Origin of the sequence: Streptomyces capillispiralis (assembly GCF_007829875.1) — a bacterium.
Classification (GTDB): Bacteria; Actinomycetota; Actinomycetes; order Streptomycetales; family Streptomycetaceae; genus Streptomyces; species Streptomyces capillispiralis.
Window position 1 is genome coordinate 6,248,110 of record NZ_VIWV01000001.1, and the last position, 56,124, is coordinate 6,304,233.

Genomic DNA, 56,124 nt, shown 5'->3' on the forward strand with positions numbered 1-56,124 from the left:
GACCGGGGTGGTACAGGTGCGAGCGGGTGCCGTGCGCGTCGAGGGCCGGACCGACCAGGAACAGCGTGTGCTTCCACAGCTTGTGCTCCTTGACCGTCTCCTCCAGCGTGCCGATCGTGCACCTCACGACCAGCTCCTCCGGCCAGGTCGCCTGGTACGCGACGACGACCGGGGTGGCCGTGGGGTAGCCGCCCTCCAGCAGCTCCCGCACCAGCTGCCCGCTGCGGGCGGCCGACAGGAAGATCGCCATGGTGGTGCCGTGCCGCGCGAACTCGCGGACCTCCTCACCGGGCGGCATCGGCGTCTTGCCGCCGCCCAGCCGGGTCAGCACGACGGACTGCGCCACCTCCGGAATGGTCAGCTCGCGCTGCGCGAGCGCCGCGACGGCCGAGAACGACGACACCCCGGGCACGATCTCGGTCGCGATGCCGAGTTCCGCGCACCGGTCGACCTGCTCCTGCGTGCCGCCCCACAGCGCCGGGTCGCCGGAGTGGATCCGCGCGACCTTCAGCCTCTCCGCACGGGCCCGCGCGTAGACGGCCACGACGTCCTCCAGCGACATCGTCGCCGAGTCGAGGATCTCCGCGCCCTCCCGCGCGTGGTCGAGGACCTCCGCCTGGACCAGGCTGGCGGCCCAGATCACGACATCGGCCTCGGCGATGGCACGCGCGGCACGGAACGTCAGCAGATCGGCGGCGCCGGGGCCGGCACCGACGAAGGTCACCTTGCCGGTGGGGGCATCGGCCATGGGAACGGGTCCTCTCGGAAGGGAAATCGGGTGGGGAAGGAAAAAGGGGGGACGGGACGTCGAAGGCGGCGGCTCAGAGCTTGCCGCCGCGCCCGCCGTCGCGCCGCGGCGGCGCGATCAGCGTCGAGAGATACGGCAGCGGCGCCCCGTCCAGCTCCGCCGCCGGCCGGACCGCCTCCTCCGGCAGCCCGAGCGCCGACCCCCACACGGCGTCGTCGAGCCGCCCGGTCTCCCGCAGCGCCTCGGCCACCTCGCCCGCCTGCCGCCCGAACTTGTACGCCACGACGGTCCCCGGACCGGCGAGCGCGTCCTTGAGCACGGCGGCCCCTGCGGTCACCGGCACCAGCGTCAGCGGCTCGGTCCCCTCGGTGAGCACCGCCCCCGAACGCGCCGCCAGGTCCTGCATCGCGGTGATTCCCGGCACGGTCTCCACGACCGTCCCCGGCACCGACTCCGCGACCGTCTGGGCGAGATAGGTGAACGTCGAGTACACGTTGGGGTCGCCGATCGTCGCGAACGCGACGGACCCGGTATCCCGCAGCAGCGCGGCGACCCGCTCACCGGCGGCGTCCCAGGCGGCCTCGCGGCGCGCCCGGTCGGTGCGCTCGTTCAGCGCGAACACCACCCGGACGACCTTCTCGGCGGGCACGTAGTGCAGCACGGTCGCCTCGGCCCGCCCCCGCTCCCCGGTGTCCATCACCGGTACGACGACGACCTCGGCCGCCCGCAGGGCGTTCACGCCCTTCACGGTCACCAGCTCCGGGTCCCCGGGACCGACCCCGACCCCGACCAGCCTGCTGCTCATGACGTCCGGCACCTCTCCACGAACCGACGGGCGACACCGGGCTCGGACGCCCAGTGCGTGTGCAGATAACTCGCGTGCACACCGCGCTCCACAAATCCCTCGACGCGCCGCTCCGGCGCCCGCACCCCCCACGCGGGAGCGGCCCCCGCGCCCGGCTCCACCACCGTCCGGTGGAACTCGTGCCCCCGCATCCGCGTCCCCGCGCCGGCCAGCACGCTGTCGCTCACGGCCACCGCGTCCCGGTAGCCGAGGGTCAGCCGCTCCGACATCCGCGCGGTGGCGTCTAGCACCCCGCACATCGGCATGCCGTCCAGCTCCCGGCTCAGGTACAGCAGCCCCGCGCACTCGGCGGCCACGGGAGCGCCGCTCAGGGCCAGCTCGGCGACGGACTTCCGCAGGCCCTCGTTGGCCGACAGCTCGGCGGCGTACACCTCGGGGAACCCGCCGCCGATGACCAGCCCGCCGGTCCCCTCGGGCAGTTCCCCGTCCCGCAGCGGATCGAAGACGACGACCTCGGCCCCGGCGGCGGACAGCAGCTCGGAGTGCTCGGCGTAGGAGAAGGTGAACGCCGCCCCGCCGGCGACGGCGACCCGCTTCGGCCCGCCCCGCGCCTCCGGGGCCTCGCGTACGTCCCGAACCGAGGAGGCCAGGACCTCGTCCGCGTCCCACTCCGCGCAGGACAGCGCACCGGCCCCTCGCGCCAGCCCGACCAGCGCCTCCAGATCGCACCCGTCGGTCACCTGCGCGGCCATCGCCGCGACCGCCTCCACCGCCCGCGAACCCCGCTCGGCGACCGGAACCAGCCCCAGGTGCCGGGACGGCACGCCGGCCTGCGGCGCCCGCCGCAACACCCCCAGCACCGGCACCCCGACGGAGTCCACGGCCTCCCGCAGCAACGCCTCGTGCCGGTCCGAGCCGACCTTGTTCAGGATCACGCCGCCGATCCGCACCTCCGGGTCCCAGCTCACGAACCCGTGCACCAGCGCCGCCACCGACCGCGACTGCGACGAGGCGTCCACGACCAGCACCACCGGCGCCCCGAGCAGCTTGGCGACCTGGGCGGTGGACGCCAGCTCACCCTCCCCGGCGGCCCCGTCGTACAGCCCCATCACCCCTTCGACCACGGCGATGTCACACCCCCGCGCCCCGTGCAGGAACAGCGGGGCGAGCAGCTCCGGGCCGCACAGGTACGCGTCGAGGTTGCGCCCCGGCCGCCCGGTGGCCAGCGCGTGGTACCCGGGGTCGATGTAGTCGGGCCCGACCTTGTGCGGGGACACGGCGAGCCCCCGCCCGGCGAGCGCGGCCATCAGCCCCGTGGCGACGGTGGTCTTGCCGCTGCCCGAGGAGGGCGCGGCGACGACCAGCCGGGGGACGGCGCAGTTCACCACTCGATGCCCCTCTGGCCCTTCTGCCCGGCGTCCATGGGGTGCTTCACCTTGGACATGTCGGTCACCAGGTCCGCGAACTCCACCAGCTGCTCCGGCGCGGTCCGCCCGGTGATCACCACGTGCTGGGTGCCCGGCCGGTCCCGCAGCACGGACACCACCTCGTCGGTGTCCACCCACCCCCAGTGCATCGGGTAGGCGAACTCGTCCAGCACGTACAGCCGGTACGTCTCGGCGGCCAGGTCGCGCTTGACCTGCTCCCAGCCCTCGCGCGCCTTCTCCTCGTTCGTCGAGTTGTCACCCTGGAGGCCGCGCTGGACCCAGGACCAGCCCTCGCCCATCTTGTGCCAGTCGACGGTGCCGCCCTCGCCGGAGGCGCCGAGCACCCGCAGCGCGTTCTCCTCGCCGACCTTCCACTTCGCCGACTTGACGAACTGGAACACCCCGATCGGCCACCCCTGGTTCCACGCCCGAAGCGCCAGCCCGAACGCGGCCGTCGACTTCCCCTTGCCCACGCCCGTGTGCACCACGACCAGCGGACGATTCCGCCGCTGACGGGTCGTCAGACCGTCGTCCGGTACGACACTCGGCTGTCCCTGCGGCACTACGCGGCCCTCCTCGACGTTCCCTGCACATCCCTGACCAGCCCGGCGATCGAGTCCGCCCGCAGCTCGTCCAGCGTCACCGCGGTGCCGCCCAGCCCACCGGCCAGCCGCCCGGCGAGCCCCAGCCGCACCGGCCCCGACTCGCAGTCCACGACCACCGAGGCGACCCCCTCGGCCGCGAACAGCCCCGCCGCGCGCCCGGCCAGCGCCACCGGCTCCGGCCCACCGGTCGCCCGTCCGTCCGTCACCACGACCAGGAGCGGACGGCGCGCGGGATCCCGCAGCCGCTCCACCCGCAGCACGCTGTGCGCCTTGAGCAGCCCGGCCGCCAGCGGGGTGCGCCCACCGGTCGGCAGCGACTCCAGCCGGACCGCCGCCGCGTCCACCGACGACGTCGGCGGCAGCGCCACCTCGGCCCCCGACCCGCGGAACGTCACCAGACCCACCTTGTCCCGCCGCTGGTAGGCGTCCAGCAGCAACGACAGCACGGCACCCTTCACCGCGCCCATCCGCTGCCGCGCCGCCATCGACCCGGAGGCGTCCACCACGAACAGCACGAGGTTCGCCTCGCGCCCCTCCCGCGTCGCCTGCCGCAGGTCGTCCCGGCGCACCACCAGGCCCGGGCCGCTGCGGCCCCGCGCCCGCTGGTGCGGTGCCGCGGCCTGGACGGTGGCGGCCAGGTGCAGCTTGGTCAGCGCGCCGTTCGGGCGCCGCGCCCCGGTCGTCCGCCCGTGCTCGGTCCGCGCCCGGGACCGCCGCCCGGCGGCCCCCTCACCGATCCCGGGGACGCTCAGCACCTTCGTGCGGAACGGCTCGGCGGCACCCACGGGGGACCGCTCACCGGAACCGGCCCCGGCCGGCTGCGAAGGACCGGACTCCTCGGCCTCGGCCGGCGTCCCCGCGTCCCCGTCACTGTCCGGCCCCTCCGCGGGCGGCTGTCCGCCACCCCCGTCGGGCCCGTCCGGCCCCTCCGGATCGGTGTCGGGGTCGTCGTCGCCCCCGAACTCCTCCAGCGTCTCGTCGAGCTTGTCCTCGTCCAGACCGGGAGCGTCGAAGGGGTTGCGCCTGCGCCGGTGCGGCAGCGCCAGCAGCGCCGCCTGCCGCACGTCCTCGGCGAGCACCTCCGTCCGCCCCGCCCAGGCGGCCAGCGCGGTCGCCGTGCGCGCCATCACGATGTCGGCCCGCATGCCGTCCACCTCGAACGCCGCGCAGGTCGCCGCGATCTGCCGCAGCGCCCCGTCCCCGAGCCGCACCGACGGCAGCAGCGCCCGCGCCGCCACGATCCGCGCCCGTACGGCGGCCTCCTCGCCGGCCCACCGCGCGGCGAAGCCGGCCGGGTCGTCGTCGTACGCCAGCCGGCGCCGCACGACCTCCACCCGCTGGTCGGGCTCCCGCGAGGCCGCCACCTCGACGGTCAGCCCGAACCGGTCGAGCAGCTGCGGCCGCAGCTCGCCCTCCTCCGGGTTCATGGTGCCGACGAGCAGGAAACGCGCCGCGTGCCGCACGGAGACGCCCTCGCGCTCGACGTACGAGGCGCCCATCGCGGCCGCGTCCAGCAGCAGGTCGACCAGGTGGTCGTGGAGCAGGTTGACCTCGTCGACGTAGAGGATGCCCCGGTGCGCGTCGGCGAGCAGGCCCGGCTCGAAGGCCTTCACGCCCTCGGACAGCGCCCGCTCGATGTCGAGGGCGCCGACCAGCCGGTCCTCGGAGGCGCCGACGGGCAGCTCGACCATGCGGGCGGGCCGTGCGGCACCGCCACCGGTCTCGTGCGGCCCGTCCGGGCAGGCCGGGTCCGGGGCCGAGGGGTCGCAGGAGAACCGGCAGCCGGACACCACGGCGACCTCCGGCAGCAGCGCCGAAAGCGCCCGCACCGCCGTCGACTTCGCCGTGCCCTTCTCACCGCGCACCAGCACACCGCCGACCGCCGGGGAGACCGCGTTCAGCAGCAGCGCGAGCCGCAGGTCGTCCTGTCCGACGACGGCCGTGAACGGAAAGGGGGTGGTCACTGGTCGTCGCCCTCCAGGTCGCCTTCGAGTTCCAGGTAGGTGGCGCGCAGCCGCTCCAGCGTCTCCGCGTCCGGCTCCGCCCACAGCCCGCGGTCCGCCGCCTCCAGCAGCCGCTCGGTGATGCCGCGCAGCGCCCACGGGTTGGACTTCTTCATGAAGTCCCGGTTCTCCGGGGCGAAGACGTACTCCGCGCTGAGCTTCTCGTACATCCAGTCGTCCACGACCCCGGCGGTGGCGTCGTACCCGAAGAGGTAGTCCACGGTCGCCGCCATCTCGAAGGCGCCCTTGTAGCCGTGCCGGCGCATCGCCGCCATCCAGCGCGGGTTGACCACGCGGGCCCGGAACACGCGGTGCGTCTCCTCGCCGAGCGTGCGGGTCCTCACCTGGTCCGGGGTCGCCGAGTCGCCGACGTACGCCTCCGGGCTCGCGCCCGTCAGGTGCCGCACCATGGCGACCATGCCGCCGTGGTACTGGAAGTAGTCGTCCGCGTCGACGAGGTCGTGTTCACGCGTGTCGACGTTCTTCGCCGCCACCGCGATCCGCCGGAACGCCGTCTCCATGTCCCCGCGCGCCGCCCGCCCGTCGAGCCCGCGCCCGTAGGCGTAGCCGCCCCACACCGCGTACACCTCGGCGAGGTCGGCGTCGGAGCGCCAGTTCCGGGCGTCGATCAGCGGCAGCAGACCCGCCCCGTACGCGCCCGGCTTGGAGCCGAAGACGCGGGCCGTGGCCCGGCGCCGGTCGCCGTGCTCGGCGGTGTCCTCGTCCGCATGCGCCCGTACGTAGTTGGCATCGGCCGGCTCGTCCAGCTCCGCCACCGCCCGCACCGCGTCGTCGATCAGCCCCACCACGTGCGGGAAGGCGTCCCGGAAGAACCCGGAGATGCGGACCGTCACGTCGATGCGCGGCCGGCCCAGCTCCTCCAGCCCGACCACCTCGAACCCGGTCACCCGGCGCGACGCGTCGTCCCACACCGGGCGGCAGCCCAGCAGCGCCAGGATCTCGGCGATGTCGTCGCCCTGGGTGCGCATCGCGGACGTGCCCCACACCGTCAGCCCGACGGACTTCGGGTAGTCGCCCGTGTCCCGCAGATACCGCTGCACCAGCGACTCGGCGAGCGACTGCCCGACCTCCCAGCTCAGCCGGGACGGGATGGCCTTCGGGTCGACGGAGTAGAAGTTCCGCCCCGTCGGCAGCACGTTGACCAGGCCGCGCGTGGGCGAGCCCGACGGGCCCGCCGGGACGTACCCGCCGTCCAGCGCCCGCAGGATGTGCCCGATCTCGTCGGTCGTGCGCGCGAGCCGCGGCACGACCTCGGTGCACGCGAACTCCACCACGGCGACCGCCGCGGGCAGTTCGGCGCCCAGCACCTCCCGGACCAGCCCGGCGCCTTCGCCGGCCGTCCAGCCGCGTTCCTCCATGCCCTCCGCGATCCGCCGGCACAACCGCTCCAGCAGGTCGATCGCGTCGGCGCCGGTGCGCGCCGGGCCGTCCACCAGGTCGGTCAGCTCCACCGGCACCTTCACCGGCGCGCCCGGCGCGGCCAGCAGGTCCTTCTCCACCAGCCCGAAGTGCTCGGCCAGCGAGGCCCGCAGCCCCGGCAGCGCGTTCGCCTGCCCGCCCCACACCTGCGAGGCGCGCAGCACCGCCAGCACCAGGTTCACGCGCGGTTCGCCGACCGGGCCGCCGCCGAGGATGTGCAGACCGTCGCGGATCTGCACGTCCTTGATCTCGCACAGATAGCCGTCGATGTGCATGACGAACTCGTCGAAGGCGTCGTCGTCCGGCTGGTCGTCCACGTGCAGGTCGTGGTGGAGCTCGGCGGCCTTCACCAGGGTCCAGATCTGCGCGCGCACCGCCGGTGCCTTCGCCGGGTCGAGGTCGGAGACCAGCGCGTACTCGTCGAGCAGCTGCTCCAGCTTCGCCAGGTCGCCGTAGGTGTCGGCGCGGGCCATCGGCGGCACCAGGTGGTCGACCACCGTGGCGTGGCCGCGCCGCTTGGCCTGGGTGCCCTCACCGGGGTCGTTGACGATGAACGGGTAGATCAGCGGCAGGTCGCCGAGGACCGCGTCCGGCGCGCAGCCGCCCGACAGGCCCAGCCCCTTGCCCGGCAGCCACTCCATCGTGCCGTGCTTGCCCATGTGCACGATCGCGTCGGCGCCGAAGCCCCCCTGCGATGGTGCGGCCTCCAGCCACCGGTAGGCCGCCATGTAGTGGTGGGACGGCGGCATGTCGGGGTCGTGGTAGATCGCGATCGGGTTCTCGCCGAAGCCGCGCGGCGGCTGGATCATCACGACGACGTTCCCGAACTGCAGCGACGCCAGCACGATGTCGTCGCCGTCGACGTACAGCGAGCCCGGCGGCTCGCCCCACGCCTCCGTCATCGCCCCGCGCAGCTCCGGGTCCAGCTTCTCGAACCACGCCCGGTAGTCCGCCAGCGGCACCCGCGCGGGCGCGGCGGCCAGCTGGTCCTCCGTCAGCCACTCCACGTCGTGGCCGCCGGCCTCGATCAGCCGGTGGATCAGCTCGTCGCCGTTGTCCGGGTAGCCGTCGACGCCGTATCCGGCGTCCCGCAGCGCGTCGAGGACCCGGACGGCGGACGCCGGGGTGTCGAGGCCCACCGCGTTGCCGACGCGCGAGTGCTTCGTCGGGTAGGCGGTGAAGACCAGGGCGAGCCTCTTGTCGGCGTTCGGCTTGTGCGCGAGCCGGGCGTGGCGTACGGCGATGCCGGCCACCCGCGCGGCCCGCTCCGGGTCGGCGACGTACACCGGGACGTCGTCCGGGCCCTGCTCCTTGAAGGAGAAGGGGACCGTGACGAGCCGGCCGTCGAACTCGGGGATGGCGACCTGCATCGCGGCGTCCATGGGGGACAGGGCGGCGTCGGAGGCGTCCCACGCGGCCCGCGACGAGGTGAGGCAGAGCCCTTGCAGCACCGGCACGTTCAGGTCGGCGAGCGCCCCGACGTCCCAGGCCTCCTCGTCACCGCCGGCCGACGCCTGCGAGGCGTGCGTGCCGCCGGCCGCCAGCACGGTGGCGACCAGGGCGTCGGCCCGCCCCAGGATCTCGTACAGCCCCTCCTCCGCGCCGCGCAGCGAACCGCAGTACACCGGCAGGGCGTTGGCACCGTGGGCCTCGATCGCGTCGCACAGGGTGTCCACGAAGGCGGTGTTGCCGCTGAGTTCGTGCGCGCGGTAGAAGAGCACGCCGACGGTGGGCCGGCCCTCGGCCGCGGTCCGCTCGCCGTGCACCCCGTACTCGGGCATCTTCCGCGGCCCGTCGAAGCCCTCGCCGGTCAGCAGCACGGTGTCCGACAGGAACCGCGCCAGTTCGGTCAGGTTCTCCGGGCCGCCCTCGACGAGGTAGCGCAGCGCCTCGGCCACCACACCGGCCGGCACCGACGACTCGGCCATCAGCTCCGCGTCCGGCACCGTCTCGCCGCCGAGCAGCACGGTCGGGATCCCGGACGCCTTCAGCGCCGCGAGGCCGTCCTCCCAGGCGCGCTTGCCGCCCAGCAGGCGGACGACGGCGAGGTCCGCGCCGTCGAGCAGCGCGGGCAGCTCCTCCGCCACGTCCACCCGGGTCGGGTTGCCGATCCGGTAGGAGGCACCGGAGGCGGCCCGGGCCGCCAGCAGATCGGTGTCGGCGGTCGACAACAACAACACAGTGCTCATGCGGGCGCTCCCGGTGGAATGAAAGGCAGTCCTTGCGGCGCGCCGGACTCGATGAGCCGCCACAGCGCGTCCGTGTCCGCGTGCTGTTCGATCAGGTCGCCGAGCCGGTCGAGCTGCTGCTCGCGCAGCGCGGCGAACGAGGTGCCGGGGGCCGGTACGAAGCGGCGCCCCGCGGCGGCGGCGACCTCGCGCAGGAAGGCGCGCCGGAAGCCGTCCGACTCCAGCGAGCCGTGCCAGTGCGTGCCCCAGGTCTGGCCGACCCGGCAGCCGTCGAGGAACGGCTCACCGCCCGTGACCTCGGCGACCCCGTGGTGGATCTCGTACCCCTCGACGGGCTCCCCGAGGGCGTCGCCGGACGGCCGGGCGAGGGTCTTCTCGCGGGCGAACCGCACCCGTACGGGCAGGATGCCGAGCCCGTCCACATGCCCCGCGCGGCTCTCGACCTCGTCCTCGATGTGCTCCCCGAGGATCTGGAAGCCTCCGCAGATGCCGAGCACGGGCCGCCCCTCGGCCGCCCGCCGCTTCAGCGCGTCCGCGAGCCCGCGCTCCCGCAGCCACCGGAGCGCCCGCACGGTGCCGCGCGTCCCCGGTACGACGACGAGGTCGGCGTCGGCGAGTTCCTCGGGCCGGTCCACGAACCGCACCACGACGCCCGGTTCGGCGGCGAGCGCGTCGACGTCCGTGAAGTTGGACATCAGCGGCACCGCGCACACCGCGACCCGCAGGACGTCCTCGCCGGCCGGCGCGGCCACCTCCGACTCGCGCACGGCGCCGCGCAGCGACACGTTCAGACCGTCCTCCTCGTCGATGCCGAGGCCGTGCCGGAACGGCAGCACGCCGTAGGTCCGGCGTCCGGTCAGGCCGTGCAGCATCTCCAGACCCGGCTCCAGCAGCGAGACGTCGCCCCGGAACTTGTTCACCAGGAACCCGGCGACCAACTGCTGGTCCTCGCGGGACAGCAGGGCGACGGTGCCGAAGAACGACGCGAAGACGCCGCCCCGGTCGATGTCGCCGACGACGAGCACGGGCAGCCCGGCGTTCCTGGCGATGCCCATGTTGACGATGTCCGTCCGCCGCAGATTGATCTCGGCCGGACTGCCGGCCCCCTCGCAGATCACCGCGTCATACGTGCCCCGCAACTGCTCCAGACAGTCCAGCACCGTGCCCAGCAGCCGCTGCTGGCGCCCGCCGTGGTACCCGCGGGCGCTCAGCTCGCCGACCGGCCGGCCCAGCAGCACCACCTGGCTGGACTGCTCGCCGCCCGGCTTGAGCAGCACCGGGTTCATCAGCGCGGTCGGCTCGACGCGGCAGGCCTGGGCCTGCATCGCCTGCGCCCGCCCGATCTCGGCGCCCTCCCGGGTCACGAACGAGTTCAGCGACATGTTCTGCGCCTTGAACGGCGCGACCTTCACGCCCTGGCGCACCAGCCACCGGCAGATCCCGGCGGTCACCACGCTCTTGCCGGCGTCCGAGGTGGTCCCGGCGACCAGCAGACCCCCACCGCTCACGATGCACGTCCCTTCATGACGCTCCGCGCGAGGACGCCGGCCCCGAGCGCGAGCCAGCCGACCCGCCGCGAGAGCCGTACCGCCCGCTCGATGTCGGACACGGCCACGGCCCGGCCGCCGCCGTTGAGGGCGGGCCGGTGCTCGACCCGCCCGCCGTAGGAGAGGGTGCCGCCGAGCCGCACCCCGAGCGCGCCCGCGAAGGACGCCTCCACGGGACCGGCGTTGGGGCTCGGATGCCGGTGCGCGTCGGTCCGCCACGCCCGCACGGCACCGCGCGGGTCCGGTCCGGCGAGCGCGGCGAGTACGGCGGTCAGCCGCGCCCCGGGCCATCCGGCGACGTCGTCGAGGCGGGCGGAGGCCCAGCCGTAGCGGCGGTAGCGGGGGGACTTGTGGCCGACCATCGCGTCCAGGGTGTTGACGGCGCGGAAGCCCAGCAGGCCCGGCACCCCGGCGACGGCGCCCCACACCAGGGCGCCGACCACGGCGTCGGAGGTGTTCTCGGCGACGGACTCGACCACCGCGCGGGCGATCCCGTCGGCGTCCAGGGCCTGGGGGTCGCGGCCGCACAGGTGCGGCAGCCGGGCCCGGGCCGCCTCCACGTCCCCGGCCTCCAGCGCCGCGGCGACGGCACGGGCCTCCCGGGCCAGCGAGGTGCCGCCGACGACGGCCCAGGTGGCGACGCCGGTCAGGGCGACGGAGGCGGCGGGGGAGGAGCGCACGAGGCGTGCGGCAAGGCTTCCCAGCGCGACGGTCCCGCCGACGCACACGGCGGTGTGCACGGCGCCCCGGCCCCGGTCGTCCCGCCACAGCACTCGTTCCACGGCGGCCGCGGCCCGCCCGAAAGCGGCGACCGGGTGCCCGCGGCGGGGATCGCCGAGCAGCAGGTCGCCGAGGAGGCCGGCGGCGGCGCCGTACGCGAAGACGCGATCGGCACCCATGGGGTCAGCCGGCCGGTGTTCCGGAGGAGGGGGTGGCCCCGGGGAGGGGCGGGGCGTCGCTGATCGACCTCGACGGGCAGCCGCGCATGGCGTTGGGTCCTCACTCAGGGTGTCCGCGCCCTGGTTCGACGAGACCGGCGGTGAGAGTTCCTGGCTCCCGGGGTGTGCACCCCGGTGACAGTGGCGGGACCGCGCCGGATTCGCACCGGCTTCCTCTCCTGCCGCCGTATTGGCTGAGGCAGTCCACCACGGCCCCGGAAGGGCCGTCAACTTGCCGTTGACCTGCGGGGCTGAAGTGTGCTGAGGCCCACAGAGGGGTTCCGGTGGGTGACGGCGGGCGGGGTGCGCACACGCCGACGGGCGGTGCGGGTGCCGGGGCTCCCGCACCGCCCGTCGGACGGAGACGCTCGGGTGGTCAGGCCATGATCAGGTAGATCCCGTAGGCCACCGCCGCCGCGCACGCCGCGAAGCAGGCGTAGGCGCCGGTGACGGCCAGGGCCGCGGACCGGCCCTGGGCTGCGGCCCGCTCCTGGCGGGACAGACCGTTGATGCCGAGGGTGAACAGGGCCACCAGGGCCACGGTGACCACGAGGCTGACGCCGAACACGGAGCCGAGGGCCGCCCAGTCGATCTTCATGGTGCTCTTCTTCCTTCGTACCGGGGCGCGGTCAGACGGTGGTCTTGGCCTGCGGGGCCGCCGGGTCCGTGGACGCCGGGGCCGCGATGGAGGCGGCGAGTTCGTCGGTCACGGTGCCGGCCGGGGGCGGGGTGACGGCGGCGATCGCCTGGGTCACCACGCCGGAGGGCTCCTCGCCGGGGACGTCGTGGTCGTTGACGTTGGTGTGGTCGACGACCTCACGCCGGGAGATCTTCCAGATCGCCGCGCTGGAGGCGACCAGGAAGACGGCCACGAGGGCGGTGCCCCAGTCGCCGAAGCCGCAGACCCACTCGGCGAGCGCCGCGACCAGGGCCGCCGCGGGCAGGGTGAGGCCCCAGGCGATGAACATCCGGGTGGCCGTCGACCAGCGGACGACGCCGCCCCTGCGGCCCAGGCCCGCGCCCATCACGGAACCGGAAACGGAATGCGTGGTGGAGAGCGAGAAGCCGAGGTGCGAGGAGGCCAGGATGACCGTCGCGGCGCTGGTCTGGGCGGCGAAGCCCTGCTGCGGCTGGAGGTCGGTCAGGCCCTTGCCCATGGTGCGGATGATGCGCCAGCCGCCGAGGTAGGTGCCGAGCGCGATGGCGATGCCCGCGGAGAGGATGACCCACATGGGCGGGTCGGAGTCGGGGGCGAGGGTGCCGCCGGCGACCAGGGCGAGGGTGATGATGCCCATCGTCTTCTGGGCGTCGTTGGTGCCGTGGGCCAGCGAGACCAGGCCGGCGGAGGCGATCTGCCCGGCGCGGTAGCCCTTCTCGGAGGCCTTGCCGTCGGCCTTCCGGCCCAGGCGGTAGGTCAGCCGGGTGGCGAGCATCGCGGCGAGGCCGGCCACCAGCGGGGCGGCGATCGCGGGGATGAGGACCTTGGTGACGAGGACGTCGCCGTGCACCGCGCCGAAGCCGGCGGAGGCGACGGTGGCGCCGATCAGGCCGCCCATGAGGGCGTGCGAGGAGCTGGACGGCAGACCGACCAGCCACGTCAGCAGGTTCCAGAGGATCGCGCCGACCAACGCGGCGAAGATGACCTCGGGACGGATGCCGGCCTCGTCGACGAGGCCCTTGGAGATCGTGTTGGCGACCTCCACCGAGAGGAAGGCGCCGACAAGGTTCAGCACGGCGGACATGGCCACCGCGACCTTGGGCTTGAGCGCACCGGTCGAAATGGTCGTTGCCATCGCGTTCGCGGTGTCGTGGAAACCGTTCGTGAAATCGAACGCGAGTGCGGTTACCACCACAATCGCGAGGATCAGCGAGAAGCCTTCCATTTACCCAGGCAATCGTTCGAGGTCATTGGCTGGTCGACCGTAGGTAACCAGGGTGAACGGAAGATGAACTGGAATGGGCGTCGTGGTGACCGTAAAAGGGGGTCGCCGCTCCGCCGGATGGCGGGGGTCGCCCGCCGTGCCCCTGGGCTGCCCCGTGCCCGGCGGGGCGGGCGCCCGCGGCGCACCGCTTCAGCCGATCGAGTGAGCCGTGGAAGAGATTCCGGTCACTCGGGAGGGTGCCCGCGCCGCGCGGCGGGCCGGCCGGCCCGGCGGGACCCCTGGTGCCGCCGGGCGCAGCGGGGGTCGCGGTAGGTGGTGGCCTCGGTCGCCTCGACGTGGACGAAGCGGGCGCCCGCGGCCTCGGCGGACGGCCGGTCCACGCCCTTCTGGCGCGACGGCCGACGGCCGGCGGACGGCGGACGCGCAGGCGGGGCCGACGGCCTGCCTGGCAGGATCGCGGCATGGCTGAGCAGCGGCGGGGCGGACGGGAAGCGGGGGACGCCGGGGGTGGCGCCCGGGGCGTGGGGGACGCGCGGGGGAGGCGTGTGCCCGAGGAGGAGGCGCGCGCCTGGGCGGACCTCGTCGAGACCGCGCGCCGGACCGTCGCCGACGGGCTCGTCGTGGGCACCTCCGGCAACGTCTCGGTGCGGGTCGGCGACACGGTCCTGGTCACTCCGTCGGGAGTGCCGTACGACCGGCTGACGCCGGACGACGTGACCGGTGTCGACCTCACCGGCCGGCAGGTCCTCGGCTCGCTGGTGCCGACCAGTGAGCTGCCCCTGCACCTCGCGGTCTACCGCACCACCGGCGCGCGCGCCGTGGTGCACACGCACGCCGTGCACGCGACGGCCGTCTCCACGCTCGTCGACGAGCTGCCGCTGATCCACTACATGGCCGCGGCACTGGGCGGCCCCGTCCGGGTCGCCCGCTATGCGACGTACGGCACCGACGAGCTGGCCGGGAACATGCTCCGCGCCCTCGACGGCCGCACCGGCTGCCTCCTGCAGAACCACGGCACCGTCACCCACGGCACGACCCTCGCCCAGGCCTACGACCGCACGGCCCAGCTGGAGTGGATGTGCCGCGTCTGGCTGACCGCCTCCTCGGTCCCGGGCCTGTCCCCGCGCCTGCTGACCCCGGAGCAGCTGACGGAGGTGGGCGAGCGCCTGCGGGGGTACGGGCAGCGGGGCTGACGGCGGGGGCCGGAACCAGCGCCCGGACGGCCGCGACCCGGGGGCGTGCGGGCGGGCGTGCGGGCGCCGGCGCCGCGCGGGTGCCCACTGGCCGGTCGTGCCGTCCGACAGGACACTGGAGAACGTGCGCACTGCCAGAGCGACGGCCGCTGCCGTCACCGCCGTGATAGGGGCCGGTGCCGCCGCGGTGGCCGCCGGCCGGTTCGCCAGCGACGCCGCCCTCCGGATGCCCCCGGGCAGACCCCTGCCCACCGAACCCCGCCTCACCGTGCACTCCACCGCGGCCGGCCGGGTCAGCCTCACCCGGGACCTCGCCGCCCTGCGCCCCGGCCGCTACGGCCTCGCCGGTGACGGCTTCCACGCGGTCGTCGGACCCGTGCGGGACGACACCGTGCACAGCGCCGACACCGTCGTCCGCAGCCTGGAGTGCGTCACCCACGGCACCCTCGAACCCGGCGACCGCGCCTGGTTCACCCCCAACCTGTACGTGGGCGACCCCCGCACGGCCCTCGGCCTCGACCACACCGACCTCGACATCCCCGGGGAACTCGGCTCCCTGCCCGCCTGGTTCGTGCCGGCCGCCCGGGACACCTGGGTGATCGCCGTCCACGGCATCGGCACCACCCGGGAACACACCATGAACCTCATGGAGGTCCTGCACCGTCACCGCTTCCCGGTGCTCGCCCCCGCCCACCGGGGCGACCCCGGCGCACCCCGCTCCCCGGACGGCCTCCACCACCTCGGCGAGACCGAGTGGCGCGATCTCGACGCGGCGATGCACCACGCCGTGCGCGCGGGCGCCCGGCAGGTCGTCCTGTACGGCTGGTCCACCGGCGCCACCATGGCGCTGCGCGCCGCCGCCCGCTCCGACGTCCGCGCCCACGTCGCCGGGCTCGTCCTGGACTCCCCGGTGCTCGACTGGGAGGCGACCCTGCGCGCCCTCGCCGCGGCCGGCCGCACCCCGGGCGTCCTGCTGCCGCTCGCCGTCCGCGCCGCCCAGGGCCGCACGGGCCTGTACGGCGACCGCAGCCCCGGCGCCGTCCACCTGGACCGGGTCGCCGTCCCCACGCAGATCTTCCACGGCCCCGACGACACGGTCGCCCCCTGGCGCTTCTCCCGCCGCCTCGCCGCCGACCACCCGAACACCATCACCCTGCACACCGTCGCGGACGCTCCCCACGCCGCCATGTGGAACGCCGACCCGCAGGCCTACGAAGAGGCCCTGAGGCGCTTCCTCACCCCGTTGATGTGACCGTGCCCCCGAACGGCCCACGGCCGGTGCCGAGGATTCCGTTTATCGCCGTACCAGTGGCCTGATTCCCTCCCTCCGACCGCGTCCGGGGCCGCCGCGCGGGCCGCTCCCGGGCCCTCGTCCGCATTCCGTTTGGGTTTTCGGACCGTCAACCGGAAGACTGCACCCGTGACGTCCCGTATCCCGCGCGACTCCAGGCTTCGACTTGTCCGCCCGCGACCCCTGGCCGCCGCCCCCGCAGCGATCAACCAGCGGCGCCCGCGCCGCCCCGCGCCGCGCCCCCCGGAGGGCACCCCCGCACCGGCGGAGCTGGCCAGAATGGCACGCTCCGGTCTGGCCGCCGCGGCCCGCGTCGCCCGCTGGGCCGACGCCGCCCTCGGCCCCGGCGGGGACAGCGCCACCACCGACGGCAAGGCCACCCTCTCCGACGCGACCGCCGAACGGGCGGCCCACGCCCTCGGGCTGACCGTCGCTCAGGTCCGCGCCGACTGGGACACCGCCCGGCTGGCCGGCCTCATCGAGGTGCACGGCGACAGCGCCCGCCCCGGCTGGCGGCTGCGCGCCTGGGACCGTGACGACAGCGCCGTGCTGCGCGGCTGGGTCGCCCTCTGCGACGCCTGGTCGCTGGCCCACCCGGAGCCCGAGGAGTACGAGCACGCCGCCGTCGCCGAGGTCGTCACGGCCATGCCGCAGGTGCTCTCCTTCCTCCAGCTGTCCGCCGGCCCGGTCCCGGTGCCCCAGCTCCTCGACCTGCTGCAGCAGCGCGTCACCGAGCTCCGTACGGAGCGCTGCGAGATCGACTACGCCCCGCAGCCCGAGGCGGCCGACGCCGAGGCGCCCGCGGCCGACGCCTCCGCAGCCTCCGACGGCCCGTCCGGGACCCCGCTCCAGCGGCCGCGCCCCGCGCCGCCCGAGCCGGCCGCCGCCGACGCCCCGCTCGCACCGCTGCTCGACTGGGCCCTCGAAGCCCTCGCCTCCGTCGGCGCCCTCACCTACGGCGACGGGCAGGCCACCCTCACCCCGCTGGGCAGCTGGGCGGTGTGGGTCAAGCTGGAGCAGATCTGCGTCGCCGCGCAGAGCCCCGCCGGGAACATCGAGCAGGGCGCCGAGGACATGCTGCGCGGCTGCGCCCAGCTGCGCCCCAACGCCGCCCGCGCCGAGTACCGCGCCTGGCTCGCCGCCCGCCCGGTCGGCAGCGCCGTCACCGAGCTGATCGCCGCCGCCCGCGGCGAGGACGCCCTGCTGCGCGGCCTCGCCTTCGAGGCGCTGCGCGTCGTGGGCGCCCCCGCCGAGCCCGAGGTGCGCGCCGCCCTCGACGAGCCGACGTTGCGCCCCTACGCCCTGCTGTGGCTCGCCGAGCACGACGGCGCCGACCCCGAGGACGCCCACGAGGTCCTCACCCGTCAGGAGGCGACCTGGCTGTGGGTGGACACCGCCGCCGCCGTCGCCGACCACGGTGAGGCCCCGCTGCTGGTCCGGCACCTGGAGTCCGCGGTGCAGCCGACCGTCCCCGCGCTGCTCCAGGAGGTGCGCGCGGTCGGCCACCCGCGCACCGTGCAGGTCCTGGTCGCCCTCGCCGCCGCGCACCCCGACCCGGCGCTGGCCAAGGCCGTCCGCCGGGCCGCCTTCCAGGTGCACACCGGCGGCTGAACCCCGGGCTCCTCAGACCCCGGTGCCGGTCTCGGGCGCGTAGGTGCCGAAGCTCCAGACGTTGCCCTCGAGGTCCCGGGCCATGTAGTCCCGGGAGCCGTGATCCTGGTCCGTCGGGGGCAGCAGGATCTCCGCGCCCTGCTCCGCAGCCCGCCGGTGGTGTGCGTCGACGTCGTCCACGACGACGTACACCCCGGCCGGACCCGCGCCCCTCATCGCCGTGTCGAACACCCCGCCGCGCCCCTTCGAGCCCAGCATCACCGCCCCGTCGCCCTGCACCAGCTCGGCGTGCATCACGGTGCCGTCCTCGCTCTCGTACACCGACCGCTCGGTGAAGCCGAAGGCCTCCGTCAGCTGCCGGATCGCCGCCCTGGCGTCCGTGTAGAGCAGCGTCGGGAAGACGCTCGGACGTCCGCCGCCCGTGCCTGCCATGGCGATCACTCCCTCGTGTCCGGACCGGTGCACCGACTTCCGCACGCAGCAAAACCGCTTGCACGGCCCCGTTAGAATGGCTCGCATGGCCATTCTCCTCGCGCATTAGACGGCGGGAACGTCCTCAGCCGCCCACCGCCACCCAAACCGCCCCAGGAGTCTGTCCGTGATCTCCGCCTCCGGCATCGAGCTGCGCGCCGGTGCCCGCGTCCTCATCGAAAGCGCCACCTTCCGCGTCGCCAAGGGCGACCGCATCGGCCTGGTCGGCCGCAACGGCGCAGGCAAGACCACCCTCACCAAGGTCCTCGCCGGCCAGGGCATTCCGGCCGGCGGCACCGTCACCCGCTCCGGCGAGGTCGGCTACCTTCCCCAGGACCCCCGCACCGGCGACCTCGACGTCCTCGCCCGCGACCGCATCCTCTCCGCGCGCGGACTCGACGTCCTGCTCCGCAAGATGCGCGAGAACGAACAGCGCATCGCCAACGGCCAGGGCGCCACCCGCGAGAAGGCCCTGCGGCAGTACGAGCGCCAGGAGACCGAGTTCCTCACCAAGGGCGGGTACGCCGCCGAGGCCGAGGCCGCCACCATCGCCGCCGCGCTGAACCTGCCCGACCGGGTGCTCGGCCAGCCGCTGCACACCCTCTCCGGCGGTCAGCGCCGCCGCGTCGAACTGGCCCGCATCCTCTTCTCCGACGCGGACACCCTGCTGCTCGACGAGCCGACCAACCACCTCGACGCCGACTCGATCGTCTGGCTGCGCGACTACCTCAAGACCTACCGCGGCGGCTTCATCGTGATCTCCCACGACGTCGACCTGGTCGAGACGGTCGTCAACAAGGTGTTCTACCTGGACGCCAACCGCGCCACCATCGACGTCTACAACATGGGCTGGAGGCTCTACCAGCAGCAGCGCGAGGCCGACGAGAAGCGCCGCCGGCGCGAACGGCAGAACGCCGAGAAGAAGGCCGCCGCGCTCAACTCGCAGGCCGACAAGATGCGGGCCAAGGCCACCAAGACGGTCGCCGCGCAGAACATGGCCCGCCGCGCGGAGAAGCTGCTGGCCGGCCTCGAGGACGTCCGCCAGTCCGACAAGGTCGCCAAGCTGCGCTTCCCCGACCCCTCGCCCTGCGGCAAGACCCCGCTGATGGCCGAGGGCCTGTCGAAGTCGTACGGCTCCCTGGAGATCTTCACCGACGTCGACCTGGCCATCGACAAGGGCTCCCGGGTCGTCATCCTCGGCCTCAACGGCGCCGGCAAGACCACGCTGCTGCGCCTGCTCGGCGGGGTGGAGGAGCCCGACACCGGCAAGGTCGTCCCCGGCCACGGCCTCAAGCTCGGCTACTACGCCCAGGAGCACGAGACCCTCGACCCCGACCGCACCGTCCTGGAGAACATGCGCTCCGCCGCACCCGACATGGACCTCGTCGAGGTCCGCAAGGTGCTCGGCTCGTTCCTGTTCTCCGGCGACGACGTGGACAAGCCGGCCGGGGTGCTCTCCGGCGGCGAGAAGACCCGTCTGGCGCTCGCGACCCTCGTGGTGTCGTCGGCCAACGTGCTGCTGCTCGACGAGCCGACCAACAACCTCGACCCGGCCAGCCGCGAGGAGATCCTCGGCGCGCTGCGCACCTACAAGGGCGCGGTCGTCCTGGTCACCCACGACGAGGGAGCCGTCGAGGCGCTCCAGCCGGAGCGGATCATCCTCCTGCCGGACGGCGTCGAGGACCTGTGGGGCGCCGACTACGCGGATCTCGTCGCGCTCGCCTGACCGTGCCGGGCGGGGCTGCCCGTCGCGGGCAGCCCCGCACCCGAAACGGGCGCGTTCGGCCCCGAAGCGGTCAGCCGGGGTTGATCGAAGGCGTGATCCACTGCGTATGGATCATTCGGCTTAGCGGTGATCCATCATTCGTGTGAGATCTCCTCATCCCGAGGTGTGTCCTACACCGATGTCGCGGCCGAGCCCCCGGCGGACCGGGGCTCGGCCGCCACTCCTCTCTGACCTGGCACTTCGCGGGGGAACCCGATCGGAGGTACCGGCCGCACACTGCGGAATGACGGATTCCGTTTGTGGGGACGCGCTCCCGTCGTCACAACCTTGTCTCACCGACCTTGCCGAATGGGTGGCCATCGGGGCCGGGAGGGGTGATCATGAGGAGACCAGAGCGCACTTCCCATGAGGAGGCACGGGTGGCCGAGACTCTGAAGAAGGGCAGCCGGGTGACCGGCGCCGCGCGCGACAAGCTCGCGGCAGACCTGAAGAAGAAGTACGACGCCGGTGCGAGCATCCGGGCGTTGGCCGAGGAGACCGGCCGCTCGTATGGCTTCGTGCACCGCATGCTCAGCGAGTCGGGCGTCACGCTGCGAGGGCGTGGCGGGGCGACACGGGGCAAAAAGGCCCCTTCGGCCTGATCCCGGGCGCCCCGCGATCCCGATGGTGGCCACCCGGTCGGCCAAGTGACCGGCCGGGTGGTTACTGTGCAGTCACTTAGGTTGACCGCACCCATCGGAGGCGCCCCATGGCTTCGTCCGCCCAGGACCTCGGTCCGGTACTCGACAAGGACGGCGTACGGCTCACCGTCGACGACGCGATCGCCACGGTGACGCTGACCAACCCGGCCAAGCGCAACGCGCAGAGCCCCGCTCTGTGGCGCGCGCTGATCGAGGCGGGCCGGCTGCTGCCCGGATCCGTCCGGGTCGTGGTGTTGCGCGGGGAGGGCAAGTCCTTCTCCGCCGGACTCGACCGGCAGATGTTCACGCCCGAGGGAATCGAGGGCGAGCCGTCGTTCATCGACCTGGCGCGCCATGACGACGCCACGCTGGACGCGACCATCGCCGCGTTCCAGGAGGCGTTCACCTGGTGGCGGCGCAGCGACATCGTGTCCGTCGCGGCCGTGCAGGGGCACGCCATCGGGGCCGGGTTCCAGCTGGCGCTCGCCTGTGACCTGCGCGTCGTCGCGGACGACGTGCAGTTCGCCATGCGCGAGACCAGCCTCGGCCTCGTCCCCGACCTGGCGGGCACGCACCCGCTGGTCGGGCTCGTCGGCTACGCCCGCGCGCTGGAGATCTGCGCGACCGGGCGCTTCGTCACGGCCGAGGAGTCCGTGAGCACCGGCCTGGCCAACCTGGCCGTGCCCGCGGCCGAGCTGGACGCGACGGTCCGCGACCTCGCCGGGGCGCTGCTGGCGGCTCCCCGCGACGCCGTGATCGAGACCAAGGCCCTCCTGCGCGGTGCCCAGGACCGCACCTACGACGAGCAGCGCGCCGCCGAACGCGCCGCCCAGGCCCGCCGTCTGCGCGACCTGGCCGGCCTCGGCGAGTAGCACGCCCCCGGCTGCCCGGACCTCCCCGCCCCGCCGGTGCCGGTACCGAGAGGTACCCGCGCGGGCCGGGGACGGGTGAGCCGGTGCAGCGCCGGAACCTGCTCCTGGGCAGCCGTCCGACGGTCGGCCGGTCGCTCAGTCGAGCGCCGTGACCAGGACGGCCACCGTCGGGCGGTCCGGCAGCGCGGCCGCCACGGCCGAGCGGACCGCGCGGGCCACCTCCAGGGGCCGGGTGTCCGCCCGGACCGCGAGGTCCACCTGCGCGTGGCGGCGGGGCAGGGCGTACGCGCCCCGCCGCTCGGACAGGTGGACCGGCCGTCCCAGCGTGCCCGTCAGCCGGCTCACCCCCGGCACGCCGAGCACCACCCCCGCGACACGGCCCACCTCGGACTCCTCGAACTCCGCACCCGCCTCGTCCGCGCCCTCCCCCGCGGCCACACCGCGCGCATCCGGCAACCCCGCGCCTGCCGCCCGCGCATCCGGCGGTTCCGTGTCCGCCGCCCGGGGGCCCGGCGCCTGCGCGCTTGGCGGCTCCGTGCCTGCCTCCGCCGACGGTTCCGCGCCCGCCGCCCGCGAGTCCGGCAGCCCCGCGCCCGGCGCTCCCGTGCCCACCGCCGGCGCGCCCGGCGGCTCCGCGTCTTCCGCGTCCGCTCCGCCCGCAGCCCGCGCGCCCGATGGTTCCCCACCGGCCCCTGCGCCCGGCGCTCCCGCGCCCACAGCCCGCGCGCCCGGCGCTCCCGCGCCCACAGCCCGCGCGCCCGGCGCTCCCGCGCCCACAGCCCTCGCGCCCGGCGCTCCCGCGCCCACAGCCCCTGCGCCCGGCGCCTCCGCACCCGCCGGCGGCGCGCCTGGCGCGCCCGGCGGCTCCGCGCCCTCCGTCCCCGCCTCCAGCAGCTCCGTCGCCCGCAGGTCCACCTCGGTGACCGTCAGCCCGATCCGTTCCGCCGCCGCCTGGGCCAGTGCCGTGCGCAGGAGGGACGCCGTCACCGGCAGTGGCTGTGCCGCCGTCGCCGCGAACTCCGCGGTCAGCCGCAGCGGGCCCGGCGGCAGGGCGCTCGGCGGTGGCGGTACGACGGGCTCGTCCGCCTCCTCCGGGCCGGCCGGCCCGATCCGCAGGCGGCCGAGGCGTACGCCGGGCACGCCTCGAACCGCCGCGCCCCGCAGGACCGCCTCCACCGCCCGCTCCGCGATCCACGCGCCGTCACGCGCTTCCCCCAGGGGCAGGAACCTGCCCAGCCCCACCTGTTGCCGTACCGCTCGGGTCCACCGTTCCGCCGTCACTCCTCCAGCCTGCCGTATCCCTGGCGCGGGACGCGGCAACCGCGCATACCGTGGTCGAAGGGGACGATCGAAGGGACGAACGGCGATGACCGACATGACCGAGGGAGGCTCGGTGAGGGCCCCCGAATCCGAGAAGAACCTCCTGGAGACCACCTCGCGCAGGGGCCAGGGAACCCGGCGCGGCGGTGGTGACCCCGCGACGCGTGGCCGGACCACCATCTCCGACGGCGTCGTGGAGAAGATCGCCGGGCTGGCCGCACGGGACGTGCTCGGCGTGCACGCCATGGGCAGCGGACTGTCCCGGACCTTCGGAGCCGTACGCGACCGGGTGCCGGGCGGCTCGAAGTCGGTGACGCGCGGCGTGAAGGCCGAGGTCGGCGAGGTGCAGACCGCGCTCGACCTGGAGATCGTCGTCGACTACGGCGTGTCGATCGCCGACGTCGCCCGGGACGTGCGGGAGAACGTCGTCGCGGCGGTGGAGCGGATGACCGGCCTGGAAGTGGTCGAGGTCAACATCGCGGTGAGTGACGTGAAGTTGCCCGACGAGGAGGACGAGGAGCCGGAGAGCCGCCTCCAGTGAGGCTCGACGAGCGGAGGAGCGCACGATGAACATGGCCGTGGTCGGCATGATCGCCGGCATGGCGCTGGGCTTCGCCGGATACTTCGGCGGCTTCGGGGCCTTCCTGCTGGTGGCGGCCCTGGGCGCCGTCGGGTTCGTCGCCGGACGGTTCCTCGAGGGGGACCTGCAACTCGGCGACTTCTTCCGCCCGCGTGACGAACGGCGGCGGTGACGACGGTGAGCACGGGCACCGCTGAGCTCGGCGGGAGTCCGGCCGCCGTCGCGCCGGCCGAACGCGGGGCGACCAGGATCGCCGACCGGGTGGTCGCGAAGATCGCCTCGCAGGCCGCCCGCGAGGCGATCGGGCCGCCGCCACCGGGCGCCGCGCCCCCGCACGCCACCGTGGTCGTCCGCCACGACGCCGCCCGCATCCGGGTGCACGTCGAACTGGACTACCCCGGCGACATCGGCGGCCGCTGCGGACAGGTACGCCGTCAAGTGGCCGACCGGGTGCGCGCCTTGGCGGGCATGCACGTTCCGGAGGTCGTGGTCCGGGTGGAACGCCTGCACCTGGCGGCCGCGTTCGGCGGGGCGCGAGGGAGGACCCGATGAGTGCACCACAGGGCACCGGGGACGCCGCCCCGGGCACGGTCATGGAGCAGGGCCCGCCGCCCGCGGACGCGACCGTCGGCGGATCCGGCGGGCGCCGGCGCTTCTGGTCGGCCCGCCGCGTCCCCGCCGGCCTGCTCGCACTGGTGATCCTGGTGGTCGCGGGCGCGTTCCTGTACGACATTGCCGCGGTGCGCGCCCACCGGACCGCCATGGGCTGGCGCCGCGACCTGGCCCGGCACCTGGCCGAGCGGCACCTGGACGACACCTGGGTGCTGACCGGCGCCGCCCTCGCCGCCGCGCTCGGGCTCTGGCTGCTGCTGCTCGCCCTGACGCCGGGTCTGCGCTCCCTGCTCCCGATGCGCCGCACCCGTCCCGACGTCCGCGCGGGACTGCACCGGGACGCCGCCGCGACGGCGCTGCGGGACCGCGCCATGGAGGTGGCCGGCGTGCGGACGGTGCGGGTCCGGGTGACGCGCGCCCGGGCCGACGTCCGCGCGGTGTCGCACTTCCGCGCACTGGACGACGTACGGGCCGATCTGGACGCGGTGCTCGGCGACGCGGTCCGGGGGCTGGGCCTGGCCCGGCCGCCCTCGCTGTCGCTGCGGGTGCGGCGGCCCGGCCGGAAGGGGCGGTAGCCGTGCTCAGAGCTGTCAACCGCGTACTGCTCGCGCTCGGGGGGCTGGTGCTGACCGCCCTCGGCGGGTCCGTGCTGGCGATCGGTCTCGGGGCGCCGGCGCCCTCCTGGTGGCTGCACCACGGGCGGCACGACGTACTGCTGAACGAGGCCGAGCGGACCCGGTGGCGGGACGCCGGCTGGTGGTGGCCGGCCGTCCTCGCCGCGCTCGCCGTCCTCGTCCTGCTCTGCCTGTGGTGGCTGGTCGCGGTGGTGCGCCGGCGGCGACTGGCCGAGGTGCTGGTCGACACCGGCGACGGCGAGGGCGCGGCGCTGCGCGGCCGGGCCCTCGAACACGTCCTCGCCGAGGAGGCGAACCACCTGGACGGCGTCGAGCGGGCGCACGTCCTGCTCACCGGCCGCCGCGGCACACCGAGAACCCGGGTGCTGCTCCTGCTCCAGCCCCACGTCGACCCCGGGACCGCCCTGCACGCCCTCACCACCGGCCCGCTCACCCACGCCCGCGACTCCGCGGGCCTGGCGGACCTGCCGGCCGAGGTACGCCTGCACGGCGTCAGGCACCGCGCGGAACGCGTCACCTGACCCACGGGGCCGTCAGAACCCGTGCCGTACCCCGCCGTCCACCGGGAGCATCACGCCCGACACGTAGGACGCCGCCGGGGACAGCAGGAACGCGGCCGTGCGCCCGAACTCCTGAGGGGTGCCGTAACGGCGCAGCGGGATGCGGGACTCGGCGGCCCGACGGGTGGCCTCCGGGTCGGCGGACAGGGAGTCCAGCTCACGCACCCGGTCGGTGTCGATGCGGCCGGGCAGCACTCCGACGACGCGGATGCCGCGCGGACCCAGTTCGTCCGCGAGGGACTTGGCGAAGCCCGCCAGGCCCGGACGCAGACCGTTGGAGATGGTCAGCCCGGGAATCGGCTCGTGCACCGAGCCGGACAGCACGAAGCCGATGACCCCGCCCTCGCCCAGCTCCGCCGCCGCGGCCCGGGCCATCCGCACCGCGCCCAGGAACACCGACTCGAACGCCGACCGCCACTGCTCGTCGGTGGTGTCGGCGACGAACCCCGGCGGCGGACCGCCCACACTGACGAGCATGCCGTCGAAGCGGCCGAACCGCTCCCGCGCGGTGGCGATCAGCCGGGCGGGCGCCTCCGGGTCGGCGTTGTCGACGGCCACGCCCACCGCGTGCGGCCCCAGCGCGGACACCGCCTCGGCGACGGCCTCCTCCTCCCGCCCCGTGACGACCACCTTCGCGCCGTCGGCGACCAGCTCCCGCGCGGAGGCGTTGCCCAGCCCGCGGGTCGCCCCGGTGACCACGTACACCCGGTCCTTCAGTCCAAGATCCATGGCCCCTATCCTGCCTCCTCGTCCCCGAACAGGGCGAGGGCGGTGTTCACCAGCCCGATGTGACTGAACGCCTGCGGGAAGTTCCCCAGCAGCCGCCCGCCCACCGGGTCGTACTCCTCCGCCAGCAGACCCACGTCGTTGGCCAGCCCCAGCAGCCGCTCGAACAGCTCCCGTGCCTCCCGGTGCCGGCCGGTCAGGTGCAGGGCCTCGGCCAGCCAGAACGAGCACACCAGGAACGTGCCCTCCTGCCCGGGCAGCCCGTCGACGGTGCCGGCGTCCGTGGTGTAGCGGCGCAGCAGCCCGTCCTGCCCCAGCTCCGCGCGGACCGCCTCGATGGTGCCCAGCACCCGGGGATCGTCGGGCGGCAGGAAACCGACCCGGGGCATCACCAGCAGCGCCGCGTCCAGCTCGCGCGAGCCGTAGGACTGCGTGAAGGTGTTCCGCTCCGCGTCGTACCCCTTCTCGCACACCTCCCGGTGCACCTCCTCGCGCAGCTGACGCCAGCCGTCGAGGTCCCCGTCGAAGTCCGGGTGCTCCTCCAGCGTGCGCACCGCGCGGTCGGCCGCCACCCACACCATCACCTTGGAGTGCACGAAGTGCCGCCGCCCGCCGCGCACCTCCCACAGCCCCTCGTCCGGCTGCCGCCAGGCCGTGCGCAGGAAGTCCATCAGCACCGTCTGCAGCGCCCACACGTCGTGCTGGGGGGACAGCCCCGATCGCCGGCCCAGCGCCAGGGAGTTCATGACCTCGCCGTACACGTCCAGCTGGAGCTGGTTCACGGCGTCGTTGCCGATCCGTACGGGCGTGGCGCCGCCGAAGCCGGACAGCCACGGCAGCTCGAACTCCGGCAGCCGCCGCTCGCCCGCGAGCCCGTACATGATCTGCAGGTCCGCCGGATCGCCGGCGACCGCGCGCAGCAGCCAGTTCCGCCACGCCTCCGCCTCCTCCCGGTACCCGGCGGCCAGCAGCGCGTTCAGGGTCAGCGTGGAGTCGCGCAGCCAGCAGAAGCGGTAGTCCCAGTTGCGCACCCCGCCCGGCTCCTCCGGCAGTGAGGTGGTCGGCGCGGCCACGATGCCCCCGGTGGGGGCGTAGGTGAGCGCCTTCAGCGTGATCAGCGAGCGGACGACCGCGTCCCGGTGCGGGCCGCTGTAGCGGCACTTGGCCGCCCAGGCACGCCAGTCCGCGACGCTGTGCCGCAGCGAGGAGTACGGGTCGACCAGCGGGGGCCGCGGCTCGTGCGAGGGGTGCCACGTGAGCACGAACGCGACCCGCTCGCCCTCCTCCACCGTGAACTCCGAGACGGTAGCCAGGTCCTCGCCCCAGGTGGGCACCTCCGGCACGCTGCGCAGCCACGCCGAGTCCGGCCCGGCCACCGCCACCCGGTGCCCGTCGGCCCGGCGCACCCAGGGCACCACCGAGCCGTAGTCGAAGCGCAGCCGCAGCGTGCTGCGCACGGTCACCCTGCCGCGCAGGCCCTGCACGATCCGCACCAGATCGGGTGCGCGGTCGCGCTGCGGCATCAGGTCGGTGACCCGCACCGCCCCCTCGGCGGTCTCCCACTCGGTGTCCAGGACCAGGGTGTCCTCACGGTAGGAGCGGCGGACGCACCGGTCCGCGCCGGCCGGGGCGATGCGCCAGCTGCCGTTGCTGTCGTCCCCGAGCAGCCGCGCGAAGCAGGCCGCCGAGTCGAAGCGGGGCAGGCAGAGCCAGTCGACCGAGCCGTCCGCACCCACCAGGGCCGCGGTCTGTTCGTCGCCGATGAGCGCGTAGTCCTCGATGCGGTGCACGGGGTGCGGGTTCCCTGCGATCGGGGGCGGCAATCAGGGCAACGGCCGGGGGAGTGACGGACCGTCGGCCGCCACGGCACCGTCGCCGGAGAAGATGACACCGGGGTCGGAGGGGGCCTGGTTGAGCACCCACAGGCCGATCAGGGTGGCCAGCGCGAAGACGACGGCGATCAGTACGGCGAGGACGAGCCGCCGACGGCGTTCGCGGCGCAGCCACTCCCCGCGCGCCGTGCGGTAGGCGTCGGGGTCCGGCAGCACCCCGCCGGCCAGGGCCCGGAGGGCGTCGCGCAGTTCCCGTTCGGTGCGGTCCGCGCCCGGCGGCCGGGGCTCGGCCCGCTCGCGGCCCGTGCGGCCGGGGCCGGTGTCGTTCATCGCCGGGCCTCCATCGCCTGGGTCAGCGCGGCGATCCCGCGCGAGGTGTGCGTCTTGACGGAACCGCGGGTGATGCCCATGGCGGCGGCTATCTCGCTCTCCTTCAGCCCGAGCCAGTGGCGCAGCACCAGTGCCTCGCGCTGCCGGGCGGGCAGCTGCTGGAGCGCGTCGATCAGCACCCGCTGGTCGTCGCGGAGCAGCGCGGTGTTCTCGGCCGAGGCCACGGTCTCGTCCGTGGGGCGCGCCGGGTGCTCCTCGTGCCGCCGGGCGACCTGGAGGTGCCGTATCCGCATCCGGGTCAGGTCGCAGACGGTGGAGCGCAGATGGGCCTCCGCCGCGGCCACGTCCTTCAGCCGCCGCCATCTGCGGTAGATCCGGTAGTACGCCTCGGCCACCACGTTCTCCGGGTCGTCCGCGCCGAGCAGCACGGCCAGCCGCAGCATCGAGGAGTAGTGCAGCGCGAACAGGCGGGCGACACCGGCCTCCCGCTCCAGGTCGGCCGGATTGGCGCCGGCGAGGGGTCCGGTCGGCGTCGCCCCCGGGGCCGGGGGCAGGGTGGCCCGGGGGTGCTGCTGTCTGCGTCTCACGGGGTGTCCGCTCCCGTCCGAGGGCCCCGCCTGACCATCAGGCGGGACGGCAGGTCGGTGGCGTCGGCGCCGCGCGGGACGCCGAGGCGGGCGAGGGCCGCGGTGCCGGCCACCGCGACGGTCAGGTTGAGCAGCAGGGCGGCGATCCCGGCGTAGATCTCCAGCGGCCCGGCGCCGGTGCCGAGCGGCACGATCGGCGAGAACCCCTCGCGCACCACCAGGTACGTCCCGGCGGCCATGCCGACGGCCCATCCCGCGAGCAGCGCGCGCGGGTGCAGCCGGCGCGTGTAGAGGCCGACCGCCACCGCCGGGAAGATCTGCAGGATCCACACCCCGCCGAGCAGCTGGAGGTTGATCGCGTCCTGGTCGCGCAGCCCGAACACGAAGGCCACCGCCCCGGCCTTGGCGGTCAGGGACACCGCCTTGGCCACCCGCACCTGCCGTTTCGGCGTGGCCGTCGGGTGCACGTACTCGACGTACACGTTCCGTACGAAGCCGGTCGCCGCGGCGATCGACATCACCGCCGCCGGGACCAGCGCGCCCACCACGATCGCCCCGAACACCAGCCCGGCCGGCGCGCCCGGCATCAGCCGGTCGACGAGCATCGGCACGGCGGCTTCGGCGCCGCCCTCGGGTGCCCGTACGCCCGCCGCCAGGGCCGCGATGCCGAGGAACCCGCAGAGCGCCAGCAGCGCCGTCCAGGCGGGCAGCCCCGCCGACACCTTGCGCAGGGTGCGCGTCCCGTCGGCGGCGAACCCGGCGGTCAGCACGTGCGGGTACATCAGCAGCGCCAGCGCCGAACCGAGCGCCAGGGTGGCGTAGGCGGGCTGCTGCTCGGGGGACAGCAGCAGCGGGGAGTGGGCGGCGTCCGTGCCGCCGAGCGCGCGCCCCGCCCCGTCGAAGACCGCGCCGGGCCCGCCGAACCGCCGCAGCACCAGCCAGCACACGGCGGTCAGCGACACGAACACCGCCACCGCCTTCAGCGCCGAGATCACCGCGGGCGCCCGCAGCCCGTGCCGGTAGGTCGCCACCGCCAGCCCCGCGAACACCGCCACCATCACCAGGTCCCCGGTCGCGCCGCGCGGATACAGCCCGCCCGCGGTGAGCACCGCGCGGACGCCGAGCAGCTGGAGCGCCAGGTACGGCATCGTCGCCAGGATCCCGGTCAGCGCGACCACCAGGGCCAGCGGAGCCGACCCGTACCGGCCGCGCACGAAGTCGGCGGCGGTGATGTATCCGTGCCGCCGGGCCACGCTCCACAACCGGCTGAGCAGCACGAACGCGAGCGGACAGACGATCACCGTGTACGGCACCGCGAAGAAGGCGGGCGCGCCGTTGCCGTACGCCAGACCCGGTACGGCGGTGAAGGTGTACGCCGTGTAGACCGTCCCGCCGAGCAGCAGCCAGGTCCAGCCCGGGCCCAGGGCGCGGTCGGCCAGCGCCCACCCCTCCAGCGAGGGCAGCCTCCCGTTCGGCCGGAGCCGGCGCGCGGTGACGGCGAGCAGCGACGCCCCGCCGATCACGGCGAGGAACGTCGCGGTCATGGCGCCGTCGGCCATGAATCACCGTCCTTGGTGTGCAGTGCCCTCGGAGAAGAGTCGCGCGGCACACCCCACCGGATGACAGACGACCGTCCGGAACGCCGCGGCACCACCTCCGACCGGTGCGCCACTCTCGCACAGACCACCGCGGACCGGGAGGGGAGCGCGGGTCACGGCACGCACCGGTCGCCCCCGGCCACGGTGCGTGGCCCGGGGCCCGCCTACACCCCGGCCGACTCCGGCTTCCCGGCACCGGCGGCCTCGCCGTGGGACTCCGCGCCGCCGGGCTCGGCGGCGTCGGTCGTCCGGGCCGCCGGCCGGGCCCGCTCCCGGGCCTCGCGGCGCACCAGCACGACCCAGCCCACCGGCACGGCCGCCGCGAACAGCCACCACTGGACGGCGTACGCGTAGTTCAGCGCGGCGTTCTCCTCGCCGGGGTTCCCCAGCCGCTGCGGGGTGCCGTCCTTCGGCTCGGGCGCCGTCTGCGCCACATAGCCGCCGAGCACCCGGGCGCCGAGGCGCTCGGCCTCCCGCTCGCTGTCGATCAGCATGATCTGCCGCTCGGGCAGGCCCTCGAGGTCCTTGATGCCGCTCGCGGCGGTCGTCTCGTCGGGCATCAGCCGGCCCTCGATGGTGATCTCGCCGCGCGGCGGTGCGGGGACCTCGGGGAACGCGCTCTGGCTCGGCCCGCCCGGGATCCAGCCCCGGTTGACCAGCAGGACCCTGCCGTCGTCGAGGACGAACGGGGTCAGGACGTGGAAGCCCACCTCGTCGTCGCCGTTGGTGCGGCGGCGGACGACGACCTCGTCATCGGTGTCGAAGTGGCCCTCGGCCGTCACGGTCCGGTACCGCTCGGCACGCGTCACGGCCTGTCCGGGGGCGGCCAGCCGCTCCACCGGCACCGGGTCGGCGGCCAGCGCCTCGGCGACCAGCCGGTTGCGGGCGGCGCGCTCGTCGTGGCGGTCCATCTGCCAGAAGCCCAGCCTGATCATCGTGGGGATGAGGAGCAGGGCGACCAGCGTGATGATCACCCATTGGCGGGACAACAGAAAGCGGTACACCCCACGACCGTACAACTCGGCCGCGGGGTGCATTGAGGCGGGTACGTCCCTTCACACCCGGTCGACGATCCCCGCCCTTCCCTCCGCGCGGGCGCAGTGGGCGCCGCAGTACCAGTGCCCCTCGGCCTCGACGCCCTGGCCGATGATCTGCACCCGGCAGTGCTCGCAGATCGGGGCCATGCGGTGGATCGCACAGGAGAAGCAGTCGAACACGTGCACGGCGCCCTGCGCGTGCACCTCGAAGGTCATGCCGTAGCTGTTGCCGCAGACTTCACATGTCGCCATGCGCCACAGGGTGTGCCGTCGGCCCCGCGCGGGGCGAGCGGGCGGCGGGCGAGTCGCCCGCCAATCACCCGTCCGTACGGTCCGCCGGCTCCACGTCCCCGAGCAGCTGGCCGAACGCGGCCTCGTCGACGACCGGTGTGCCGTACTGCCGGGCCTTGACCACCTTCGAGGTGCCGGAGTCGGGATCGTTGGTCACCAGGAGGCTGGTCAGCCGGGACAGGCTGGTGGCGACGTGCAGGCCCGCCTCGGTCGCGCGGTCCTCCAGCAGGTCCCGCTCGATGGAGGTGTCACCGGAGAACGCCACCCGCATGCCCTGCTTGAGCCGCTTGCCCGGTTCGTACCGGCCCGGGTTGGGGTGGGGGCAGGCGGGCCGCTTGCGGGAGGGCCGCCAGCTGTTCGGCCGGTAGCCGCCGGGGCCGCCCTGCTGGACGACGCGGGGCCGGTCCGACCACTCGGTCAGCGGCCGGCACTCGTGCAGCGGCAGCCGTACGCCGCCCGCCGCCGCGGCCCGCAGACTGGGCCGGAACGCCTCCGCCAGCACCCGCGCGTCGTCCAGCGCGTGGTGCGCCCGCCGCTGGACGACGCCGAAGTGGGCGGCGAGCGTCTCCAGCTTGTGGTTGGGCAGCGGCAGCGCCAGCTCCTTGGCGAGGGCGATGGTGCACAGCCGCTGCTTCACCGGCGCCTCGCTCCGCGCGCGGGCGTACTCCCGGGCGATCATCTGCCAGTCGAAGACGGCGTTGTGCGCGACGAGCACCCGGCCCTCCAGCCGGGCCGCGAACTCCGCGGCGATGTCCTGGAAGAGGGGCGCGCCCTCGAGGACCTCGCTCGTCAGACCGTGGATCCACACCGGGCCCGGGTCCCGCTCCGGATTGACCACCGTGTACCAGTGGTCCTCGACCTCGCCGCGCGCGTCCAGCCGGTAGACGGCCGCGGAGATGATGCGGTCGTCCCGGGCCAGCCCCGTGGTCTCCACGTCAACGACCGCGTAGCCCCGCGGATACGCGGCCGGCCACGCGGTGGGGGAGGACGCTGCGGTCGTGAGGTCATCGAGCATGGTTCACGAGGATACGGGCCGCCACCGACAGCCCTGTCCGTCAGGTGCCCTGTGCGAACCGGCCGTTCGACCGCCGGCGGTCCCCGCGACCCGGACACGCGGTCATGTCCCGCGCCCCCGGGGCCGGTTGGCGGCGGTGCCGGTCACCAGCGGATCGGCACCGGAAGGGCCGTCAGCAGCCCCGACACCGCGACCACCACGCCGAGCGCGTGGACCTCCGCCCGCGCGGGCGCGGCCGCCGTCGACGGGTCGGCGGCGCGGGCCAGCCGGATCCGGGCCCACAGGGCGAGGAGGGCGACACCGGCCATCAGGACCGCCTTGGCGAGCAGCACCCGCCCGTACGCGGTGTCCGTCAGCTGCTCCAGGACCGTCTCCGGCGGCATCCGGCGCAGCGAACTGCCCACGCCCGTCGCGGTGACGGCGACGAGCAGGACGAGCGCCACGCGCGCGAAGCGCCCCAGCAGCACGCCGCCCGCCTCCGTGGTCCGCCACAGCCGCAGCGTGCGCAGCACGTACAGCAGACCGCCCGCCCAGAGCGACGCGCAGACCAGGTGCACCAGGGTCAGCCCGGAGCCGAGCAGCGGGCTGTACTCGGTCGTGGGGTGCGCGCGCAGGGCCTCCGCTACGGCCACCGCGGCCAGCGGCCACACCTGGGTGCCCGGGCGGCCGGACGCGGCGCACAGGGCCGCCGCGAGGAAGGCGTTGACCTCTACCAGGGCGAGCTTGCCGTCCCGGGAGCCGTAGAGACCGCCGGCGTCGATGGCGGCGAGGCCGTCGGGCACCAGGTTCCCGGTGGCCACGACCGAGGCGAGCCCGAGGGCGGCCAGGAAACCGGCGGTGTTCGCCACGACGGACCAGCTCCGGGGCCGGGCCGGGGGAGCACCGGGCACCCCGCGGGCCAGCCGCCGCGCGAACAGCTCACCGACGGGTACGGCCAGCGCGGCGAACAGCACGGTGCGCAGCAGGGCTATGCCGCCGGAGCCGGGCGCGGCGGCCTCCCCGGTGCCGTGCAGCGCGGGCGACGGGCCGAACAGCGGTATCAGCGCGGCGAGCACCACCAGCAGGAGGACGGCGGCGGCCCGACGCCCGCCCCGGTCCGCCCCGGCCGCCCCCACCCTGGGTTTCATCGGACTCACCCCAGGATCTTCACAAGGCCGCCCGGAACCGGGCAAGTACGGGACGGGACGCGCACACCGCGCGACGGCGGCCGGACGGCGCGGAGGCCGGGCGCGAGCGCCCGGCCTCCGTCCTCACCGCTCCCGCGGGACTACCGCGTCACGGCGTCCAGCGCGTCGGCCATGCCCCAGCCGTAGAAGCCGTTGCGGTTCTTCGGGCCCTCGCACACCGCGTCGACCTTGCCGTCGCCGTCGATGTCGTACGGGTCCGTGCACGCGGTGGCGTCCGCCTCCGCGTACAGCAGCGCCTTCACCAGCGCGGGCGAGGCGTGCGGGTGCGTCGACTTGATGAGCGCGGCGACACCCGCGACGTGCGGGGACGCCATCGACGTGCCCGCCATGTAGCCCCACTTGCCGCCGGGCAGCGTGCCCAGGATCAGACCGCTGGTCGCGGGCGGCGCCGGCGTCTGGTAGGCCGTCGAGTCGCCGCCGGGCGCGGCGATGTCGATGACCCCGCGGCCGTAGTTGGAGAACGACGACTTCAGGCCCTTGGCACCGGTCGCCGCGACCGTCACGACACCCGGCAGCTGGGTCGGGATGTCGTGGCACTCGTCCGGGTCGATCACCCGGTCCGAGGGCGTGGAGTCGTTGGGCGAGACCGGGTCGGTGATCTCGTCGGCCGCGAAGTCGTAGTTCTCGTTGCCGGCCGCGGCCACGTTGACCGCGCCCTTGCGCTCCGCGTACTTCGACGCCCGGGTGACGGCCTCGACGAGCGCCTTCTGGTCCGGGTCGTTCTCGCAGTTGAAGTACCAGGGGTCGGTGTAGTAGCTGTTGTTGGTGACGTCGACCCCGTGCTCGGCCGCCCACATGAAGCCGCACACCACGGCCTCGGTGTAGAAGAAGCCGTCCGGGTTGGACACCTTGATGCCCGAGACCTTCACGCCGGGCGCGACACCGGTCATGCCGACACCGTTCTTGGCGGCGGCGATCTCACCCGCGACATGCGTGCCGTGCGGGCTCTCGGACGCGCCCGGCCGCCAGGCGCCGTCACTGGTGTCCGGCTTGCCCGACACGCAGTTGACCGACGCGGCCCGGTCGAAGTTGGGCGCGATGTCCGGGTGGGTGTCGTCGACACCGGTGTCGATGACGGCGACGGTCACCTTCGAGCTGCCCAGCGACTTCTCGTGCGCCTTGTCCGCCTTGATGGCGGGCAGGTCCCACTGCAGGCCCTGGAGCGGGTCCTGACCCTCCGCCGCCTCCGCCTCGGCGACCTCGCCCGCGCTCAGCACCTTCGGGGTGCCCATGTCGGTGGTGGCCGCGGACGGCAGCGGCGCGGTGCGGGTGGCACCGGCCGACTCCACCCCGCGCACCGCACGGACGGTCTTCGCGAAGTCCGGGTTCGACGAGTGGACGACGACGACGCCGATCCTGTCGTACGTCGTGACGATCGTGCCGCCGGCCTCGCCGATCGCCTTCTTCACGTGCGCGGGCGCGCCGTGCCCGCCCCGGACGTTGACCACGTAGCTCAGCGAGGTCGCGTCGGCGGTGGCCGCGGCCGGCTGCGCGGCCGGCGCGGCGGTGGCCGCGGTGTTCGGCAGGAACGCGAGCGCCGTCGCCATGGCCATCCCGGCCGGGATGACGAGCGCGCGGCGGTGGCGCGGGTGAGACGCTGTCATGGGGTCTCCAGTTCGTTCACGAATGCGGTTCTGCGGACGGGAAGCACGGGGACGGCGACGCTCACTCGACGGCGCGCAGCGCGTCGACGATGCCGTAACCGTAGAAGCCGTTGACCCGGTTTCCGCCCTCGCACGTCGCGTCCTGCACGCCGTCACCGTCCTGGTCGTAGGACTCCGGGCAGCCCGGGTTGTCCGCCTGCGCCTTCAGCAGCGCCTGCAGCTGGGCCGGGGTGGCCCACGGGTGCTTGGACTTCAGCAGCGCGGCGACACCGGCGGCGTGCGGCGAGGCCATCGAGGTGCCCTGGAGGAAGGCGTACGCGCCGTTCGGCATGGTGGACAGGATGCGCCCGTCCTTCGACGGCGTGTCCGGCAGCTGGTAGCGGCGGTCGCCGCCCGGCGCGGCGACGTCGACGACGCCCCGGCCGTACGTGGAGTAGTACGACTTCAGGTTCTGCACGCCCGTCGCGCTGACCGTGACCACGCCCGGCAGCTGGGTCGGCACGTCGAAGCACTCGTGCGGGTCGATGGTGCGCGTCACCGGCGTGGAGTCGTCGGGGCTGGAGTCGTCGACGATCGCGTCGGAGTCCAGGTCGTGGTTGGAGTTGCCGGCCGAGGCGAGGTGCAGCGTGCCCTTCTTCTGGGCGTACAGCTGGGCCCGGTTGACCGCGTCGACGATCGCCTTCTGGTCCGGGTCGTCCATGCAGTTGTAGAGCCACGGGTCGACGTAGTAGCTGTTGTTCGTGATCTCCACACCGTGGTCGGCGGCGAACACGAAGGCGCAGACGACGCTCTCCGGGTAGAACAGGCCGTTGTCCGGGTCGCTGACCTTGATGCCGGACACCTTCACGCCGGGCGCGACACCGGCGACGCCGATGCCGTTGCGGGCCGCGGCGATCTCACCGGCCACATGGGTGCCGTGGTAGTCGTCGGCGGTGTACGGCCGCCAGGCGCCCTCGCTGGTGTCCGCCTTGCCGCCGACGCAGTTGGCGGACTGGGCGGCGGAGAAGTTCGGGGCGAGGTCCGGGTGGGTGTCGTCCACACCGGTGTCGATGACGGCGACGGTCACCTTGCCACTGCCCGGGTTGATCTTCGCGGCCTCGTCGGCGCCGATCGCCCGCAGGTCCCACTGGTCGGCCTCGAGCGGCTCGCTGCCGGGGGTCTCGGCGGAGGCGGCCTCCGTACGGGCGGCCTCGGCGGCCGTCACGTAGTCGGCGGCGCCCTCGTCGGTCGTGCCGGCGGCGGTCAGCGGCGCGGTGCGGGTGGCACCGGCGGACTCGACACCGCGCGCCGTGCGTATCTCCTTGCCGAAGTCAGGGTTCGCCGAGTGGACGACGATCACGCCGATCCGGTCGTACGTGACCACGACGGTCCCGCCGGCCGCGGCGATCGCCCGCTTCACCGACGCGATCGTGCGGCGGTCCACCTCGGTGTTGACGACGTACGCCAAGGTGGGCGCGTCCGTCGCCCGCTCGGCCGCCGTCACCGCCTGAGGCGCCGCCGAGGCCGCCGCCGGCAGGAAGCCGAGCGAGGCGGTGAGGGACAGCACGACCGGTACGGCGAGGGCGAGGCGGCGTCTGGAACGCAGATGAGCCATGGGGTCTCCACATCATCCGGAAACGAAACCGGCCCGAACACAAGGTGGTGGTGCCCGGGCAGGTACATGACGGGGTGGTGCAGGGTGAAGCTATCCCGCGCTCTCGCTGGCCAGCAATGTTTTGCCGGGAACGTCTTCGGAAAACGCCTGGGGAAAAGAGACGGCGACAGTTGAACCGCTCCTCGCGTGGCGCCGTGCCCTTGGGCAGGAAGCGCGAGGACACTCGCCTTTCGTCCCCGTCCGACCTGACCGCAAGCGAGGAGTCCCCGTGGCCGCCGAAGCACCGCCCCCCTCGACAGAACAACACAAACTCCCCTCCCCCGAGGAGTTCAGCGAGGTGCAGGAGAGCGCTGAGTTCGGTGAACTGCGCCGCTCCTACCGCTCCTTCGCCTTCCCGCTGACCATCGCCTTCATCGCCTGGTACCTGCTGTACGTGCTGCTCTCCAACTACGCGGGCGGCTTCATGGGCGCCAAGCTGTTCGGGAACATCAACGTCGCCTTCGTCTTCGGCGTCCTGCAGTTCGTCACCACCTTCCTCATCGCCTGGTGGTACTCCCGGCACGCCGCCGCCAAGCTCGACCCCAAGGCCGAGGCCATCAAGACCCGTATGGAGGGCGGCGCATGAGCCCCGCGATCACCCATGTCCAGCTCGCCGCCAACGAGGCGAGCGAACACCGCCCGCTGATCATCACCCTGTTCGCGCTGTTCGTCCTGGCCACCCTCGGCATCACCGTCTGGGCCGGCCGGCAGACCAAGGACGCCGCGGACTTCTACGCGGGCGGCCGCCAGTTCAGCGCCTTCCAGAACGGACTCGCGGTCTCCGGCGACTACATGTCGGCCGCGTCCTTCCTCGGCATCGCCGGCGCCATCGCGCTCTTCGGCTACGACGGCTTCCTGTACTCCATCGGCTTCCTGGTCGCCTGGCTGGTCGCCCTGCTCCTGGTCGCCGAGCCGCTGCGCAACTCCGGCCGCTACACCATGGGTGACGTCCTTGCCTACCGCATGCGCCAGCGCCCGGTGCGCACCGCGGCCGGCACCTCCACCATCGTGGTGTCGATCTTCTACCTGCTGGCCCAGATGGCGGGCGCGGGCGTCCTCGTCTCGCTGCTGCTCGGCATCACCTCCGACGCCGGCAAGGTCCTCATCGTCGCCCTGGTCGGCATCCTGATGATCGTGTACGTCTCCATCGGCGGCATGAAGGGCACCACCTGGGTCCAGATGGTCAAGGCCGTGCTGCTCATCGGCGGCACCATCCTGATCACCTTCCTGGTGCTGCTGAAGTTCAACTTCAACATCTCCGACCTGCTGGGCAGCGCCGCCGAGAACAGCGGCAAGGGCGACGCCTTCCTCGAGCCCGGCCTCCAGTACGGCGCCGACGGCACCACCAAGCTGGACTTCATCTCCCTCGGCATCGCCCTGGTGCTGGGCACCGCCGGACTGCCGCACATCCTGATCCGCTTCTACACGGTGCCCAACGCCAAGGCCGCCCGTAAGTCCGTGAACTGGGCCATCGGCATCATCGGCGGCTTCTACCTGATGACCATCGCCCTCGGCTTCGGCGCCGCCGCGCTGATTTCCCAGGACGAGATCATCGCCTCCAACCCGTCCGGCAACACGGCCGCCCCGCTGCTCGCGCTGCACCTCGGCGGCGTCGACTCGGCCTGGGGCGCGATCCTGCTGGCCACCATCTCGGCGGTCGCCTTCGCCACGATCCTCGCCGTGGTCGCCGGACTCACCCTCGCCTCGTCGTCCTCCTTCGCCCACGACATCTACGCCAACGTCATCCGCAAGGGGCAGGCCACCGAGAAGGAGGAGATGCGGGCGGCCCGCTGGGCGACCGTCGCCATCGGCGTCGTCTCCATCGCGCTCGGCGCCCTCGCCCGCGACCTGAACGTGGCCGGCCTGGTCGCGCTGGCCTTCGCGGTCGCCGCCTCCGCCAACCTGCCGACCATCCTCTACAGCCTGTTCTGGAAGCGGTTCACCACCCAGGGCGCCCTGTGGTCGATCTACGGCGGTCTGATCGTCGCCGTCGGCCTGGTGCTGTTCTCGCCCGTGGTCTCCGGCGACCCCAAGGCGATGTTCCCGGACGTCGACTTCGCCTGGTTCCCGCTGAAGAACCCCGGCATCATCTCCATCCCGTTCGGCTTCCTGATGGGCTGGCTCGGCACCGTCCTGTCCAAGGAGGAGCCCGACGCCAAGAAGTACGCGGAGCTGGAGGTCCGGTCCCTCACCGGCACCGGCGCCCACTGATCCGCACCCCGCGCGGCCGCGCCGTGGGGACCGCCTGCAGGTCCCCACGACGCGGCCGTTCGCCATCTCGTCGTATCGGGCCGCTGTGGGTTGTCGGTGGCGTCACGTAGGCTCGCAGATGTCTCGCAGGCGTGCGGACGCCGAGTGATCCGCTGCCCTGCACAGCGGCGGACACCGGGTGGTCCGCGTCGAGGGAGGGGGCCCACGTGCTCATCGACACCTACGGCCGAGTGGCCACCGACCTGAGGGTCTCGCTGACCGACCGGTGCAATCTGCGCTGCACCTACTGCATGCCCGAGGAGGGCCTGCAGTGGCTGGCCAAGCCCGACCTGCTCACCGACGACGAGATCGTCCGCCTCGTGGACATCGCCGTCACCTCCCTCGGCATCGAGGAGGTCCGCTTCACCGGCGGTGAGCCCCTGCTCCGCCCCGGCCTGGTCGGCATCGTCGAGCGCGTCGCCGCCCTGGAACCCCGCCCGCAGATGTCCCTCACCACCAACGGCATCGGGCTCAGGCGCATCGCGCCCGCCCTGAAGGCGGCGGGCCTGGACCGGGTCAACGTCTCGCTGGACACCCTCCGTCCGGACGTCTTCAAGACCCTCACCCGCCGCGACCGCCACAGGGACGTCATCGACGGCCTGTACGCGGCCCGCGAGGCCGGACTGACCCCGGTCAAGGTCAACTCGGTCCTGATGCCGGGGCTCAACGACGACGAGGCCCCCGACCTCCTCGCCTGGGCCGTGGAACACGACTACGAACTGCGCTTCATCGAGCAGATGCCCCTGGACGCCCAGCACGGCTGGAAGCGCGAGGGCATGATCACCGCCGGTGACATCCTCACCTCCCTGCGCACCCGCTTCGAGCTCACCCCCGAGGGCGACCAGGCGCGCGGCTCCGCACCGGCGGAGCGCTGGCTGGTCGACGGCGGCCCGCACCGGGTCGGCGTCATCGCCTCCGTCACCCGCCCCTTCTGCTCCGCCTGCGACCGCACCCGCCTCACCGCCGACGGCCAGGTCCGCACCTGTCTGTTCGCCACCGAGGAGACCGACCTGCGCGCGGCCCTGCGCTCGGGCGCCCCCGACGAGGAGATCGCCCGCATCTGGAAGCTGGCCATGTGGGGCAAGAAGGCGGGCGCGGGCCTGGACGACCCGGCCTTCGTCCAGCCCGACCGCCCGATGTCGGCCATCGGCGGCTAGGGGCCCCAGCGGCTAGGGGCCCTCCGGCGGTTCCCGGGTTCAGTTCTCGGGGGACTCCCACTCGGAGAACGGCACGACGTCTTTCAGGAACCCCCGGACGCCGAGGAACTGCGAAAGGTGTTCCCGGTGTTCCTCGCAGGCGAGCCACGTCTTGCGCCGCTCGGGGGTGTGCAGTTTCGGGTTGTTCCACGCCAGCACCCAGGCGGCGGCGCTGCGGCAGCCCTTGGCGGAACAGATCGGCGTCTGGGGTTCGGGGTCCATCACATCGCCGACCCTAACCCGATCGGCGCAGGTGGGACGCCTGGGAAAAGGCGACGCCGAGCAGCCACGGGGGGAGCTGCCCGGCGTCGGTCCGTCGCTCCGACGGGGGATGCGGAGCGCGTACGAAGTATGTCACGGGTCCCCCCGCCCCCGGCACCGGAACAACATGATTGATCTGAGGATTTCTTCGACTTGGCGAGGAAAAGCCTTCCGCTTGGCGGCGTTTACCCTCACACCCCGATCTTCACGACCGTTCCGGTCGTTCCGTTCGTGCGTCCGGAGCGGGCTGTGACGCCATATCTTCCGTATCGGATTCCGCGGAGCCGTCATTCGTCCGCGGCGGCGCGATCATCGGCCTCATCGGCGTCGTGACGAAGGTCGACGGCAGTGACGGCGCGTTCTCACGCCCCGCATTGGCGATCACCACCGCGATGTACGGCAGGACCGCTCCGAGGACCAGCGCCACGATCGCGACATGCCGCTCCACGTTCCACAGCGTCGCCGCGAGGATGACCGAGATCGTACGAAGGAGCATCGAGATCACGTACCGGCGCTGCCGTCCGCGCACATCCTCCTGGAGGCCGGTCCGGGCGCCGGTGATCCGGAACACCTGGACGTTGCCGCCGCCATGCTGCTTCCGCATCACATTCCACCATCCGCCCGTCTCGGACCCTTCCGCCCTGACCGTCCCGCGACCCACCGGGGTCACGGGGTCCGGACATGTCCACGTTACGCCCGGCCCGCGCGGGTCACGAGACCGGGTCGGCCCCGGCCCCGGGGCGCCCGGCCTGCGCCGTCGCACGTACGGCACGCCCGACATGCGGCGTACGGCGTCTCGGCCGACACTGGCCGTAATGCTCGCGTCAAGCCGTACGAGGAGGCAGTCATGGGCTGGTTGTGGGCGATCATCGTGGGATTCGTGCTCGGACTGATCGCCAAGGCGGTGATCCCGGGCAAGCAGCACATCCCGCTGTGGCTGGCCACCATCTGCGGCATGATCGGCGCCGTCGCGGGCAACGCCCTCGCGCGCGGCTTCGGCATCGAGGAGACGCGGGGCATCGACTGGGGCCGGCACATCTTCCAGCTGGCCGCGGCGATCGTCATCGTCCTGCTCGCGGAGATGCTGTATACCGCGATGAAGCGCAGGAAGCACCAGCGGCAGCGGGCCTGACCCGTCGCCGTACGGTGACGCGGGGGCGGTCCCGGCATCCGCCGGAAACCGCCCCCCAACGCCTGCGAATCGTCCGCTCAGCCGGCCGTGAGCTCCACGGCCGCCAGGTTCTTCTTGCCCCGGCGCAGCACCAGCCAGCGCCCGTGCAGCAGGTCCTCCTCGGCGGGCACGGCGTCCTCGGCGGTGACCTTGACGTTGTTCACGTAGGCGCCGCCCTCCTTCACCGTGCGCCGCGCGGCCGACTTGCTCGCGACCAGCCCGACCTCGGCGAACAGGTCCACCACCGGAGCGAGCCCGGTCACCCGCACGTGCGGCACCTCGGAGAGCGCCGCCGCCAGTGTCCTGTCGTCCAACTCCGCCAGCTCGCCCTGACCGAAGAGGGCCTTGGACGCGGCGATCACCGCGGCCGTCTGGTCGGCGCCGTGCACCAGCGTCGTCAGCTCCTCGGCCAGCGCGCGCTGCGCGGCCCGGGCCTGCGGACGCTCCTCGGTCTGCCGCTCCAGCTCCTCCAGCTCCGCGGGGGAGCGGAAGGAAAGGATCCGCATGTAGCCCGAGATGTCCCGGTCATCCGTGTTCAGCCAGAACTGGTAGAACGCGTACGGCGTCGTCATCTCCGGGTCGAGCCAGACGGCGCCGCCCTCGGTCTTGCCGAACTTGGTGCCGTCCGCCTTGGTCATCAGCGGCGTGGCGTACGCGTGGGCGACGGCGTCCGGCTCCAGCCGGTGCAGCAGGTCCAGGCCCGCCGTGAGGTTGCCCCACTGGTCGCTGCCGCCCTGCTGCAGCGTGCAGCCGTAGCGCCGGTACAGCTGGAGGAAGTCCATCGCCTGGAGCAGCTGGTAGCTGAACTCCGTGTAGCTGATGCCCTCCGAGGACTCCAGACGCCGGGCGACGGAGTCCTTGGTCAGCATCTTGTTGACGCGGAAGTGCTTGCCGATGTCCCGCAGGAACTCGATCGCGGAGAGGTTCTGCGTCCAGTCGAGGTTGTTGACCATCGTGGCCGCGTTCTCGCCCTCGAAGGACAGGAACGGCTCGATCTGGCCGCGCAGCCGCTCGACCCAGCCCGCGACGACCTCCGGCGGGTTCAGCGTGCGCTCGGCGGTCGGACGGGGGTCGCCGATCTGGCCCGTGGCGCCGCCGACCAGCGCCAGCGGCCGGTGCCCGGCCTGCTGGAGCCGGCGCAGCGTGAGCACCTGCACCAGGTGCCCCACGTGCAGGGACGGCGCGGTCGGGTCGAAACCGCAATAGAACGTGACGGGACCGTCCGCGAGCGCCTTGCGCAAAGCGTCCTCGTCAGTGGACTGGGCGAACAGCCCGCGCCACTTCAGCTCGTCGACGATGTCCGTCACGGTTCTCGTGTCTCCTCGATGATCTTCGGCCGGTCGGACGACGGCCGACCGGGGAACGCCTACGAGGTTATACGCCCTGGCTGACAGAGCTCATATTGAAATCGGGGATGCGCAGGGCGGGCATCGCGGCCCGGGTGAACCAGTCGCCCCACTCCCTGGGCAGCGTCTTCTCCGTACGCCCCGCCTCCGCCGCCCGCCCCAGCAGGTCCACCGGCGACTCGTTGAACCGGAAGTTGTTCACCTCGCCGGTGACCTCGCCGTTCTCCACGAGATACACGCCGTCCCGGGTCAGCCCCGTGAGCAGCAGCGTCGCCGGGTCGACCTCGCGGATGTACCACAGGCAGGTCAGCAGCAGCCCGCGCTCCGTGGCCGCGACCATCTCCTCCAGCGAGCGGTCCTCGCCGCCGTCCAGGATCAGGTTGTCGACGGCGGGCGCCACCGGCAGCCCCGTCAGGCCCGCGCTGTGCCTGCTGGTCGTCAGCCGGTTCAGCTCGCCCTCGCGCACCCAGTCCGTGGCCGTCAGCGGCAGCCCGTTGTCGAACACCGACTGGTCACCGCCGGAGGAGTGCGCGATCACGAACGGCGCCGACTGGAGACCGGGCGCGTGCGGGTCGCTGCGCAGGGTCAGCGGCAGTTCGCTCAGCTTTTCCCCGACCCGGGTGCCGCCGCCCGGCGTGGAGAACACCGTGCGGCCCTCGGCCGCGTCCCGCCCCGACGCCGACCACATCTGGTAGATCAGCAGGTCCGCCACGGCGGTCGGCGGCAGCAGCGTCTCGTACCGGCCCGCCGGCAGCTCCAGCCGCCGCTCGGCCCAGCCCAGCCGTACGGCCAGCTCCGCGTCGAGCGCCGCCGGGTCGACGTCCTCGAAGTCCCGCGTGGAGCGCCCCGCCCACGCCGACCGCGTCCGGTCCGGCGACTTGGCGTTCAGCTCCAGCGTGCCGTTCGGCTGGTCGTGCCGCAGCCGCAGCCCCGCCGAGGTGCCCAGGTAGGTGGAGACCATCTCGTGGTTGGCGAAGCCGTACAGCTCCCGGCCGCCGGCCCGCGCGCGGGCGAACGCCTCGCCGAGCGCCGGCGCGAAGCCGGCGAACACGCCGGAGGAGGTCTCGGCGGGCGCCTCGGTGAACGCGGGCGAGTGCGCCACACCCGTCACCAGCGGCTGGGCGTCCTCGGCCGGACCGGCGCCCCGCGCGGCGGCCTCGGCGGCCCGCACCAGCGGCTCCAGGTCGTCGGCGGTCACCGCGGACCGGGACACCACACCGGAGGCGGTGCCCTGCGCGCCGTCCACCGTGGCGACCACGGTGAGCGTGCGCCCGCGCGTGACGCCGTTGGTGGTGAGGGCGTTGCCCGCCCAGCGCAGATTGGCGGTCGAGTGCTCGTCGGCGATCACGACACAGCCGTCGGCCCGGGACAGTTCGAGAGCGCGCTCGACGATCTCGTACGGCTTGCTGGTACGCGCGCTCATCGTCCGGCCTCCTGCGTGGTGTTGAGGATGTTGACTCCCTTGAAGAGGGCGGACGGGCAGCCGTGCGAGACCGCCGCGACCTGCCCCGGCTGGGCCTTGCCGCAGTTGAAGGCACCACCCAGGACATAAGTCTGCGGACCGCCGACCGCCGCCATGGAACCCCAGAAATCGGTGGTCGTGGCCTGGTAGGCGACGTCCCGCAGCTGCCCCGCGAGCCGCCCGTTCTCGATCCGGTAGAACCGCTGCCCGGTGAACTGGAAGTTGTACCGCTGCATGTCGATCGACCACGACCGGTCACCGACCACGTAGATGCCCCGGTCCACGCCCCCGATCAGATCCTCCGTCGACATCCCCGCCGGGTCCGGCCGCAGCGACACGTTCGCCATGCGCTGCACCGGGACATGACCGGGGGAGTCCGCGTAGGCGCACCCGTTGGACCGCTCGAACCCGGTCAGCTTCGCGATCCGCCGGTCCAGCTGGTAGCCGACCAGGGTGCCGTCCTTCACCAGGTCCCAGGACTGCGCCTCCACGCCCTCGTCGTCGTAACCGACCGTGGCGAGCCCGTGCTCGGCGGTGCGGTCGCCGGTGACGTTCATCAGCTCGGAGCCGTACCGCAGCTTGTTGAGCAGATCGAAGGTGGCGAACGAGGTGCCGGCGTAGGCCGCCTCGTAGCCGAGCGCGCGGTCCAGCTCGGTGGCGTGCCCGATGGACTCGTGGATGGTCAGCCACAGGTTGGACGGGTCGACGACCAGGTCGTACAGCCCCGCCTCCACGCTCGGCGCGCGCATCTTCTCGGCGAGCAGCTCCGGGATCCGCCCCAGCTCGTCGTCCCAGTCCCAGCCGGTGCCCCGCAGGTACTCCCAGCCCCGGCCCACCGGCGGCGCGAGGGTGCGCATGGAGTCGAACTCGCCGCTGGACCCGTCCACGGACACGGCCGTGAACACCGGGTGCAGCCGCACCCGCTGCTGCGTGGTCGCCGTCCCCGCCGTGTCGGCGTAGAACTTGTTCTCGTGCACGGTGAGCAGCGAGGCGTCGACGTGGTCCACCCCGTTCGCCGCGAGCAGCCGCGCGCTCCAGTCGGCGAGCAGCCCGGCCTTCTCCTCGTCGGGCACGGCGAACGGATCGATCTCGTACGACGACACCCAGGTCCGGTCGGCGTGCACCGGCTCGTCGGCCAGCTCCACCCTCTCGTCCGACCCGGCCGCCCGGATCACCTGCGCGGACAGCTGCGCCATCGCCACCGCCTGCGAGGCGACCTTGGCGGCGGCGTCGAGGGTCAGGTCCACCCCGGACGCGAACCCCCACGTCCCGCCGTGCACCACGCGCACCGCGTACCCGAGGTCGGTGGTGTCCGACGACCCGGCGGGCCGGGCGTCCCGGAACCGCCAGGAGGCGCTGCGCACCCGCTCCAGGCGGAAGTCGGCGTGCTCCGCCCCGAGCGCCCGCGCCCGGGCGAGGGCCGCGTCGGCGAGGGCGCGCAGGGGCAACGCCAGAAACGACTGATCGACTTCATGGGGCACGGTTGGAGAGATCCCTTCGGGCGCTTGCCTGTGGTGACCGTCGGAGGCAGTGAACCACGTCCCGCTCCCCGGGCTCTTGCCCCACCGCCCTGCCCTCGCCGGTGGTTTCCCGTCCTCGCTCCCCGGCCTTTCCGGGGGTGCCCGAGGCGGCGGGTCGGCCGTCCGCGGACACCGACGGCGGGAGAGGCCCGCTCCTGCTGGAACCCGTCACCGACCGCTGGGGCGCGAACGGGCGGACGTGACCGGGCAAGACCGTGCGGACCGAGTGCGCGGCCCGCGTCCCTTTCAGCCGTAGTTGACGATCATCTTCCGCAACGGTGGTCGGACGCGAGATACCCCGGCGGCGGTCGCGGCCGGCGGCTTGCTGCGGCGGCCGCCGCCCCCGACGGCTCACCGCCCGCCCCCGCTCCCCGCTGGGCGCCCGACCGGCGCAACGCCCGCTACGCGCACGCCTTCGCCCTGGCGGAACTCGTTCCGCGCGGTGCCTCGTACGAACTCGGCGACGGCCGGGAGATCGCCGTGGACGGGATGCTGGTCACCTCCAGGGGCGGGCCACGGAGCCGCTCGCCACCAGCACGCTCGGCTTCGTGGAGACCGTACGGACCCTGGACCTCATGGGGCACTTCCCGAAGGCCATGGAGGACCTGGACGCCCGGATCACCGAGATCCTCCTCACCCGCGAGGTGCGCGATGCGGCAGCCCCGCTGGTCGGGCGCCTGAGGACGTCGGACGCGATCCACGTGGCCAGCGCCCTGTCCCTGAGGGACGACCTGACCGCCCTGGTGACCTACGACCGAAGGATGCTCGAGACCGCTCGCGGCGAAGGACTGTCCGCCCATGCACCGGGTATGGCGGACTGACCGGGGCCGCGAACTGTAGGAACCCGACAGGAGGCCACGTGCGCCACTGTCGGTGCCCCAATGTTCCGCGGCGGATGCGGACCGATAGGTTTTCGGTGAAGCCGCCTGTCATCCAGGTGTCCGGGCGGGTGAACCAGACCGCTATCGAAAGGGTGATCCGTTGAGCCGCTCGGTTCTCGTCACCGGAGGCAACCGGGGCATCGGCCTCGCCATCGCCCGCGCATTCGCCGACGCCGGCGACAAGGTCGCCGTCACGTACCGCTCGGGGGAGCCGCCGGCCGGCTTCCTGGCCGTCAAGTGCGACATCACCGACCCCGAGCAGGTGGAGCAGGCCTACAAGGAGATCGAGGAGACGCACGGTCCCGTCGAGGTGCTCGTGGCCAACGCCGGAGTCACCAAGGACCAGCTCCTCATGCGCATGTCCGAGGAGGACTTCACCTCGGTCGTCGACACCAACCTCACCGGCACCTTCCGGGTCGTCAAGCGCGCCAACCGCGCCATGCTGCGCGCCAAGAAGGGCCGTGTCGTCCTGATCTCCTCGGTCGTCGGCCTGCTCGGCTCCGCGGGGCAGGCGAACTACGCCGCCTCCAAGGCCGGCCTGGTCGGTTTCGCGCGCTCCCTCGCCCGTGAGCTGGGCTCGCGCAACATCACCTTCAACGTCGTCGCGCCCGGCTTCGTCGACACCGACATGACCAAGGTGCTCACCGACGAGCAGCGGTCGTCGATCGTGTCGCAGGTGCCGCTCGGCCGGTACGCGAAGCCGGAGGAGATCGCCGCGGCGGTGCGGTTCCTCGCCTCGGACGAGGCCTCGTACATCACTGGAGCCGTCATCCCCGTTGACGGCGGACTGGGAATGGGTCACTGAAACACCATGAGCGGAATTCTCGAGGGCAAGCGCGTCCTGATCACCGGTGTGCTGATGGAGTCCTCCATCGCCTTCCACACCGCCAAGCTGGCCCAGGAGCAGGGCGCTGAGATCATCCTGACCGCGTTCCCGCGGCCCACCCTGACCGAGCGCATCGCCCGGAAGCTGCCCAAGCCCGCCAAGGTCATCGAGCTCGACGTCACCAACGACGAGCACCTGGGCCGTCTGGCCGACGTGGTCGGCGAGGAGCTCGGCGGCCTCGACGGCGTCGTGCACTCCATCGGCTTCGCGCCGCAGGACGCGCTCGGCGGCAACTTCCTCAACACGCCGTTCGAGTCGGTGGCCACGGCCATGCACGTCTCGGCGTTCTCCCTGAAGTCGCTGACCATGGCCTGCCTGCCGCTGATGCAGAACGGCGGCTCGGTCGTCGGCCTCACCTTCGACGCGCAGTACGCCTGGCCGCAGTACGACTGGATGGGCCCGGCCAAGGCCGCCCTGGAGGCCACCAGCCGCTACATGGCGCGTGACCTGGGCAAGCAGAACATCCGCTGCAACCTGATCTCCGCGGGCCCCATCGGCTCCATGGCCGCCAAGTCCATCCCGGGCTTCGGCGAGCTGGCGTCCGTGTGGGACAGCCGCGCGCCCCTGGAGTGGGACCTGAAGGACCCGGAGCCGGCCGGCCGCGGTGTCGTCGCCCTGCTGAGCGACTGGTTCCCGAAGACCACGGGCGAGATCATCCACGTCGACGGCGGTCTGCACGCCATCGGCGCCTGAGCGAGCGCCCCGCGAGGGCCCGCGTCCCGGACGGGGCGCGGGCCCTCCGCCGTGTCACCCGATCGGAGCAGCCGCGCGGGCGCGGGCGCGGACCGGCAGGCACCGTGGAGTACGCGTCACCGCGTGTTCCCCCTCACCGCCACGGCCGAGGAGGTCCCCTTGTGCGCCTGTCCCGCCTGGCCTCAGCGACCGCGACCGTCGTCCTCGTGCTGGCCCTGCCGTACGAGGCGATGGCGCACGCCCGCGTGCACCCCGGCGCGGCGGACGCCGGCGACCCGTCCGGCGCCACCTGCTGGATCCGTGTCGACGGCTCCGGGGTGACGGCGTACTGCCACAACCCCTATCCGGACATCGACCGGGTCAGCCTGCACGTCGAGTGCGTCCACTGGTGGGACCTGGACAGCGACGGCTCCCCGGTGGACGCCGGACCGGCCCAGACGGTACGGCTGACCGGACGCTGCTGGAGCGACATCGGCTCGGCGTGGGTCAGTCACCGGCGGACGGACTGAGCCGCCCAGGCCGGCAGACGAACGGATAGGCGGCGGCCTCCTCGGCCGCCGTCGCCGCGTCCCCCGCGCGGATCGCGTCCACCAGCCGCCCGTGGTCCATGTGCGTCTCCGGCGTCAGCTCCCGGCCCACGTCCTCGCGCAGCCAGTCCCGCAGCACCTCGCTCAGGTCCGCGTACATCGCGGTCATCACGTCGTTGTGCGAGGCGGCCACGACGGCCAGGTGGAACGTCGCGTCCGCCGCCACGAACGCCTCCGCCTCACCCGACTCCCACGCCTCCTCCCGGCGCAGCAACAGGGTGTCGAGCTGCTTGAGGTCCCGCTCCGTGCGCCGCTCGGCGGCCAGCCGGGCCGCGGCCGACTCCAGGGTCGAGCGCAGCTCCGCGATGTGCCGAGGGTCGGCATCGGCGAAACGGCGGTGCATCACCCCCGCCAGCTCGCTCGTCGCCACCACGTACGTGCCCGAGCCCTGCCGGATGTCCAGCAGCCCGTTGTGCGCCAGCGCGCGGACGGCCTCACGGACCGTGTTCCGGGCCACCCCCAGCTGTTCGACCAGCTCCGGCTCGGTGGGGATGCGGGCGCCGACCGGCCACTCGCCCGAGGTGATCTGGGCCCGCAGGGCGGCGATGACCTGCTCGGACAGCGCCGAACGACGGGGATGGCTCAGAGGCATGACACACCTTCGCACGACAGGGGCGCCGCACGGCGGCCTCCGCATGGACAACCAATCATCCCATGATTCTATGATGGGCCTCATGGCTAGCGAGGAAACCCGGACACTCCCGTCCACGACCGTACGCACACCGGCCGCGTCGCCCGGTACCCGGACGGCCCCCGGGGGCGGCGCCCCGCGCGCGTGGCGCACGCGGCTGCTCGTCGTCGCCATCGTGCTGGCCGCACTGAACCTCCGCCCCGCCATCACCAGCCTGGGCGCGCTGCTCGAAGAGGTCCGCGACGGGCTCGGCATGAGCGGCAGCGTGGCCGGACTGCTCACCTCCGTCCCCCCGCTGTGCTTCGCCGTCTTCGGCGTCACCGCCCCCCGCCTGGCCCGCCGCTTCGGGACCGGCGCGGTGGTGTGCGCCGGCATGGCCGCCATCGGCACCGGCCTGCTGATCCGCCCGTACGCCGGGGGCACCGCGGCCTTCCTGGCCGCCACCGCCCTCGCGCTGATGGGCATCGCCGTCAGCAACGTCCTGATGCCGGTGATCGTCAAGCGCTGGTTCCCCGACCGGGTCGGGTCCATGACCGGCCTGTACTCCATGGCCCTCGCCCTGGGCACCGCCACGGCGGCGGCGGTCACCGTGCCGCTGACCGGCACGCTGGGCGGGAACTGGCAGTCCGGCCTCGCGGTGTGGGCGGCCCTGGCCGCCGCCGCCGTACTGCCGTGGCTCGCCTTCGTACGGGACCGGGACGAGGCGCCGGCCGAACGCGCGCCCGCGCCGGGACACACGGAGCCCGCGCAGGACGGGCGGGCCCCCGCCGGGGCGCCCGCGCTGCGCATCACCCGCAGCCGCACCGCCTGGGCGCTGGCCGTCTTCTTCGGGCTCCAGGCCACCGCCGCCTACATCACCATGGGCTGGATGCCCCAGATCTTCCGGGACGCGGGCGTCCCCGCGGGCACGGCCGGGCTGCTCCTGGCGGTCACCATGGTGATGGGCGTACCGCTGGCCTTCGTCATACCGCGCCTCGCCACGCGGCTGCCCCAGCAGGGGCCGATCGTGCTCGCGCTGGGCGTGAGCGGCCTCGTCGGGTACGCCGGCCTCTACCTCGCGCCGGCCGCGGGTGCCTGGCTCTGGGCGCTGCTGCTGGGCGTCGCCAACTGCGCCTTCCCGCTGGCGCTCACCATGGTCGGGATGCGGGCCAGGAGCAGCGCGGGCGTGGCCCAGCTGTCGGCCTTCGCGCAGAGCACCGGCTATCTGATCTCCATTCCCGGACCGCTCCTGGTGGGCGTGCTCTACCAGCACAGCGGCGGCTGGGGGCTGCCGATCGCGCTGATGGCCGGGCTGCTGGTCCCGCAGACGATCGTGGGCGTCCTGGCGGGCCGCGACCGCACGGTGGAGGACGAGGCGACGGCGGGCTGAGCGGCCCCCGCGCGACGGGACGCGGCCCGCGCCGCCCGGTCACCCCGGGGTCCGCCGCGGGCGAGGAGGGTGCGAAACTTGCGGTATGCCAGTCCTCGACCCGAACCCGCAGAACGGCCAGAAGAAGATGCTGCTCGTCTTCGGCGCGTTCTTCGCCATCTTCATCGTCATCGGCGTGGTCGCGACCGTCCTCGCGCCCTGACGGCACCCGCTCCCGGCGCCCGTGGTGGTGCTGGCACCCCCATCCCCTAGGGGGTTGGGCTCAGGGTCAAGTGGGTGGATCACCGGATGGGTTGAGGCGCCGACGGTCCGTACCTTCGAGATGTGGCCCCGACAGGCGGGCCACGGAGCACGCGAAGAGCGGAGGCCCCATGTCGGCGCACACGCACACCCGGCCCCACCCGGCCCCCCGGGGCGGCGTCGACACCCGGCTGCCGTGGTGGGCGCTGGCCCTGCCCACACTGGCCTTCCTCGCTCTGCTCACCCTGGTCCTGAACCCGTCCGACGCGCACGCGACGGCCGGGGAGCCCGCGATCACCCACCTGGTGGAGCGCGCCCAGGAGCTCATAGCCCGCTGAACACCCTTGGAGGGGGCCGGTCAACTCCCTGCGCCCCATGGCCTGTTTCATGCGAAGCTGGGTCACATGAGCGTCGCAGAACCCCGCAGGATTGTCCTTTTCCGGCATGCGAAAGCCGACTGGCCCCCGGTGTCCGACCATGAGCGCCCACTCGCCGAGCGGGGCCGCATGGACGCGGCGGTCGCCGGACGGAAGCTCGCCGACACCGGCGTCGCCTTCGACCTGGCGCTGTGCTCCACCGCGGTCCGGACCCGCGAGACCTGGAAGCTCGCCGTCCAGGAGTTCCCGCAGCGGCCGAAGACCGTCTACGAGGAGCGGATCTACGAGGCCTCGCCCGGCGAGCTGATCGCCCTGCTCAACGAGACCCCCGACGACGCGCAGAACGTCCTGCTGGTCGGCCACAACCCGGGCATCCAGGGACTCGCCGACATCCTGGCCGGTGCGGCCGAGGGAGACGCCCGCGAGCGCATGAGCCGCCGCGGCTACCCGGCCGCCGCCTTCGCCGTCCTGTCCTTCACCGGATCCTGGAAGTCCCTCGAGCCCGGTGCGGGCACGCTCGTCGACTACTGGGCCCCGACCGAGTGACACCCACCGCACCACCCGGGTGACCCACCCGGCAGGCCAGGGGCCCGGCATCCGACCCGCGTCGATGCCGGGCCCCCACATGGCCGCACGGCCGCACTGCGGCGGGGATGGCGGGGACGGCAGCGGGGGCCGCGCCACGGACGGATGGCGGCAGAGCTGTCTACGGCCGGAAGGGCGGCCGGGGGACGGGCCACGGTCGGGACGGCCGCCGGGTCCGTGTGACGGTGGGGAGGGCGGTAGGCGCCGTACTCGGCCGGGGCGGCGCCGGGGGACCCGTGCCACGGTCGGGGTGGAGGCCGCGAGGCCCCGGGCGCGGTCGGGATGCCGGCAGGGGCCGTACTGCGGGTCGCGGCGGGCGGCAGGTCGCGTGCCGGTGTGGACGGCTACAGGGGGCAGCGTGCCGGTTCGGGCGGCCGGCGGGGTCCACGTGCCGGTTCGGACGGCCACGGGCCCGCGTGCCGCCGCGGGCGCCGGCTCAGTCCACGTCGAGCGTGTCCGCCGCCTCGACCTCTTCGCGGGTGACGCCCAGCAGGTAGAGGACCGTGTCCAGGAAGGGGAAGTTCACCGCCGTGTGGGCCGCCTCGCGCACCACCGGCTTGGCGTTGAAGGCGACACCGAGCCCCGCCGCGTTCAGCATGTCCAGGTCGTTCGCCCCGTCACCGATCGCCACGGTCTGCGACAGCGGCACCCCCGCCTCGGCCGCGAACCGGCGCAGCAGCCGGGCCTTGCCCGCCCGGTCCACGATCTCGCCGGTGACCCGGCCGGTCAGCTTCCCGTCGACGATCTCCAGGGTGTTGGCCTGGGCGAAGTCCAGCCCCAGCCGCTCCTTGAGATCATCCGTGACCTGGGTGAACCCACCGGAGACCACGCCCACTTGATAGCCGAGGCGCTTGAGGGTGCGGATCAGGGTCCGGGCGCCCGGCGTCAGCCGCACCTCGCTGCGCACCTTGTCCACCACGGAGGCGTCCAGCCCCTCCAGCAACGCCACGCGCGCGTGCAGCGACTGCTCGAAGTCCAGCTCCCCGCGCATCGCGGCCGCCGTCACCTCGGCGACCTCGTCCTCGCAGCCGGCGTGCGCGGCGAAGAGCTCGATCACCTCGTCCTGGATGAGGGTGGAGTCCACGTCCATGACGACCAGGCGCTGCGCCCGCCGGTACAGCCCCGCCGCTACCACGGCCACGTCGACCCCGAGCCGTGCCGCCTCGGTCACCAGCGCGGTCCGCAACGGTTCCGTCTCCACCCCGGACACCGCGAACTCCACCGCCGTGACCGGATACTTGGCGAGCCGGAAGATACGGTCGATGTTGCCGCCGGTCCCGGTGATCCGCGAGGCGATCGCCGCCGTCGCCTCCGAGGTCAGGGGGTGTCCCAGCACGGTGACCAGGGAACGGCCGAGCCCACGCGGACGGTTGTCGCCGATGCCGGAGATGATCTCCGCCTGCATCTTCATCGACCCCGCCCAGCTGTGGACGGTCGCCCGCAGATCCCCTTCCAGCCCCTTGGGCGGCTCGGTCACCAGCGCGCAGAGCACGATGCGACCACGGGTGACGACCTGCTCGATGTCGACGACGTCGACCGAGTAGGCGGCGAGGGTGTCGAAGAGGCCGGCCGTGATGCCCGGCCTGTCCTTGCCGAAGATCTTGACAAGGAGAGTGGGAACGTCGGAGGTCTGCGATGCGTCCATGGTGCTTCCACCGTATCCGGCACCCAGTGCCTCGCGCCTCCGAGGTCCGTCTGGCGGACAGCGAACACTGGGCGTCGCCGGGATGTCCCGGACCTTACGGATCAGCGGTCACCATCCGGCTTCCGCGGTGCCGGGGGAGGCGGCGGGGGAGGCGGCGGCACCTCGTCCGGCCACAACGGCGACCGCTCCCCACCCCGAGGCCGCGGACCGCGCCGGGGCCCACGCGCGGGCGGCGGTCCGATCGGCCGGGCCACGGTGGGCGCACCGTGGACGTCGCCGTGGACGTCGCCGTGGATGTCGCCGTGGGCGTCGCCGTGCCCGTCATCCCCTTCGCCGGGCGCCCCCGCACCCCGGGCGTCCACGGGACCGCGTGACTCCGCGGTCCCCCACGGCTCCCGGCCCACCCGCAGATAGGGGTTGGTGTCCGGATTCGGCGGACGGTAGGGGGACCCCGGTGCGTACGGCCCGGCGTACGGCCCGGCGTCCGCCCCGTGCGACGCCCTCGCCCCGAGCCCTTCCTCCGACCGCCACCCCTCAGCCCCCGGGGACCCCTCGGCTGCCCGGAACCCCTTGGCACCCATGGCCCCCTGGGACACCCATCCCCCGTACCCTTCGTCCCTCATGTCACCCCGTGCCAACAGAGCCGCCCGCGTCCCCGCCGCACCGCACGCCCACGCCAGCAGCGCCCCCGCCGCGCCCGCCCCCGTTCCCCACAGCGCGCCCAGCAGGAAGGCCGTGCCGAGACGACCGTGCAACTCGATCCCGGCGCCGAACGCGTCGAAGCCCAGCACGGACACCGAGGCGCTCACGGACACGTCCGTCAGCCAGGTCAGCAAGGGCAGGGCCAGGGCCGTAGCCACCCCCAGCCGCACCGCACACCGCCCCGCGAACCCGGCCGCTCCCCGAGGCCGCCCCGCACCGTCCCCCACCACTTCCGCATAGGGCGCCGCCCCGCCCTTCACGGGCGTCCGGACGCCCGTCAGCACCCCCGCCAGCAGCATCATCAGCGTGGCCGCCACCCCCAGCAGCCACACCCGCCCGTCGAGCCCGGCCAGCCGCCCCAGCGTGACCGTCTGGTCGGTGCCCACCCGCAGCAGATCGTCCACGGGGTGCGGCAGCACCCCGAGCAGCGCCCCGCTCGCCCGTCCCTCCCACGGCACGAACAGACCGAGCGGCAGCCCCAGCCACACGCCGTTCGGCGCCCCCAGCAGGGCCGCCCCCGCGATCCGCCGCGGATGGTCGTCGCCGATCGCCGCGTGGCCCGCCGCGGCGAGACCCGCCGCCACCGCCACCAGCCCCACCGTGACGAGAGCCGACACCGCGGGCCGCACCACCCGGTGCACGGCGTCCCAGCCGCGCGGCAGCGGAGTGCGGCGCGACGCCAGCAGCGCGAGCAGCAGGACACCGGCCGACCACCCGAGGCCACCCAGCAGCGTCGGCACCGCGTCGACGATGAACGCCACCGTCGCCCGCCCGTCGACGAGATCACCGACCCGGTCCGGCAACAGCCCCCCGATGTCACCGAGATCGCCCAGCCCCGGGATCTCGATCCCGCCCCCGCCACCGCCCTCACCCCCGCTCCCGTCCCCGTCCCCGCCCGGAAGTCCGTCCAGCCCCAGCGATCCCCCGTCGAGGGTGACGACGTCGTGCCCCGCCCAGACCAGCCCGCCCGTCATCGCCACGAACAGCCCGGTCACCGCGGACGCCCGCGCGAGGAGTTCGGCGGCCGGCACCACAACTCCCGCCGCCCGCAGGGACCGCAGGAAGAAGTACGACAGCAGCAGCGCACCCACCAGGCTCACCCCCAGTGGCGCGATACGGAGGGTGGTGCCGGCCTCCGCGCCCGACAGCCCGAAGGCGGACACGTCCGCGGACGGCGTGACCGAACCGCCGGCCCCCAACGCCACCACGGCAGCGGTCATCGGCCCCAGGGAACCCGCCGCGTCCGCACCCAGCAGCCGCAGCCCCAGCGCCGCCGTCCCCGCCATCCCGATCAACGCCCAGCTCACCGCGGCGACCGCGGACATCACCACGTCCGCCCACGGCAC

55 protein-coding genes and 1 riboswitch (2 of these 56 cut by a window edge) are annotated in these 56,124 nt (G+C 73.7%); of the genes, 23 read left to right on the top strand and 32 right to left on the bottom strand.

Annotated elements, in window-relative coordinates; all coding sequences use genetic code 11:
* The 11 genes from cobM to FHX78_RS36925 all read right to left on the bottom strand — a co-directional run.
* A protein-coding gene (gene cobM / locus FHX78_RS27250; RefSeq protein WP_145870048.1) for a precorrin-4 C(11)-methyltransferase crosses the window boundary here: on the bottom strand, positions 1-748 show its 5' portion. 71 nt of this gene lie to the left of the window's left edge; only the first 748 of its 819 coding nucleotides appear in the window; the start codon lies at positions 746-748; its stop codon lies off the left edge, out of view.
* Positions 749-821: 73 nt separating this feature from the next.
* Positions 822-1,553, bottom strand: a complete 732-nt coding sequence (cobI, locus tag FHX78_RS27255) for a precorrin-2 C(20)-methyltransferase (protein ID WP_145870049.1) — start codon at positions 1,551-1,553, stop codon at positions 822-824.
* The gene (locus tag FHX78_RS27260; RefSeq protein WP_145870050.1) at positions 1,550-2,941 is read right to left on the bottom strand and encodes a cobyrinic acid a,c-diamide synthase CobB; all 1,392 of its coding nucleotides are present in this window, start codon (positions 2,939-2,941) and stop codon (positions 1,550-1,552) included. Before FHX78_RS27260 ends, cobI begins: the two co-directional genes overlap by 4 nt.
* On the bottom strand, positions 2,935-3,543 hold the full coding sequence (cobO, locus tag FHX78_RS27265) for a cob(I)yrinic acid a,c-diamide adenosyltransferase (protein ID WP_145870051.1): 609 nt from the start codon (positions 3,541-3,543) through the stop codon (positions 2,935-2,937). Before cobO ends, FHX78_RS27260 begins: the two co-directional genes overlap by 7 nt.
* Positions 3,543-5,549 carry a putative cobaltochelatase gene (locus tag FHX78_RS27270; RefSeq protein ID WP_145870052.1) on the bottom strand — a complete coding sequence of 669 codons (2,007 nt, stop codon included), beginning with the start codon at positions 5,547-5,549 and terminating at the stop codon, positions 3,543-3,545. The genes cobO and FHX78_RS27270 overlap by 1 nt, the downstream gene beginning before the upstream one ends.
* Entirely contained in the window at positions 5,546-9,217 is a 3,672-nt protein-coding gene (cobN, locus tag FHX78_RS27275) for a cobaltochelatase subunit CobN (RefSeq protein WP_145870053.1), read from the bottom strand. Before cobN ends, FHX78_RS27270 begins: the two co-directional genes overlap by 4 nt.
* Complete coding sequence (locus FHX78_RS27280; RefSeq protein ID WP_145870054.1) at positions 9,214-10,725, bottom strand: cobyric acid synthase; 1,512 nt, start codon at positions 10,723-10,725, stop codon at positions 9,214-9,216. The genes cobN and FHX78_RS27280 overlap by 4 nt, the downstream gene beginning before the upstream one ends.
* Positions 10,722-11,663: a cobalamin biosynthesis protein gene (locus tag FHX78_RS27285; protein WP_145870055.1), complete on the bottom strand. Its 942-nt coding sequence runs from the start codon at positions 11,661-11,663 to the stop codon at positions 10,722-10,724. Before FHX78_RS27285 ends, FHX78_RS27280 begins: the two co-directional genes overlap by 4 nt.
* Positions 11,664-11,788: 125 nt before the next feature.
* Positions 11,789-11,926: riboswitch (cobalamin riboswitch) on the bottom strand.
* 152 nt (positions 11,927-12,078) lie between these two features.
* Positions 12,079-12,300 carry a hypothetical protein gene (locus FHX78_RS27290; RefSeq protein WP_145870056.1) on the bottom strand — a complete coding sequence of 74 codons (222 nt, stop codon included), beginning with the start codon at positions 12,298-12,300 and terminating at the stop codon, positions 12,079-12,081.
* Between the two features lie 31 nt (positions 12,301-12,331).
* Entirely contained in the window at positions 12,332-13,585 is a 1,254-nt protein-coding gene (locus tag FHX78_RS27295) for an inorganic phosphate transporter (RefSeq protein ID WP_145870057.1), read from the bottom strand.
* 224 nt (positions 13,586-13,809) lie between these two features.
* On the bottom strand, positions 13,810-13,965 hold the full coding sequence (locus FHX78_RS36925; RefSeq protein WP_167531869.1) for a hypothetical protein: 156 nt from the start codon (positions 13,963-13,965) through the stop codon (positions 13,810-13,812).
* Between the two features lie 81 nt (positions 13,966-14,046).
* Between FHX78_RS36925 and FHX78_RS27300 the strand changes: the two genes are divergently transcribed.
* From FHX78_RS27300 to FHX78_RS27310, 3 genes are all read left to right on the top strand, one after another.
* Positions 14,047-14,778, top strand: coding sequence for a class II aldolase/adducin family protein (locus tag FHX78_RS27300; protein WP_145870058.1), 732 nt, complete (start codon positions 14,047-14,049; stop codon positions 14,776-14,778).
* 124 nt (positions 14,779-14,902) lie between these two features.
* A complete protein-coding gene (locus FHX78_RS27305) occupies positions 14,903-16,030 on the top strand; it encodes an alpha/beta hydrolase (protein ID WP_145870059.1) in 1,128 nt (375 codons plus the stop codon).
* A gap of 168 nt (positions 16,031-16,198) precedes the next feature.
* On the top strand, positions 16,199-17,680 hold the full coding sequence (locus FHX78_RS27310) for a hypothetical protein (RefSeq protein WP_167531870.1): 1,482 nt from the start codon (positions 16,199-16,201) through the stop codon (positions 17,678-17,680).
* 12 nt (positions 17,681-17,692) lie between these two features.
* On the opposite strand, the gene FHX78_RS27315 is transcribed toward FHX78_RS27310, so the two are convergent.
* The gene (locus tag FHX78_RS27315) at positions 17,693-18,112 is read right to left on the bottom strand and encodes a VOC family protein (protein WP_145870060.1); all 420 of its coding nucleotides are present in this window, start codon (positions 18,110-18,112) and stop codon (positions 17,693-17,695) included.
* Positions 18,113-18,278: 166 nt separating this feature from the next.
* Between FHX78_RS27315 and abc-f the strand changes: the two genes are divergently transcribed.
* The 3 genes from abc-f (at position 18,279) to FHX78_RS27330 (ending at position 21,429) form a co-directional block, all read left to right on the top strand.
* Positions 18,279-19,877, top strand: coding sequence for a ribosomal protection-like ABC-F family protein (gene abc-f / locus FHX78_RS27320; protein WP_145870061.1), 1,599 nt, complete (start codon positions 18,279-18,281; stop codon positions 19,875-19,877).
* Positions 19,878-20,296: 419 nt separating this feature from the next.
* Positions 20,297-20,518, top strand: a complete 222-nt coding sequence (locus FHX78_RS27325; RefSeq protein ID WP_029385158.1) for a helix-turn-helix domain-containing protein — start codon at positions 20,297-20,299, stop codon at positions 20,516-20,518.
* A 107-nt stretch (positions 20,519-20,625) separates the two neighbouring features.
* Positions 20,626-21,429 carry an enoyl-CoA hydratase/isomerase family protein gene (locus tag FHX78_RS27330; RefSeq protein WP_145870062.1) on the top strand — a complete coding sequence of 268 codons (804 nt, stop codon included), beginning with the start codon at positions 20,626-20,628 and terminating at the stop codon, positions 21,427-21,429.
* Between the two features lie 135 nt (positions 21,430-21,564).
* Here FHX78_RS27330 and FHX78_RS38235 read toward each other — a convergent pair whose 3' ends face one another.
* Positions 21,565-22,710 (bottom strand): hypothetical protein, encoded by a 1,146-nt coding sequence (locus tag FHX78_RS38235; protein WP_373313079.1) that lies wholly within the window; start codon positions 22,708-22,710, stop codon positions 21,565-21,567.
* Between the two features lie 85 nt (positions 22,711-22,795).
* Between FHX78_RS38235 and FHX78_RS27345 the strand changes: the two genes are divergently transcribed.
* The 5 genes from FHX78_RS27345 to amaP are packed head-to-tail and all read left to right on the top strand — an operon-like array spanning position 22,796 to position 25,097.
* Positions 22,796-23,290: an Asp23/Gls24 family envelope stress response protein gene (locus FHX78_RS27345; protein ID WP_145870063.1), complete on the top strand. Its 495-nt coding sequence runs from the start codon at positions 22,796-22,798 to the stop codon at positions 23,288-23,290.
* 25 nt (positions 23,291-23,315) lie between these two features.
* A complete protein-coding gene (locus FHX78_RS27350) occupies positions 23,316-23,501 on the top strand; it encodes a hypothetical protein (RefSeq protein WP_145870064.1) in 186 nt (61 codons plus the stop codon).
* Complete coding sequence (locus tag FHX78_RS27355) at positions 23,498-23,881, top strand: Asp23/Gls24 family envelope stress response protein (RefSeq protein WP_145870065.1); 384 nt, start codon at positions 23,498-23,500, stop codon at positions 23,879-23,881. Before FHX78_RS27350 ends, FHX78_RS27355 begins: the two co-directional genes overlap by 4 nt.
* A complete protein-coding gene (locus FHX78_RS27360; protein ID WP_189908681.1) occupies positions 23,878-24,516 on the top strand; it encodes a DUF6286 domain-containing protein in 639 nt (212 codons plus the stop codon). Before FHX78_RS27355 ends, FHX78_RS27360 begins: the two co-directional genes overlap by 4 nt.
* A gap of 2 nt (positions 24,517-24,518) precedes the next feature.
* Positions 24,519-25,097, top strand: a complete 579-nt coding sequence (gene amaP / locus FHX78_RS27365; protein WP_145870066.1) for an alkaline shock response membrane anchor protein AmaP — start codon at positions 24,519-24,521, stop codon at positions 25,095-25,097.
* 12 nt (positions 25,098-25,109) lie between these two features.
* Here the strand turns inward: amaP and FHX78_RS27370 are convergent, their stop codons facing one another.
* From FHX78_RS27370 to FHX78_RS27420, 11 genes are all read right to left on the bottom strand, one after another.
* Positions 25,110-25,865 (bottom strand): SDR family oxidoreductase, encoded by a 756-nt coding sequence (locus FHX78_RS27370; protein ID WP_145870067.1) that lies wholly within the window; start codon positions 25,863-25,865, stop codon positions 25,110-25,112.
* A gap of 5 nt (positions 25,866-25,870) precedes the next feature.
* Complete coding sequence (locus FHX78_RS27375) at positions 25,871-27,652, bottom strand: glycoside hydrolase family 15 protein (RefSeq protein ID WP_145870068.1); 1,782 nt, start codon at positions 27,650-27,652, stop codon at positions 25,871-25,873.
* Positions 27,653-27,685: 33 nt separating this feature from the next.
* Entirely contained in the window at positions 27,686-28,024 is a 339-nt protein-coding gene (locus tag FHX78_RS27380; protein ID WP_189908682.1) for a hypothetical protein, read from the bottom strand.
* A complete protein-coding gene (locus tag FHX78_RS27385) occupies positions 28,021-28,611 on the bottom strand; it encodes an RNA polymerase sigma factor (RefSeq protein WP_373313080.1) in 591 nt (196 codons plus the stop codon). The genes FHX78_RS27380 and FHX78_RS27385 overlap by 4 nt, the downstream gene beginning before the upstream one ends.
* Positions 28,608-30,170 (bottom strand): sodium:solute symporter family protein, encoded by a 1,563-nt coding sequence (locus FHX78_RS27390; protein ID WP_145870069.1) that lies wholly within the window; start codon positions 30,168-30,170, stop codon positions 28,608-28,610. Before FHX78_RS27390 ends, FHX78_RS27385 begins: the two co-directional genes overlap by 4 nt.
* Before the next feature lie 203 nt (positions 30,171-30,373).
* A complete protein-coding gene (locus FHX78_RS27395) occupies positions 30,374-31,213 on the bottom strand; it encodes an SURF1 family cytochrome oxidase biogenesis protein (protein WP_189908683.1) in 840 nt (279 codons plus the stop codon).
* Between the two features lie 51 nt (positions 31,214-31,264).
* Positions 31,265-31,498, bottom strand: a complete 234-nt coding sequence (locus FHX78_RS27400; RefSeq protein ID WP_145870071.1) for a hypothetical protein — start codon at positions 31,496-31,498, stop codon at positions 31,265-31,267.
* 64 nt (positions 31,499-31,562) lie between these two features.
* Complete coding sequence (locus FHX78_RS27405) at positions 31,563-32,552, bottom strand: DEDDh family exonuclease (RefSeq protein WP_145870072.1); 990 nt, start codon at positions 32,550-32,552, stop codon at positions 31,563-31,565.
* A gap of 143 nt (positions 32,553-32,695) precedes the next feature.
* The gene (locus tag FHX78_RS27410) at positions 32,696-33,679 is read right to left on the bottom strand and encodes a CopD family protein (RefSeq protein WP_145870073.1); all 984 of its coding nucleotides are present in this window, start codon (positions 33,677-33,679) and stop codon (positions 32,696-32,698) included.
* A 140-nt stretch (positions 33,680-33,819) separates the two neighbouring features.
* Entirely contained in the window at positions 33,820-35,343 is a 1,524-nt protein-coding gene (locus FHX78_RS27415) for a S8 family peptidase (protein ID WP_145870074.1), read from the bottom strand.
* A gap of 61 nt (positions 35,344-35,404) precedes the next feature.
* Entirely contained in the window at positions 35,405-36,937 is a 1,533-nt protein-coding gene (locus FHX78_RS27420) for a S8 family serine peptidase (RefSeq protein WP_145870075.1), read from the bottom strand.
* 268 nt (positions 36,938-37,205) lie between these two features.
* On the opposite strand from FHX78_RS27420, the gene FHX78_RS27425 reads away from it, so the two are divergent.
* The 3 genes from FHX78_RS27425 to moaA all read left to right on the top strand — a co-directional run bounded on the left by FHX78_RS27425 (position 37,206) and on the right by moaA (position 40,383).
* Positions 37,206-37,562, top strand: a complete 357-nt coding sequence (locus FHX78_RS27425) for a DUF485 domain-containing protein (protein ID WP_145870076.1) — start codon at positions 37,206-37,208, stop codon at positions 37,560-37,562.
* Positions 37,559-39,187 (top strand): solute symporter family protein, encoded by a 1,629-nt coding sequence (locus FHX78_RS27430; RefSeq protein ID WP_145870077.1) that lies wholly within the window; start codon positions 37,559-37,561, stop codon positions 39,185-39,187. The genes FHX78_RS27425 and FHX78_RS27430 overlap by 4 nt, the downstream gene beginning before the upstream one ends.
* A 206-nt stretch (positions 39,188-39,393) precedes the next feature.
* Complete coding sequence (gene moaA / locus FHX78_RS27435) at positions 39,394-40,383, top strand: GTP 3',8-cyclase MoaA (RefSeq protein ID WP_229924076.1); 990 nt, start codon at positions 39,394-39,396, stop codon at positions 40,381-40,383.
* Positions 40,384-40,422: 39 nt separating this feature from the next.
* Here the strand turns inward: moaA and FHX78_RS27440 are convergent, their stop codons facing one another.
* Positions 40,423-40,644, bottom strand: a complete 222-nt coding sequence (locus tag FHX78_RS27440) for a hypothetical protein (protein WP_145870078.1) — start codon at positions 40,642-40,644, stop codon at positions 40,423-40,425.
* A gap of 244 nt (positions 40,645-40,888) precedes the next feature.
* Positions 40,889-41,287, bottom strand: a complete 399-nt coding sequence (locus tag FHX78_RS27445; RefSeq protein ID WP_167531997.1) for a DUF3099 domain-containing protein — start codon at positions 41,285-41,287, stop codon at positions 40,889-40,891.
* A 243-nt stretch (positions 41,288-41,530) separates the two neighbouring features.
* Here FHX78_RS27445 and FHX78_RS27450 point away from each other — a divergent pair, with 243 nt between their 5' ends.
* Positions 41,531-41,815, top strand: coding sequence for a GlsB/YeaQ/YmgE family stress response membrane protein (locus tag FHX78_RS27450; RefSeq protein WP_145870080.1), 285 nt, complete (start codon positions 41,531-41,533; stop codon positions 41,813-41,815).
* A gap of 77 nt (positions 41,816-41,892) precedes the next feature.
* Here FHX78_RS27450 and tyrS read toward each other — a convergent pair whose 3' ends face one another.
* The 3 genes from tyrS to FHX78_RS27465 all read right to left on the bottom strand — a co-directional run bounded on the left by tyrS (position 41,893) and on the right by FHX78_RS27465 (position 46,143).
* The gene (gene tyrS, locus FHX78_RS27455) at positions 41,893-43,161 is read right to left on the bottom strand and encodes a tyrosine--tRNA ligase (RefSeq protein WP_145870081.1); all 1,269 of its coding nucleotides are present in this window, start codon (positions 43,159-43,161) and stop codon (positions 41,893-41,895) included.
* A 67-nt stretch (positions 43,162-43,228) separates the two neighbouring features.
* A complete protein-coding gene (locus tag FHX78_RS27460) occupies positions 43,229-44,623 on the bottom strand; it encodes a metallopeptidase TldD-related protein (protein ID WP_145870082.1) in 1,395 nt (464 codons plus the stop codon).
* Complete coding sequence (locus FHX78_RS27465) at positions 44,620-46,143, bottom strand: TldD/PmbA family protein (RefSeq protein ID WP_145870083.1); 1,524 nt, start codon at positions 46,141-46,143, stop codon at positions 44,620-44,622. Before FHX78_RS27465 ends, FHX78_RS27460 begins: the two co-directional genes overlap by 4 nt.
* Positions 46,144-46,730: 587 nt before the next feature.
* Here FHX78_RS27465 and FHX78_RS27470 point away from each other — a divergent pair.
* The 4 genes from FHX78_RS27470 to FHX78_RS27485 all read left to right on the top strand — a co-directional run bounded on the left by FHX78_RS27470 (position 46,731) and on the right by FHX78_RS27485 (position 49,151).
* Complete coding sequence (locus tag FHX78_RS27470; protein WP_229924077.1) at positions 46,731-47,003, top strand: PIN domain-containing protein; 273 nt, start codon at positions 46,731-46,733, stop codon at positions 47,001-47,003.
* 160 nt (positions 47,004-47,163) lie between these two features.
* Entirely contained in the window at positions 47,164-47,868 is a 705-nt protein-coding gene (gene fabG / locus FHX78_RS27475) for a 3-oxoacyl-[acyl-carrier-protein] reductase (protein ID WP_145870084.1), read from the top strand.
* 6 nt (positions 47,869-47,874) lie between these two features.
* Positions 47,875-48,642: an enoyl-ACP reductase FabI gene (gene fabI / locus FHX78_RS27480; protein ID WP_145870085.1), complete on the top strand. Its 768-nt coding sequence runs from the start codon at positions 47,875-47,877 to the stop codon at positions 48,640-48,642.
* A gap of 161 nt (positions 48,643-48,803) precedes the next feature.
* Positions 48,804-49,151, top strand: coding sequence for a hypothetical protein (locus FHX78_RS27485; RefSeq protein ID WP_145870086.1), 348 nt, complete (start codon positions 48,804-48,806; stop codon positions 49,149-49,151).
* Here FHX78_RS27485 and FHX78_RS27490 read toward each other — a convergent pair.
* Positions 49,129-49,821: a FadR/GntR family transcriptional regulator gene (locus FHX78_RS27490; RefSeq protein ID WP_145870087.1), complete on the bottom strand. Its 693-nt coding sequence runs from the start codon at positions 49,819-49,821 to the stop codon at positions 49,129-49,131. The two genes, FHX78_RS27485 and FHX78_RS27490, sit on opposite strands and share 23 nt — an antisense overlap.
* A gap of 70 nt (positions 49,822-49,891) precedes the next feature.
* Between FHX78_RS27490 and FHX78_RS27495 the strand changes: the two genes are divergently transcribed.
* The 4 genes from FHX78_RS27495 to FHX78_RS27510 all read left to right on the top strand — a co-directional run bounded on the left by FHX78_RS27495 (position 49,892) and on the right by FHX78_RS27510 (position 52,392).
* Positions 49,892-51,229, top strand: a complete 1,338-nt coding sequence (locus FHX78_RS27495) for a CynX/NimT family MFS transporter (protein WP_145870088.1) — start codon at positions 49,892-49,894, stop codon at positions 51,227-51,229.
* Positions 51,230-51,314: 85 nt separating this feature from the next.
* Complete coding sequence (locus FHX78_RS37970) at positions 51,315-51,431, top strand: SGM_5486 family transporter-associated protein (protein WP_125507614.1); 117 nt, start codon at positions 51,315-51,317, stop codon at positions 51,429-51,431.
* Positions 51,432-51,600: 169 nt separating this feature from the next.
* Positions 51,601-51,807, top strand: coding sequence for a hypothetical protein (locus FHX78_RS27505; protein WP_145870089.1), 207 nt, complete (start codon positions 51,601-51,603; stop codon positions 51,805-51,807).
* 66 nt (positions 51,808-51,873) lie between these two features.
* The gene (locus tag FHX78_RS27510; protein WP_145870090.1) at positions 51,874-52,392 is read left to right on the top strand and encodes a SixA phosphatase family protein; all 519 of its coding nucleotides are present in this window, start codon (positions 51,874-51,876) and stop codon (positions 52,390-52,392) included.
* A 475-nt stretch (positions 52,393-52,867) separates the two neighbouring features.
* Here the strand turns inward: FHX78_RS27510 and serB are convergent, their stop codons facing one another.
* Positions 52,868-54,076 (bottom strand): phosphoserine phosphatase SerB, encoded by a 1,209-nt coding sequence (serB, locus tag FHX78_RS27515; protein WP_145870091.1) that lies wholly within the window; start codon positions 54,074-54,076, stop codon positions 52,868-52,870.
* 101 nt (positions 54,077-54,177) lie between these two features.
* Positions 54,178-56,124 carry the 3' portion of a streptophobe family protein gene (locus tag FHX78_RS27520; protein WP_145870092.1) on the bottom strand. Its footprint extends 45 nt past the window's final position, so only the last 1,947 of its 1,992 coding nucleotides appear in the window; its start codon lies beyond the right edge, outside the window — the gene reads right to left on this strand; the stop codon is at positions 54,178-54,180.

Bases quoted from the DNA above. Each gene is read 5' to 3' on its own strand.
- cobI (WP_145870049.1), bottom strand. From the start codon at position 1,553: ATGAGCAGCAGGCTGGTCGGGGTCGGGGTCGGTCCCGGGGACCCGGAG.
- cobN (WP_145870053.1), bottom strand. From the start codon at position 9,217: ATGAGCACTGTGTTGTTGTTGTCGACCGCCGACACCGATCTGCTGGCG.
- FHX78_RS27285 (WP_145870055.1), bottom strand. From the start codon at position 11,663: ATGGGTGCCGATCGCGTCTTCGCGTACGGCGCCGCCGCCGGCCTCCTC.
- FHX78_RS27290 (WP_145870056.1), bottom strand. From the start codon at position 12,300: ATGAAGATCGACTGGGCGGCCCTCGGCTCCGTGTTCGGCGTCAGCCTC.
- FHX78_RS27295 (WP_145870057.1), bottom strand. From the start codon at position 13,585: ATGGAAGGCTTCTCGCTGATCCTCGCGATTGTGGTGGTAACCGCACTC.
- FHX78_RS27300 (WP_145870058.1), top strand. From the start codon at position 14,047: ATGGCTGAGCAGCGGCGGGGCGGACGGGAAGCGGGGGACGCCGGGGGT.
- FHX78_RS27315 (WP_145870060.1), bottom strand. From the start codon at position 18,112: ATGGCAGGCACGGGCGGCGGACGTCCGAGCGTCTTCCCGACGCTGCTC.
- FHX78_RS27330 (WP_145870062.1), top strand. From the start codon at position 20,626: ATGGCTTCGTCCGCCCAGGACCTCGGTCCGGTACTCGACAAGGACGGC.
- FHX78_RS27345 (WP_145870063.1), top strand. From the start codon at position 22,796: ATGACCGACATGACCGAGGGAGGCTCGGTGAGGGCCCCCGAATCCGAG.
- FHX78_RS27350 (WP_145870064.1), top strand. From the start codon at position 23,316: ATGAACATGGCCGTGGTCGGCATGATCGCCGGCATGGCGCTGGGCTTC.
- FHX78_RS27360 (WP_189908681.1), top strand. From the start codon at position 23,878: ATGAGTGCACCACAGGGCACCGGGGACGCCGCCCCGGGCACGGTCATG.
- FHX78_RS27370 (WP_145870067.1), bottom strand. From the start codon at position 25,865: ATGGATCTTGGACTGAAGGACCGGGTGTACGTGGTCACCGGGGCGACC.
- FHX78_RS27380 (WP_189908682.1), bottom strand. From the start codon at position 28,024: ATGAACGACACCGGCCCCGGCCGCACGGGCCGCGAGCGGGCCGAGCCC.
- FHX78_RS27390 (WP_145870069.1), bottom strand. From the start codon at position 30,170: ATGGCCGACGGCGCCATGACCGCGACGTTCCTCGCCGTGATCGGCGGG.
- FHX78_RS27400 (WP_145870071.1), bottom strand. From the start codon at position 31,498: ATGGCGACATGTGAAGTCTGCGGCAACAGCTACGGCATGACCTTCGAG.
- FHX78_RS27405 (WP_145870072.1), bottom strand. From the start codon at position 32,552: ATGCTCGATGACCTCACGACCGCAGCGTCCTCCCCCACCGCGTGGCCG.
- FHX78_RS27410 (WP_145870073.1), bottom strand. From the start codon at position 33,679: ATGAAACCCAGGGTGGGGGCGGCCGGGGCGGACCGGGGCGGGCGTCGG.
- FHX78_RS27415 (WP_145870074.1), bottom strand. From the start codon at position 35,343: ATGACAGCGTCTCACCCGCGCCACCGCCGCGCGCTCGTCATCCCGGCC.
- FHX78_RS27420 (WP_145870075.1), bottom strand. From the start codon at position 36,937: ATGGCTCATCTGCGTTCCAGACGCCGCCTCGCCCTCGCCGTACCGGTC.
- FHX78_RS27430 (WP_145870077.1), top strand. From the start codon at position 37,559: ATGAGCCCCGCGATCACCCATGTCCAGCTCGCCGCCAACGAGGCGAGC.
- FHX78_RS27440 (WP_145870078.1), bottom strand. From the start codon at position 40,644: ATGGACCCCGAACCCCAGACGCCGATCTGTTCCGCCAAGGGCTGCCGC.
- FHX78_RS27445 (WP_167531997.1), bottom strand. From the start codon at position 41,287: ATGCGGAAGCAGCATGGCGGCGGCAACGTCCAGGTGTTCCGGATCACC.
- FHX78_RS27450 (WP_145870080.1), top strand. From the start codon at position 41,531: ATGGGCTGGTTGTGGGCGATCATCGTGGGATTCGTGCTCGGACTGATC.
- FHX78_RS27460 (WP_145870082.1), bottom strand. From the start codon at position 44,623: ATGAGCGCGCGTACCAGCAAGCCGTACGAGATCGTCGAGCGCGCTCTC.
- fabI (WP_145870085.1), top strand. From the start codon at position 47,875: ATGAGCGGAATTCTCGAGGGCAAGCGCGTCCTGATCACCGGTGTGCTG.
- FHX78_RS27490 (WP_145870087.1), bottom strand. From the start codon at position 49,821: ATGCCTCTGAGCCATCCCCGTCGTTCGGCGCTGTCCGAGCAGGTCATC.
- FHX78_RS27495 (WP_145870088.1), top strand. From the start codon at position 49,892: ATGATGGGCCTCATGGCTAGCGAGGAAACCCGGACACTCCCGTCCACG.
- FHX78_RS37970 (WP_125507614.1), top strand. From the start codon at position 51,315: ATGCCAGTCCTCGACCCGAACCCGCAGAACGGCCAGAAGAAGATGCTG.
- FHX78_RS27505 (WP_145870089.1), top strand. From the start codon at position 51,601: ATGTCGGCGCACACGCACACCCGGCCCCACCCGGCCCCCCGGGGCGGC.
- FHX78_RS27510 (WP_145870090.1), top strand. From the start codon at position 51,874: ATGAGCGTCGCAGAACCCCGCAGGATTGTCCTTTTCCGGCATGCGAAA.
- serB (WP_145870091.1), bottom strand. From the start codon at position 54,076: ATGGACGCATCGCAGACCTCCGACGTTCCCACTCTCCTTGTCAAGATC.